The organism is Mordavella massiliensis (assembly GCF_016901695.1).
GTDB classification, from domain to species: Bacteria; Bacillota; Clostridia; order Lachnospirales; family Lachnospiraceae; genus Claveliimonas; species Claveliimonas massiliensis_A.
The window spans coordinates 57098-114768 of sequence record NZ_JACJKS010000002.1; the positions used below are offsets into that span (position 1 = coordinate 57098).

Below are 57671 nucleotides of genomic sequence, written 5' to 3' on the forward strand. Positions count from 1 at the left end.
ATCCTCCTGCAGGGACAGCTCCGGATGGCTCCAGATATGGTCCGCCGCCTGGCAGATGATCTCTTCTTTTTCTTCTACAGCATGGACTGCTGTCAGTTTTTCCTGTGTCATGATGTAGTTCTCCTTGTCTGCTGATATGAATTCAAATGAAAGATCCCGAAGGAAGTTCCTCCGGGATCGGGTATTACAGGACTTTCGAGAGGAAATCCTGGAGTCTCGGATTCTGCGGGTGATCGAAGAGCTCCTTCGGATCCCCCTGCTCCAGAAGTTTCCCGTCTGCCATGAACAGCACGCGGTTGCCAACCTCTCGGGCAAAGCCCATCTCGTGCGTCACGACGACCATGGTCATCCCTTCCTCGGCCAGCTCGCGCATCACATCCAGAACCTCGCCGACCATCTCCGGGTCGAGAGCGGAAGTCGGCTCGTCGAAGAGCATGACCTCCGGCTCCATGGCCAGGGCGCGGACGATGGCGACACGCTGTTTCTGGCCGCCTGAGAGCTGGATCGGATAGGCGTCGGCGCGGTCCCTTAAACCGACACGGTCCAGAAGCTCCAGCGCCTTTGCCTCAGCCTCGGCCTTGGAGACGCCTTTCACTTTTATGGGGGCCAGCGTCATGTTGTCCAGGATCGTCATGTGGGGGAAGAGGTTGAAGTGCTGGAACACCATGCCCATTTTCTGGCGCAGCTCGTCGATGTTGAGCTTTACCGTTTTTCCCTCTTCATTTTTATATTTCCTTTTTGTGATGTCAATGCCGTTGAAAATGATGGAGCCGCCTGTGGGTTCCTCCAGCAGGTTCAGGCTCCGGAGGAACGTGGATTTGCCGGAACCGGAAGGCCCGATGACTGCCATCACATCGCCTTTGTTGATATCGACGGTCACGCCGTCCAGGGCTTTGATGGTGCCGCCCTTGTAATGCTTTTTCAGATCCGTGACCTGGATCAGGCTATCTCTTGTCTCCACGGCTCATCCTCCTTTCTACGTATGCGATCGCTTTGGAGGTGGGGAAACAGAGACAGAAGTAGATCGCTGTTGCCACCAGCAAGGGTTCGATGATGATGAATGTTGCGCCGCGCACCGCGTTGACAGCGGACATGATATCCTGCACGCCGATGGTGTATGTAATGGCGGACTCCTTGATGATCACGACGAACTCGTTCGCGATCGCGGGAAGGATGTTCTTGATCGCCTGGGGCAGGATAATGAACCGCAGGTTCTGTCCCTGGGAAAGGCCGAGGGAGCGGGCGGCTTCCGTCTGTCCGGAATCGATGGACTGGATGCCGGAGCGGATGATCTCGCACAGGTAGGCGCCGGAGTTCATGCCCAGAGCCACAACGCCGGGCAGGAAGCGGTCGAATTTGATGAATCCGAAGAGCTGGAAGCCGGGCAGTTCAATGAGGCTGAACACACCGTAGTAGATGATGAAGATCTGCACGATCACAGGGGTCGAGCGGAGGATCTCCACATAGGCGGTGGCGATGAAATCCAGCGGGTTAAAGCGGGAGAGAAGAGCGAGAAAGCCTTTCTCCCTAGGATGTCCGTCCGCGTCCAGGCCGAGGGCCCGGAAGGGGCGCAGGTTGGACATGCGCATCAGGGCCAGGATCAGGGCCAGGCAGAATCCGATGACCACTGTGAACAGGGCCAGAAGGACCGTGACCAGCGTGCCCTGCCAGAACAGGTCTGCGTAGGGCGAGATCCGGGAAAAATTTTCAATCTGGAAAAATTGATCCATGAATCAGATAACTCCTTTCATCCAGTAAAACGGGCTCCTTCGTGGGAGCCCGCCTCTTGCTGTTCATGCTTACTGTACGTTGCCGCTGTCGTCAAGCAGACCTTCGTATGTCTCGCCTGCTGCCAGATCTGTCGCATCTGCGATGTACTGGTCCAGGCTGCCGTCCTCTGTCGCTGCCTTGATCGCCTCGTTCACTGCCGCAAGCAGTTCCGGGTTGTCCTTGCATACGCCGATGGCGGAACCTTCCACATCGTAGGGAACTTCCATCACGATCTCAAGATCGGGGTAGTTCTTCTGGTAGCTCTGGGCCACAACGGTCTCGATGTACGCTGCGTCCATCTTGCCGGAGAGAAGCTCGGAGATGATGTCCGTTACTTTCGGAAGAGATACGATGTCAGCGTCCGGTGTGTTCTCGTTTGCCAGGTCGAGCTGGATGGAACCGGTCTGCGCGCCGACTGTGACATCCGGGTTGTTGATGGCGTCAAAGGAATTGTACGTATCCGCGTTGTCCTTTACCGTCACAAGGGACTGACCGCCCATGTAGTAGATGTCTGTGAAATCCATGATGGACTCGCGGGCCGGATCCGGAGAGAGGCCTGCCATGCCGAGGTCTACAGATTTTGTCTGCAGCTCGCTGAGCACGCCGTCGAAGTCAACGGTGATGATCTCCAGCTCCAGTCCCATGTAATCTGCGATGTACTGTGCCAGATCCATGTCAAAGCCGGCCAGCGTCGGATTGCCGTCCTCGTCGATGGCATAGAACTCATAGGGAGCGAAGTCCGGGCTTGTGGCAACTGTCAGCTTGCCCTCTGTCACAGTCTTGACAGCTCCGTCGCTCTTACCGCCCTCATCGGAAGTGCTCTCCGTCGTCTCATTTGTCTCCTCGGAAGCGCTGTCGCTGCTGCCGCAGGCGGCCAGTGACATGACCATGCATGCAGCGAGAAATCCTGCTAATACTCGTTTCTTCATAATAGAAAATCCTCCTCAATTTTTGAATAAATATAAATTAAAATTCATATTTATTAATCCTACCCGATTTTTTTCAAATAGTCAATAGATGCGGTGAAAAAAGTTATGCTTTCTTTTCCTCCCTTGGAAGGATCACATTCAAAAGGATCGCCATCAGTGTGGCGACGACTACCGGCGAGCTTCCGAAAACGGTGGTCACCCACTCCGGGAAGGAGGCGAGGGACGCGGAAGCCTGGGTGATGCCCATGCCGAGCGCAACGGAGAGCCCGACGATGGATGTGTTGCGGAAATTCATCTCCTGCTGGAAGATGAGCTTGATGCCCGTCATGGCGATGGAGGCGAACACGGAGATGGTGGCGCCACCCAGCACGCACTGGGGTATCGTGGTCAGGAGCCCGGAGAACTTGGGCACGAAGCCGGCGATCATCAGGATGATGGCTGCCAGGCCAAGCACGCACCGGTTGATGACCTTTGTCGTTGTGACGATGCCTACGTTCTGGCTGTAGGTGGCCGTCGGGAGCCCGCCGAAGAAGGCGCAGAGGATGTTGCTGATGCCGTACATGACGATGCCTCCCTGCAGCTCCCTGTCCTCCGGCATGCGGCCCATGCTGCCGGACGTGGTGGCGGAGAAGTCCCCGATCGCCTGGATGGAGTTGATGGCAAAGAGAAGGCCGATGGCCACGCAGGCGGAGGGCTCAAAGCTCAGGGAGAAGTGCAGGGGCTGGGGCAGCTGGAAGAGCCCGGCGGACTGCACGCCTGAGAGATCCACCAGCCCGAAGGGCACGGCCAGGATGTAGCCGGCCACGATGCCGATCAGGATGGAGGCCAGCTTGAGAAAGCCTTTGGCAAAGTGGTTGAGGCCTGTCACGACGGCCAGGGTAAAGAAAGCCACAAGCCAGTTCTGCCAGGAGCCGTACTGCTCGCTGGACGTGCCGCCCGCCATGTAGTTGACGGCTGTCGGATAGAGGGAGAGGCCGATGGTGAACACTACAGTCCCTGTCACAAGGGGCGGGAACAGGATGCGGATCCTGGAGATGCAGAATCCCACGATGATGGCGACAACGCCGCCCACGATCTGGGCGCCCAGGATGGTTGCGATATCGTAGGTGCCTGCGATGGCCTGCATGCTCGGCACGTAGGCAAAGCTGATGCCCATGATGACGGGCAGGGCGCTGCCAAGCTGGAAGTTCTTCCCTCTTATAAAAGGAAAGAGCTGGAGCAGGGTGCTGATGGCGGAGCAGAAGAGGGCGGCCTGGATCAGGATGACCCGGTCGCTGCCGCTGATGCCCGCGACGCCTGCGACGATGATGGAGGGCGTGACGCATCCCACGATCATGGCGACCACGTGCTGGAGAGCCAGCGGGAGAGCCTGCCCGAAGGCGGGGACACCGCTCAACTCAAACACGGAAGCGCGTGTTTTTTTTGCAGAAGAATGTAATTCAGACATAAGTTCCTCCTCAGTAAAGAATAGTTTGCATTACCTTTCTACTTTATCATTAAATATAGGAAATGCAAAGTAAAATCTGTCTATTGCTAAATTCTTCACTGGTAAACAGGGTCCGGATGCAGTATAATATCCCTTATGAAATCTGGTATCTCACGAGGAGGTTTATGAATATGGCAGAGTATGTGATCACAACAGACTCCAATTCCGACGTGCCGGAGGAATATCTGGCGCAGCACATGGTTCCGGTGATCCCCCAGTACTACATGTTCGGGGAGACCGTGTACGGCGACGAGCTGAAGATGGAGCCGTCCGAATTTTACGAGACGATGCGGAAGGGGGAGCTCCCCAAGTCCATGGCAAACAATCCGGAAGTGGTCCGGCAGACGTTTACAGAGATCCTGAAAGAGGGCAGGGACATCCTTCACATCGCCTTCTCCAGCGCCCTGAGCGGGAGCTGCCAGAACGTGCAGGTGGCGGCCCGGGATCTGATGGAGGAGTATCCGGACCGGAAGATCCTGGTGTTCGATTCCCTGAACGCATCTCTCGGGGAAGGCGTGTCCGTCATGCGGGCGGTCTCCCTGAAAGAGGAGGGGAAAGGGATGGATGAGGTCTACGACATCCTTGTAAAGGAGCGGGATCACATCCAGGTATACTTTACCGTGGACGACCTGCACCACCTCCAGCGAGGCGGGCGCGTCTCAAAGACGACGGCGGTGGTCGGCAGCATGATCAACATCAAGCCGCTCCTCACGGTGACCGCCTCCGGCGAGCTGAAGTCGGATGGGACCGTCCGGGGGCGCAAGAAGGCGCTGCGGACGCTGGTGACCCGGATGGAGCAGGCTCTTGACACGGAACACTTCGGGAAGGAGCGGCCGGTGGCCGTCATACACGGCGACTGCCTGGAGGACGCCCGGGGCGTTGCAGAGCAGGTGCGGGAGCTCGGCTTTGACCATATCGTGATCAACGATGTGAGCCCCAGCATTGGCACCCACGCGGGCCCGGGCGTGGTGGGACTTGTATTTTACGGGAAAAAGGTGGACTAGCAGATGACGAATATGGAGAGAAGAGAGGCGCTGCGGGGCATGTCCATTGCGCTGATCGGCGGTGTGTTCTGGGGGCTTGCCGGCGTGTTCGGCCAGTATCTCTTTGAGCACAACAGGACGAACGCCAGGTGGCTTGTCAGCGTGCGGCTCCTCATTGCAGGCGCGCTCCTTCTGGCCACAGTCATTATGAAGCAGAGGGACAGCTTCTGGAAAATCTGGACAAACCGGCGGGATGCGGTGTCCCTGCTCCTGTTTTCCGTACTCGGCATGGCAGGGTGCCAGCTGTCCTACTACACAGCGGTGGAACTGTCCAACGCAGGGACGGCGACGGTCCTGCAGTATACAGCGCCGGTGATCATCCTTACATACGACGCGGTGCGCAGCCGCCGCAGGCCGAAGGGATATGAGCTGGCGGCCCTTCTCCTTGCCCTGGGCGGCACGTTCATCCTTGCCACCCACGGCAATCCGGGCTCCATGGCCCTGTCGCCGGAGGCGCTCTTGTGGGGGATCGGTTCAGCCGTCATGATGGCGGTCTACAACCTGCTTCCCGGGAAGCTGATGAAGAAGTACGGCACCTTCTGCGTGATCGGCTGGGGCATGCTGGTGGGCGGCATCTTCCTGTCCGCGTTCACAAGGCCGTGGCATGTGGCGGGGCAGTGGGATCTCCGGGGAGTGGGAGCCATCGCGGTCGTCATTGTCGTGGGGACCGTCCTGTCGTTCTCCTTCTACATGGAGGGCGTGCGTCTGATCGGGGCGCCCAGGGCCAGCCTGCTGGCGTCTGTGGAGCCGGTTACGGCCACCATCGCCTCGGCACTTTTTATGCATGTCGTGTTCGTGGGGATGGATGTGGCCGGTATTTTCTGTATTCTTGCCGCGGTGCTGCTTCTGTCAGCGCCCGGTCTGAAGAGATAAATGATGAGGGAAAAGGAGAGATGATGATGGAAAAGTCAAAGGTGTATTTCACAGATTTAAGAGCCCTTCCAGGGACAAACCTGCCGGAGAAGTTAAAGAAGCTGATCCGGAAAGCAGGGATCGGGGAGATCGATTTTGAGAAGAAGATGGTCGCCATCAAGATCCACTTCGGGGAGCCGGGCAACCTGTCCTTCCTCCGCCCCAACTACGCGAAAGCAGTGGCGGACGTCATCCGGGAGCTGGGCGGACGTCCCTTCCTCACCGACTGCAACACGCTGTATGTGGGCCGAAGGAAAGACGCGCTGGAGCACCTGAGCGCCGCCTTTGAGAACGGCTTCGGGGTCCTGTCCACAGGCTGCCATATCATCATAGCGGACGGCCTGAAGGGGACGGACGACGTGGCTGTGCCGGTGGAGGGCGGCGAGCTGGTGAAGGAGGCCAAGATCGGCCGCGCGGTCATGGACGCGGACATCTTCATCAGCCTGAACCACTTCAAGGGCCATGAGGCGACCGGATTCGGAGGCGCCCTCAAGAATATCGGCATGGGCTGCGGCAGCCGGGCCGGCAAGATGGAGCAGCACAACAGCGGCAAACCGACCGTGGACCGCGACACATGCGTGGGATGCAGAGTCTGTGCAAAGAACTGCGCCCACGGCGCGATCTCGTTCCCGGAGAAGAAGGCGAGCATTGACCACGACAAGTGCGTGGGATGCGGCCGTTGCCTGGGAGCCTGCAATTTTGACGCGATCTACAACGAGAACGCCTCCGCGGTAAAAGAGCTGGACATGAAGATCGCGGAGTACTCCAAGGCGGTTCTGGACGGCAGACCGAATTTCCATATCAATCTGGTCATCGACGTGTCGCCCTACTGCGACTGCCACGCGGAGAACGATCTGCCGATCCTGCCGGATGTGGGCATGTTCGCAAGCTTTGATCCGGTGGCGCTGGACCAGGCCTGCGCAGACGCCTGCAACGCGCAGCAGCCCATCCCGGGCAGCCTGCTGGACGACCGGATGCACGATCATGACTTCTGCGACCACCACGATCATTTCGTCAATACGACGCCGGAGAGCGAGTGGAAGTTCTGTCTGGAGCATGCGGAGAAGATCGGAATCGGGACGAGGAACTACGAGCTGATCGAAGTGAAATAAAAGAAATGAAAAAAACTGGCCATGGGATTACCCCATGGTCAGTTTTTCTATCTGCCGCCGGATGAGGACGCCGGCTGCGTCGGCGAACCGCTCCATCTTCTCAATGCGGACAAAATCATTCCCAAAGATCTCTCTGGCGGCGTGGGTGTCCCCGCTGCTCCCGGTAAGGATCCCGCACAGGTGGATCCCCTGTCGGCGCAGGGCCCGCGCCTCTCTGGCTGTGTCGTCCGTTCCGGCCTTCCCGGAATAGTCCTGGCTTACAAACTGCCGCTTCCCGGGATCGGCGGGGATCCGGCGGTCGTCATTGGGACTCGCGTCGGTCAGGATGATGAGGAGCCGGTTCTTTGCGGGCGCGTCCTTCATCAGCTGCCAGGCGCCCCGCAGCGCCAGGCCGTCCCGGTTCCAGCCGGCGGCAAAGTACTGGAAGATCCGCTGCGTATCTTCCGCCTGCATGTCTTCATATCCGAGGAAGCGCTGCAGCACCGTGTAGCCACGCACGCTCAGGAAGGAGAAGACCTGCACGGGGATGCGGCACGCCTGCAGGCTTCTGGCGATCACGCAGCCCTGGGCGGCGATCACCTCCTGGTCCTGCAGCCGGGAAGCGGATGCGTCCAGCATGAGATCCACAGAGAAATCCGCATCCGTCTCCTCAAGGGTATCCTGAAAGATGCGGGGGTCGTGCAGGTAGAGTCCCCGCCACACCTGGGACGGGCAGACGGCTCCGGACCGGCTGCGTAGGGGAACCGGCTGGGCGTGGACGAGGAGGGAGCTGCGGATCTGCTCCGTCAGCCTGGCGATGCTGTTCTTATAGAGGAGGCGCCTGCTCTGAAAGTGGGCCCTGTTCTTCTGCATCTGCCACGCGGCGTCGCGGCGGACCTTCCCGATGACGCCGTCCCGGGGAGGAACCGCGCTTTTCTGTCCTGCGGTGAAGTAGAGGTGGCAGTTTTCGTGGGCGCCGGTGCACAGCGCCTGGTCGATGCGCGCGCTCACGTCATCCGGGTAGAGGGGCAGGCCGAAGCAGCCCTCGATATAGAGGCGGTCCGCCCGCTGCGCGGCCGGATCCCTGCGCCCGGCTGTAAGCCCCTTTCGCCCCTGCGCGAGGATCCCCTCGCGCCCTGCAGGTCCGATCATGAGCAAGGTGTCGGTGCGCACAAGCCGGGAGGGCATTTTCCGGATGAGAAAGCGGTTCAGCTTCCTGCGGAGCTCCCTGACAAAAGCAGGGGAGCGCTTCCAGCCGGAGGCGGGGAAATACCGGCGGAAAATGTGCCGGATCCGCGCCGCGACCTCCTCGGCCGTCAGGGAGCCGTCAAGCTGCAGCGCTTCAAACAGGCTCCGCTCCCAGGGGTTGACAAGGCCGGGATCCCTGCCGAGGATCACCCGGCACCGGGCCGCCTGGAGAGCGTAGACAAGGCTGTTCTGCGCCATCCACTGCTGCCGGGAGCGGGTCAGCTCCCGGTCAAAAAAGTCCCGGGCGTGGGCGGCCCGCAGCTCGGCGAGAACCGGGCGCAGGGGCGCCTCCTTTTCAAAGGCACAGTTTTCCAGGGCGACCCACAGAAGGCCGTCCAGCGTCTCGCTGAAGAAGGAGCGGCTGATCTGGTCAAAGAGGGGATCCATAACGGCGGGATCATACCATTTGCGCACATAGCCTATGATGGCGTTCATGTAGAGATCCGGCTCCCCGTCTTCCAGAAACGCCGTGAAAGCCGGCGTGAAAGAGTAATCGCCGGCTGCGGTCCATATGATGTTGAGAGCCCGCCTCTGGGGGCGGGTCAGCTGCCCCTGCTCCATAACGAATCCTTCCTTTATCCTGCTGTATCCTCCAGCCTACCCCCGGTCCCCGAAGAGTTTGTCCCGGTCTGTTTTCCCGGAGATGCGGGAGGAGATGATATCCTGCACGAGAGACTGCTCGTATGTATCCGGCGTCTTGTTGGTGATGCCCATGTTGAGGGCGTCGATGGGCGCAAGGCCGCCGGCCATCATGCGCACTGCGCCAAGAAGGCCGCGCAGGTCCAGCACTTTCTCTGTCAGTTCGCCGCTCCTGCACTTGTCCCGTATGTCGAGGAAGAGGGCGGTGAACTGGCGGACGTACTCCGGGCGCAGGGAGGGGAACTCCTTCTGCAGCATTCTGGAGAGATCCTCCCCGGCGATCTCCGGCATGGTGAGGATCATGAACCGGGAGGAGAGGGCCTCGTTCAGCTCCCGGGTGCCGGCGTAGCCGTAATTCATAGTGGCGATGAAGCGGGCCGCGCCGTGGATCCCGACCTGCCGGTAGCCGGGGATCCGGATGCTGCGGCGGAAGTCCAGCACGGAGTGAAGAACAGCCAGCGCCTCGTTCCGGGCCATGTTGATCTCATCCAGCACGCAGAAGCCGCCGCCTTCGGCCGCCTCCGTCACCGGACCCGGCCGGAAAGTCACCTCCCCGTCCCGGAAGGTGTCTGTCCCCAGCATGGTGGTGGCATCCGCGTTGATGTGGAGGGAAATGTTGCAGACAGGACGGCCGAAAGCAGCGGCCAGGTTCTCCGCCAGCACGTTCTTGCCTGTGGCCTTGGCCCCTGCCAGCAGGAGGTTTTCCCCGGCGAGGAGCGCCTGGGCGGCCTGCTCCCAGACCTTCTTCCCGTAATAGTAGTAGCGGGGGCGCGACAGCGCATCCCCGGACGGCGCGTAGCGGCGCCGGAATTCCCCGATCCCCTGTATGACGCGGGGGTCGATCCCTTCTTCCTGTAAAAAGTCAAGCACAAGCAGTACCTCTCTTCCTGTCAGTGATGCCATTTATTATAGCACTGCGTTCTGTATTTGAGAAGAAATGTCGTTACCACAGGAAAAATGTTAAAAAAGATCAAGAAAACAGGAGTGATGAGAGATTAAAATTGTTTCTTTACAGTACATAATGACAATGCTATACTATTTTAGTGTGTAAAAGTGTTATATATGGAATGAGAAAAGGAGGAAATGATATGGCAACTTTTATCATCGGTCTCGCGATCCTGTTTGTCGGCGCAGCGCTGTACGGCAAGTTCTGCGAGCACGTATTCGGTCCTGACGACAGGAAGACTCCTGCCTACACCAAACAGGACGGTCTGGACTATGTTCCCATGAGAGAGTGGAAGAACAGTCTGATCAACCTGCTGAACATTGCAGGTACAGGCCCGATCCTCGGACCTATCCAGGGTATCCTCTTCGGACCCATCGCATTTATCACCATCCCGATCGGAAACGTGATCGGCGGAGCCATGCACGATTACTTCTCCGGTATGATCTGTCTGCGTGACGGCGGCACACAGATGCCGGACATGATCCGCAAGTACAGCAATAAAGGCGTGTACACCTTCTACCAGATCTTCTGCAGCCTGCTGCTCCTTCTGGTAGGCGCGGTGTTCATCTACACACCGGGCGACATCGCCGCGACACAGGTATTCGGATTTGACGGCAAGGCGACATCCGTATCTACATGGGTGATCTACGGTGTCATCTTCGTTTACTACCTGATCGCAACCGTGTTCCCCATCGACAAGATCATCGGACGTATCTACCCGATCTTCGGAGCGATCCTTCTGTTCTCCGCAGTCGGCGTGTTCGTCGGCCTCTTTGCAAAGGGCTATCCGCTGATCAACATCTGGGACAACTGGAACGGCGTTCTCGTATCCTACGGTGACTACTTCAGCGCAAACCATTTCATCCCGATCTTCTTCATCACCGTGGCCTGCGGTATCCTTTCCGGATTCCACTCCACACAGACGGCGATCATCTCCCGTACGATGAAGAGCGAGCGTCAGGGCCGCATGACATTCTACAACATGATGGTTCTGGAGGGCTTCATCGCCATGGTATGGGCTGCCGGCGCCATGGGCGTATACAACCTGGGCCTGCAGGCTGCTGATGCCGGACTGGCTACAGCGACCATCGGCGTTGTCTGCAAGGACATCCTCGGACCGGTTGGCGGTATCATCGCCCTTCTCGGCGTTATCGTGCTGCCGATCACATCCGGCGACACGGCGCTCCGTTCCCTGCGTATGGCAGTGTCCGACGCCCTGCACCTTGACCAGAAGAACGTGGCGAAGCGCCTTTCCCTGGCAGCAGTGATCTTTGCACTTGTTGCAGTGATCCTTGTGTTCGCGAAGATGAACGCAGAGGGCTTCAACATCCTGTGGCGTTACTTCGCATGGTCCAACCAGACCCTGTCCCTGTTCGCGTTCATCGCCATCTCTGTATGGATGTTCGAGAACGGCAAGGCAAAATTCGTCTGGATGCCGCTGATCCCGGGCGCATGGTACGCGTTCGTTACCATCACATACATCGTGAACGCTAAGATCGGTTTCAACGTACCGTGGGGTGCAGCATATGTGATCGGTATCGCAGCAGCCGTGCTCTATGTGGCGCTGATCCTCTGGTACGGCAAGAAGCGCGCTGCCCGCAAGGCTGCCCGGAATGCATAAATAAGAGAACCATATACACTTTGAAACCAGCTAAGAGGGCCTCCCTGAAGTCGGTCACGACTTTGGGAGGCCCTCTTTTCATGCCTGTCTGCCCCTGAAGCGGGGGTGCTGCCCCTAACCTGGCGTGGTCCTTTTTGTCAGAAATTCTGCCTGTGACCGCATGGCCGGGGTGAAAGGCAGGATGATCATGGCAAGATCCAGGGCTGCGTAGAGAAGAAGACAGAGCCCCTGGAGAACTGCCGCCGCCGCGGCAGCCGGATCACTGCCGGACTGCAGGATGGCCTCCCGGATCAGCCAGCCCCGGCTGAGGACCATCTGTCCGGCGACAGCGAAGGTAAAGGCGCACAGAAGAAAGAGAACAATGGCCTCTGCAGGCATGATCATCTGCAGGAAGACGCCTTTTTCAAGAGCCCTGGCTTTAAGCCGGCTCTTCCAGATGCCGAAGATGGCGGTGAGAGAGCACTGGATGAGCAAAAGCCAGGGCGGGAGTGTGAAGACGGGATCCTTCAGCATCTGGAAGATGAGAACGCCTGTGATCACAAAGAAGGAGCAAAGGTTGCACAGGGCGAAGAGAAGGTTGCCGGAGAGGATGCGGCGAGTCCCTGTGAGTGCCTTCTCAAGAAGGGCGGATTCCACATCCAGCTGTTCCAGGCTGGCTCCCCTGTGAAGCTTCTGCAGCAGATGGAGGACCTGTCTTGCCTGACGCAGTTCTTTTTGTTTGTTTTGTATTATCCCTTCCAGTATATGGGAAGTGTCCTCCCCGTCCAGATACCGGCGTATTTCCGGAACGGAGAAATCCAGCAGACGCAGCTTCCGGATAAGAAGGAGCCGGCGGATGGATGCATCGTCGTAGTCCTTATATCCGTTGTCCGCATGGCCGGGCCGGATGAGGCCGGCTGATTCATAGTACCGGATGGCCTTGCGGGTGAGCCCGGTCTTTTCCTCTGCTTCCTTTATTTTCATAGCGCATGTCCTCCTGTTACCGCTTCCTTATATATTTTATAGCATGTGCCCCCGGGGAACAGTCAATAAAACTTGCCGGAAAAAGGGAAATCCTATAAAATAGCAGTATGTGCAAAGGATCTGCTGCATGTGTTTTTGTTTGCAGCGTATGAAAAAGAAAGAGGTATGTATATGAACATCATCAATATAGAACATATCAGCAAAGTTTTTGGCGGAAAGACGGTCTTTGAGGACGCCTCCTGCGGTGTGCAGGAGGGGGACAAGGTTGGCATTGTGGGCATCAACGGCACGGGGAAAACGACGCTCCTCGGGCTTGTGGCCGGCCTGGAGACGCCGGATGAGGGGCAGGTCGTCACCCGCAGCGGCATCCGCATGGCATACCTGTCCCAGACACCGGCGTTTGGGCCGGACGATACGGTCGCTTCCTACGCCTTCGCCGGAGATCCGGACACGGACTGGAAAGTGCAGAGCAATCTGAATGAGCTGGGGATCACAGACTGGGAGGCGCGGATCGACACGTTGTCCGGCGGGCAGAAGAAGCGGGCCGCCATGGCAAAAACTCTGGCGGACTCCTTTGACGTGCTTCTTCTGGATGAGCCGACCAACCACCTGGATCAGGAAATGACAGACTGGCTGGAGGAATATCTCCGCTCATTCCGGGGCACGGTCCTCATGGTGACCCACGACCGGTACTTCCTTGACCGGGTGACGGACAGGATCCTGGAGATCGACGACGGAAAGATCTATTCCTACGAGGGGGACTACTCCACATTTCTGGAGCTGAAAGCCCAGAGGGAGGAGAGGGAGCTGGCCGCCGAGCGCAAGAGAAAGAGCGTGCTGCGCATGGAGCTGGAGTGGGCGAAGCGGGGATGCCGCGCCAGATCCACCAAGCAGAGAGCGCGGCTGGAGCGGCTGGAGGCGCTGAAGCAGCAGACCGGCCCCGCTGTGCAGGAGACGGCCCAGATCGATTCGGTGGAGACGCGGATGGGGAAAAAGACAGTGGAGCTCCACCATATCAGCAAGTCCTACAAAGGACAGGTGCTGCTCGACGATTTTGACTATATTTTCCTGAAGAACCAGAAAGTGGGCATCGTAGGGCCGAACGGCTGCGGCAAATCCACGCTCCTGAAGATCATCGCGGGGGAAGTGCAGCCGGACGCCGGGGAGGTGGAAGTGGGAGAGACCGTGCGCATCGCCTGCCTTTCCCAGGAGCTGCCGCAGATGGATGCAGCCCGGCGGGTGATCGACTATGTGAAGGACATTGGGGAGTATGTGCAGACGAAGGAAGGGCGGATCACGGCCTCCCAGATGCTGGAGCGCTTCCTCTTTACGCCGGACATGCAGTATTCCCCCATCGGGAAACTCTCGGGCGGGGAGAAGAAGCGGCTGTATCTGCTGGGCATCCTGCAGTCCAATCCGAATTTCCTTGTCCTTGACGAGTGCACGAACGACCTGGATATCGCCACCATGACCATCCTGGAGGATTACCTGTCCTCCTTCACCGGCATCGTGGTGGCTGTCTCTCACGACCGGTATTTCCTGGACAATGTGGCGGACCGCATCTTCGCCTTTGAGGGGGAAGGAAAACTTGCGCAGTATGAGGGCGGCTACACAGACTATGTTATGGCCCGGGACAGCCGGGAGCAGGACGCCGGGAAGAAACAGGCAGGAGAGGGCGCGCAGAAGAAACCGGCGGCCGGGAGCGCGGCGGACTGGAAGCAGCACCACAGCGCGAAACTTAAGTTTACCTACAAGGAGGAGCGGGAGTACGAGACCATTGATGCCGACATCGCAGCCCTGGAGGCAAAGCTGGAGGAGCTGGACGGGGCGATCATGGCCAACGCCACAAACTCCGTGAAACTCCGGGAACTGATGGAGCAAAAAGAGGCGGTGCAGGCGCAGCTGGACGGGAAGATGGAGAGGTGGGTGTACCTCAGCGAGCTGGCAGAGAAGATCGGGCGCTGAGACAGGCATCCGAAAACTCCTAAAACTTCCTGCAAATTGCTTGACAAAAAAAGAGATCCTTGCTATGATAAAAAAACAGAACGCACTCTGTTTTAAACAGACCACACTCTGTTTTTTATGGAAAGAGAAAAGAGGTGCAGATATGCAGAGAGTCTATTCATTGCTCGTGGACAATACGCCCGGCGTGCTGAGCCGTATCTCCGGTCTGTTCAGCAGGAGAGGATACAGCATTGACAGCATCACGGCCGGTGTCACTGCGGATCCGAGATTTACAAGGATCACGATCGTGGCAAGCGGAGACGAGCTCATCCTGTCCCAGATCGAGAAGCAGGTCCGCAAGTTGGAGGACGTCATCGAGATCAAGGTGCTCAAGGAAGGCGAGTCTGTCTACCGCGAGCTCATCATGGTGAAGGTGCGGGCGAACGCGGCGCAGCGGGCGGAGATCATCGCTGTGGCGGATATCTTCCGGGCCAAGGTGGTGGATGTGGAGAAAGAATCCCTGATCCTGGAACTGACGGGAAGCCAGTCCAAACTGGAGGCCTTCCTGGATCTGCTGGACGGCTACGAGATCCTGGAGCTTGCCAGGACGGGGATCGCCGGTCTGTCCAGAGGAGTCCGGAACATCACGTGCATCGACGACGACGGGAACACATGGACGTGGACTCCGGAGAACAGCGGGAAAAAAGACTGCTAAAGGATAGTACCTTTAACAATAGAAAAGTCATGAATAAGTAGGAGGAATGTAAAAATGGCAGCAAGAATTTTTTATCAGGAAGACTGTAATATGGCGGCTCTGGAGGGACAGAAGATCGCGATCATCGGCTACGGCAGCCAGGGACACGCTCACGCGCTGAACCTGAAGGAGTCCGGATGCGACGTGATCATCGGCCTCTACGAGGGAAGCCGCTCCTGGGCGAAAGCCGAGGCGCAGGGATTCAAAGTATACACAGCCGCTGAGGCTGCAAAGCAGGCGGACGTGATCATGATCCTGATCAACGACGAGAAGCAGGCCGACATGTACAAGAACGACATCGAGCCCAACCTGGAGGAAGGCAACATGCTGATGTTCGCCCATGGCTTCAACATCCACTTCGGATGCATCAAGCCGCCGAAGAACGTGGACGTTACCATGATCGCTCCGAAGGCGCCGGGTCACACGGTAAGAAGCGAGTACCAGGCCGGCAAGGGAACGCCCTGCCTGATCGCTGTAGAGCAGGATGCCACAGGAAAGGCATGGGACCGCGCGCTGGCATACGGTCTTGCCATCGGCGGAGCGAGAGCCGGACTTCTTGAGACGACCTTCCGGGTTGAGACAGAGACAGACCTCTTCGGCGAGCAGGCTGTTCTGTGCGGCGGCGTGTGCGCCCTGATGCAGGCAGGCTTCGAGACTCTGACAGAGGCCGGATACGATCCGAGAAACGCTTACTTCGAGTGCATCCATGAGATGAAGCTGATCGTAGACCTGATTTACCAGAGCGGTTTCGCAGGCATGAGATACTCCATCTCCAACACGGCGGAGTACGGCGACTACATCACAGGGCCGAAGATCATCACAGCGGAGACGAAGAAGGCTATGAAGCAGATCCTCTCCGACATTCAGGACGGATCCTTTGCGAAAGAGTTCCTGCTTGACATGTCCGACGCGGGACGCCAGGTACACTTCAAGGCTATGAGAAAACTGGCTTCCGAGCATCCGGCAGAGAAGATCGGCGAGGAGATCAGAAAACTCTACAGCTGGAACGGCGAGGACAAGCTGATCAACAACTAGTAAGAAAACAGTAAGAAAGGCGTCTTCCGGGGCAGCAGCTCCGGGGGGCGTTTTTTTGAATAAAATGGATAAAATATTTCTGACAATATTCCACTTTTTACTAATTTGTGCTAAAATACAGAATAACAGAAAAATGAAAAAACTGCACAAGGCAGAAGGGAGGAACTAAGAGTATGGATGTGCATTTTGAAGATCTCCGCTCCTGGAAAAACCCGAAGGCACGGGTGAAGGTCATGAAGGGACATTTCGTGACAACCCATTCCCACGTCAACACGTACATTGACCTGTCCACGGTCAAATCGCGGTGCAACAATGCGAGGGAGACGGCCAAGGTGATGGCGGAGCCCTACCTCGCCTCCACGGAGGTGGATACGATCGTATGCCTGGATGGCATGGAGGTCGTGGGCACGTTCGTGGCGGACATCCTGTCCAGGCCGGGCACGGTGTCCATCAACACGGGCAAAAATATCTCCATTGTCACGCCTGAGACGAACAAGGCCGGCCAGATGATCTTCCGCGACAACGTGCGGCGTATGATCGAGGGGCAGCGTGTGCTCATCGTGGCCGGACTGATCACCACCGGCAAGACGATGCTGCAGGCCATTGAGAGTATTCTCTACTACGGCGGCAGTGTGAACGGGATCTGTTCCGTGTTCAGTCTTGTCTCCAAGGTGGCGGGCATGGATATCAACGCAGTCTTCACCCAGAAGGAAGTGGTGGGCTATGAGAAATTCTCGGACGGCAACTGCCCGATGTGCGCGGCGGGACAGAAGATAGACGCCTTTGTAAACAGCTACGGGCACTCGGCTCTGTAGAACATACGGGAAACGTAAGACAAATAAAAAAGACAACCACTGACGGTATGGTTGTCTTTTTTATTTCTTTTATTATTAAGCAATTCCGTTTACAGCTTTTGCTAAACGGGAAATCTTTCTTGCGCAGGTGTTTTTGTGATATACACCCTTGCTTCCTGCCTTGTTGATCTCAACGGTAGCAACCTTCAGAGCCTCAGCAGCAGCAGCGGCATCCTTGTTCGCAACGGCTGTCTCAACTTTCTTCACACAGGTCTTTACCTTAGATTTGATTGCCTTATTTCTAGCAGCCTTTGTTTCGTTTACTAAAATTCTCTTCTTAGCAGATTTGATGTTAGCCAACTTGTCCACCTCCATTACAAACTATTTCGATCTACATCGATGGGTGTTCGTTAGAGCCGGACACGGACGTTCTAACGAAACATACTAGTTTATTTTAGGGCAAGGTTTCCCGGATGTCAATACATATTTCCCAAAAATATTGCAAAAACTATCCACAAATGAAAAGGATGAAGCGAGGTTAGCAGACATGATTGAAAAGTACAGTATCCGGACGGATCTGGCCCTGGAGCAGAAGGAGCGGTTTGAGGCGGACAATGTGGAGATCCCGGGGGTCGTCCTTGAGGAGGAAGAAGACAGGGAGAGGGATATCCGGGTGACGACCGTCCGCATTGAGACGGAGAAGGGCGCAAAGATCATGGGCAAGCCGGTGGGCACATACATCACGCTGGAGGCGCCGGAACTGGCCGTGCCGGACGAGGGGTACCACAGCGAGGTGTCGGAGGAGATCCTGCGCTACCTGCGCCGCCTCCTTCCTGCGGATAAGGACGAGTTCTCCGTGCTCGTGGCCGGGCTCGGCAACCGGCAGGTGACGCCGGACGCGCTGGGTCCCTACGTGGCTGACAACCTGAACATCACGCGGCACATCGTGAAAGAGTACGGGAAGTATGCCATGGGACGGGAGAGAGTCTGCCTCCTCAGCGCCATTGTGCCCGGCGTCATGGCCCAGACAGGCATGGAGACAGTGGAGATCCTGCGGGGCGTAGTCCGGGAGGCAAAGCCGGATGCGGTCGTCGCCATCGATGCGCTGGCTGCGCGGAACACCCGCCGGCTGAACCGGACGGTGCAGATCTCGGATACGGGCATCAACCCGGGGTCGGGGATCGGCAACCAGAGGAACGCCATCACGCAGAAGACGGTGGGGGTGCCGGTCATCGCCATCGGCGTGCCCACGGTGGTGGATGCGGCCACTATTGTGGGCGATGCGATGGAGAATCTGATCGCAAGCATGGAATCGTCCGACGCACTGAAAGGGGTTGGGGTCGTCCTTTCGGGCTACAGTGCGGCGGAGAAATACGAGCTTGTGAAGGAACTGATCGCGCCTCATCTGAACGGTATGTTCGTCACGCCAAAAGATGTGGATGAGACGGTGCGGCGGATCAGCTTCACCATCTCGGAGGCGCTGAACCGTCTCTTCGCATAAGCAGCCGCCGCCCGGCATATAGTGTAGAGGCGGCCGGGGCCGCCGGACAGATGGGAGACGAGCAGGTGGAACAGCGATTGAGAAAGCGACACAGACGGAGCAGGACAGGGATCACGGCGGCCCTCCTTGCGCTGGCCGTATACGGGTCGGCGGAGGCGGGTGGCCTTCCCTTTGACGATATGGACAGCCAGATGGCAGGATTTCTGACAGAGCAGTCCGGCCGGGTATATCTGCCGGCTGCTTCCTATCCGGACAGGGGGGGAGGGGCAAGGTCCGTCTCCTCCCTCCTGGCAGGGTGCGTGGATCTCCTGGCGCCTGCGGGGCTGTATGTGCAGGAAGGCAGGGGGCTGGAGACGGATGTGGAAGACGCGGCTACCTATGAGATGATCCTGGCCAGGGAGGCCGGGGACGGCAGCGGGGCGGGGGCGGACGAAAGCCCGGCAGGCGGCGCGGACGGTTCCGCGAAGGCGGCCGGCACATCCGGGACGCCCATCGATACTTCCATAGAAAAGATGAGCGATTTTGACTATCTTCTCAGCAACTTCTACACGGTGGACAGCACCACCGTGGTCCGGCCGGATGAGCTGAACGGCGCGGATCTTCTTGGCAGGGATATGAAGATCAAAGGAGAGGGGGAGGGGCCGAAGATCCTCATCTACCACACCCACTCCCAGGAGTCCTTTGCGGATTCGGTCCCCGGGGATGCATCCACATCCATTGTGGGGATGGGGGACTATCTGACGGATCTTCTCAATGATACATACAGGATCCCGACCCTCCACCATACGGGCGTCTACGACCTGATCGACGGGAAGCTGGACCGGAGTCTTGCCTACGATCTGGCAAAGCCGGACCTGGAGAAGATCCTGGCTGAGAATCCGTCCATTGAGGTGGTGATCGACCTGCACCGGGACGGGGTGAACGAGGGAACCCGCCTTGTGACGGAGGTGAACGGGAAGCAGACGGCGCAGATCATGTTTTTCAACGGGCTGAGCAAGACCCGCGCCAACGGGGAGATCGACTATCTCGCCAACCCCTACATCCAGGATAATCTGGCCTTCTCCCTGCAGATGCAGGTGGCGGCCAACAACAAGTACCCCGGGTTCACCCGGCGGATCTACCTGCGGGGCTACCGCTACAACATGCATTTCATGCCCAAAAGCCTTCTCGTGGAGGCCGGGGCCCAGACAAACACCGTGGAGGAAATGCGCAACGCCATGGAAGTACTGGCGGATATCCTGCACATTGTGCTGACCGGCTCATAGGAAGTTGTACTGTTTCTGTTTGCATACCCCAACATTTTGTGGTAATATCAAATCAGTATGCATATAGAAAGGATCGGAAGAGCAACATGGCAAATAAGAACACCTATGATGCGGAGAGCATTTCTGTACTGGAAGGGCTGGAGGCCGTCCGCAAGCGCCCGGGGATGTATATAGGAAGCGTGTCGACCAAGGGGCTGAACCACCTGATCTACGAGATCGTGGACAATGCGGTGGACGAGCATCTGGCGGGCTTCTGCAGTGAGATCCGCGTGACGCTGGAGAAGGACGGCTCCTGCACCGTGGCGGACAACGGCCGCGGCGTGCCGGTGGACATGCACGCCAAAGGGCTTCCGGCCGCCCGCATCGTGTTCACGACCCTGCACGCCGGCGGAAAGTTTGACGACTCCGCCTACAAGACGAGCGGCGGCCTGCACGGCGTCGGTTCCTCTGTGGTGAATGCCCTGTCCACCTACATGGACGTGGAGATCAGCAAGGACGGCTATATCCATCATGACCGCTACGAGAGAGGCGTGCCGGTGGTGGAGCTTGAGGACGGTCTGCTGCCGAAGACCGGGAAGACGAAGAAGACGGGGACGAAGATCAATTTCCTGCCCGACGATACCATTTTCGAGAAGACGAAGTTCCGGGGCGAGGAGGTCAAGAGCCGCATGCACGAGACGGCTTACTTAAATCCGAGCCTTACCATCATCTACGAGGACAAGCGCGGGGCGGAGACGGAGCAGGTCGTGTACCACGAGCCGGACGGCATCCTGGGCTTCATAAGGGAGCTGAACGAGAAGAAGGAGACGGTCCACGAGCCGGTCTACTTTAAAGGGGAGTCCGACGGCATCGAGGTGGAGGCTGCGTTCCAGTATGTCAATGAGTTCCACGAGAATGTCCTCGGCTTCTGCAACAATATCTACAACGCCGAGGGAGGCACCCACCTGACCGGATTTAAGACGACCTTCACAACGGTCATGAACCAGTACGCCAGGGAGCTTGGCATCCTGAAAGAGAAGGACGCCAACTTTACCGGCGCGGACATCCGCAACGGCATGACGGCCATCATATCCATCAAGCATCCGGATCCGCGGTTCGAGGGGCAGACGAAGACGAAGCTGGACAACCCGGACGCGGCCAAGGCTGTCAGCAAGGTGGCCGGGGACGAGATCGTCCGCTATTTTGACCGGAATCTGGACAACCTGAAGAAGGTCCTCTCCTGCGCGGAGAAGGCAGCCAAGATCCGGAAGACGGAGGAGCGGGCGAAGACGAACCTGCTCACCAAACAGAAGTACTCCTTTGACAGCAACGGCAAGCTGGCCAACTGTGAGAGCCGGGACGCGTCCAAATGCGAGATCTTCATCGTGGAGGGAGACTCCGCGGGAGGCTCCGCCAAGACGGCCCGGGACCGCATGTACCAGGCGATCCTTCCCATCCGCGGCAAGATCCTCAACGTGGAGAAGGCCAGCATCGACAAGATCCTGGCCAACGCAGAGATCAAGACCATGATCAACGCCTTTGGCTGCGGCTTCTCGGAAGGGTACGGCAATGATTTTGACATCTCCAGGCTGCGGTATGACAAGATCATCATCATGGCCGATGCGGACGTGGACGGAGCCCACATCTCCACCCTGCTCCTCACCCTCTTTTACCGGTTCATGCCGGAGCTGATCTACGAGGGCCACGTGTACATCGCCATGCCGCCTCTCTACAAGGCCATGCCGAAGAAAGGGGAGGAGGAGTATCTCTACGACGATAAGGCGCTGGAGCGCTACCGGAAGACCCACGACGGCCCCTTTACCCTGCAGCGGTACAAGGGACTGGGAGAGATGGACGCCCAGCAGCTCTGGGAGACGACGCTGAACCCGGAGACGCGCATCCTCAAGCTGGTGGAGATCGAGGACGCCCGCATGGCCTCCGGCGTGACGGAGATGCTGATGGGAAATGAGGTGCCGCCGCGCCGCGCGTTTATCTATGAGAACGCCACCGAGGCGGAGCTTGATATATAGGAAGGAAGTAAGAAAAGATGCCGGAAGAACAGATCATACGGACGGAATACTCCGATCTGATGAAGAAATCATATATCGATTACGCCATGAGCGTCATCATCTCCCGGGCCCTGCCGGATGTGCGGGACGGCCTAAAGCCGGTGCAGAGGCGCACCCTCTACGACATGCACGAGCTCGGGATCCGCTGGGACCGCCCCTACAGGAAGTGCGCCAGGATCGTCGGCGACACCATGGGTAAATACCACCCCCACGGGGACAGCTCCATCTATGAGGCGCTGGTGGTCATGGCCCAGGAGTTCAAGAAAGGCATGGTGCTGGTGGACGGCCACGGCAACTTCGGCTCCATCGAGGGGGACGGGGCTGCCGCCATGCGTTACACGGAGGCGAGGCTGGCCAAATTCACGCAGATGGCGTTCCTGCAGGACCTGGACAAGGATGTCGTCAACTTTGTGCCCAACTTCGACGAGACGGAGAAGGAGCCGGAAGTGCTGCCGGTGCGGGTGCCGAACCTGCTCGTGAACGGGGCGGAGGGCATCGCCGTCGGAATGGCCACCAGCATCCCCACCCACAATCTGGGGGAGGTCATCGACGCGGTCAAGGCTTACATGAAGAACAGTGACATCAGCACGAGACAACTGATGCGGTATGTGAAGGGGCCGGATTTCCCCACCGGGGGCATCGTGGTCAACAAGGATGACCTGCCGGAGATCTACGAGACCGGCACGGGGAAGATCAAGATCCGGGGAAAAGTGGAAGTGGAGGACATGAAGGGCGGCAGGCAGCGCCTTGTCATTACGGAGATCCCCTACACCATGATCGGCACCGGGATCGGGAAGTTCCTCAACGATGTGTGCGCCCTGGTGGAGACGAAGAAGACGTCCGATATCGTGGATATATCCAACCAGTCCTCCAAGGAGGGCATCCGGATCGTCATTGAGCTGAAGAAGGGCGCGGACGTCAAAAACCTGACCAACATGCTCTACAAAAAGACAAGGCTGGAGGACACCTTCGGCGTCAACATGCTGGCGGTGGCGGACGGCCGTCCGGAGACCATGGGGCTTAAGAAGATCATCGAGCACCACGTGGATTTCCAGTTTGAGCTTGCCACGAGGAAATACCGGACCCTCCTGGCCAAAGAGCTGGAGAGGAAGGAGATCCAGGAGGGCCTCATCAAGGCATGCGACGTGATCGACCTGATCATCGAGATCCTGCGGGGCAGCCGCAGCGTCCAGGACGCCAAGGCGTGCCTCACCCAGGGCGTTACGGACAATATCACCTTCAAGTCAAAGATCTCGAAGAAGATGGCCTCCATGCTCCGGTTCACAGACCGGCAGGCGGACGCCATCCTGCAGATGCGCCTCTACCGGCTCATCGGCCTGGAGATCGACGCCCTGATGAAGGAGCACGAGGAGACCCTTGCCAACATCGCCCGCTATGAGGATATCCTGAACAACTACGACTCCATGGCGGACGTGATCATAGAGGAACTGGACGCGTTCAAAAAAGAGTTCGCCGCGCCCAGGAAGACAGTGGTGGAGAACGGCGAGGAGGCGGTCTTCGAGGAGAAGAAGATCGAGGAGCAGGAGGTGGTCTTCCTCATGGACCGCTTCGGCTATGCCCGCTGCGTGGACACCGCCACCTACGAGAGGAACAGGGAGGCGGCGGACAGCGAGAACAGGTACGTGCTCACCTGCCTCAACACCGGCAGGATCTGCATCTTTACAGACGGCGGCAGGATGCACCAGGTGAAAGTGCTGGACGTGCCCTTCGGGAAATTCCGGGACAAGGGACAGCCCATTGACAACATGAGCAACTTTGACAGTACGTCCGAGGAGATCGTCTACATGTGCGACGCCGAGCAGATGCGTTTCGCCATGCTCCTTTTCGCCACGAGGCAGGGGATGGTGAAGAAGGTGGAGGGCACCGAGTTCCAGGTGTCCAAGCGGACCATTGCGGCCACCAAGCTGCAGGACGGGGACGCCCTCGTGTCTGTGGCAGTGATCAACGACAACCAGTACGTGGTGCTCCAGTCGAAGAACGGGTACTTCCTCCGGTTCCGCGCCGGGGAGGTCTCGGAGAAGAAGAAGGGGGCCGTCGGCGTGCGGGGCATCCGCCTTGCGAGGAACGACGAGCTGGAGGCGGTGTACCTCTTCGAGGACGGGGAGGACCCGAAGGCCGTCTACAAAGAGAAGGAAGTGGCCCTGAACCGGCTGCGGATCGGGAAGCGGGATACCCAGGGTGTGAAAAACAGGGGGTAGGCCGGACACAGGGAAGAATGTAAAAAATGCGAAAAACCCCTTGATTTCCCGGAAAATGAGTGCTATACTATATGGCAGTTACATAAGCATGCGGCAGAAGAGTGGACGAAAGTTCACTCTTCTTTACATGATGGGAGGTTTTGTATTGACGAAGAGAGAAACGTATGAACAGAAGACAGAGGAGATCCTTCTTCCTATTATAGAGAAGAACGGGTTCGAGCTGGTGGATGTGGAGTATGTCAGGGAGGGCGGAAGCTGGTACCTGCGGGCCTACATCGACAAACCGGGCGGCATCAACGTGGACGACTGCGAGACGGTGAGCCGGGAGCTCTCCGACATCCTGGATGAGAAGGACTTTATCGACGAGGCCTACATCCTGGAGGTGAGTTCGCCGGGACTTGGACGCCCGCTGAAGAAGGAGAAGGATTTCAAGAGAAGCCTCGGCGAGGAAGTAGAGATCCGGACCTACCGCATGGTGGATAAGAAGAAGGAATTTACCGGCATCCTGAAAGCGTATGATAAAGATACGGTGACGATCGGGATGGAAGACGGAAGCGAAATGATATTTGATAAAGGCGATATCGCACTGATCCGCCTGGCATTTGATTTTTAGTTTTTTTAGGAGGAAGGTCACATGAACACAGAATTACTGGAAGCATTGAATATTCTGGAGAAGGAGAAGGATATCAGCAAGGATACGCTGATGGACGCCATTGAAAATTCCCTGATCAATGCGTGCAAGAACCACTTTGGAAAGGCAGACAACATCAAGGTCATCATGGACAGGGAGACATGCGACTACAAGCTGCTTCAGGAGAAGACAGTTGTGGAGGAAGTGGAAGACAAGGTGGAGCAGATCAGCCTGGAGGACGCCAGGAACATCGACAGCAAATACGAGCTGGGCGACATCGTACAGATCCCGGTGGAGTCCAAGTCCTTCGGCCGCATCGCGACCCAGAACGCCAAGAACCTGATCCTGCAGAAGATCCGCGAGGAGGAGCGGAAGGTGATCTACGACCAGTACTTTGAGAAGGAGAAGGACATCGTCACCGGTGTTGTGCAGCGGTATGTGGGCAGGAACATCAGCATCAACCTTGGCAAGGCGGACGCCATGCTGACGGAGAACGAGCAGGTGAAGGGCGAAGTCTTCAAGCCGACCGAGCGCATCAAGCTCTATGTGGTGGAAGTCAAGAACACGACAAAGGGGCCCAAGATCCTTGTGTCCCGCACCCACCCGGAGCTGGTGAAGCGCCTGTTCGAGGCGGAGGTCACAGAGGTGAAGGACGGCATTGTGGAGATCAAGAGTATTGCCCGGGAGGCCGGCAGCCGCACGAAGATCGCCGTCTGGTCCAACGATCCGGACGTGGATCCGGTGGGAGCCTGCGTCGGCATGAACGGCGCGAGAGTGGGCGCCATCGTGAACGAGCTGCGGGGTGAGAAGATCGACATCATCAACTGGGATGAGAACCCGGGCATCCTGATCGAGAACGCCTTAAGCCCGGCCAAGGTCATCTCTGTTATGGCGGATCCGGATGAGAAGACGGCAAGCGTCATCGTGCCGGATTACCAGCTCTCCCTGGCGATCGGCAAGGAGGGGCAGAACGCGAGGCTTGCTGCCCGCCTGACCGGATACAAGATCGACATCAAGAGCGAGACCCAGGCCATCGAGTCCGGCGAGCTTCCGGAGAACTACATGGAGCTCGGCGAGGGCGTGTACGAGGAAGAGATCTACGAGGACGGCTACGAGGAGGATTACGACGGCACATACGAGGACGGCTACGACGGGGACTATGACGAGACTTACGGGGAGTCCTACGACGATGCGTACGACTATGACGACGGGGAATCCTACGAGGAGGACAGGTGATCTTTTGAGCGGAAATAAGAAAGTGCCGCTGCGCAAGTGCGTGGGGTGCCAGGAAATGAAGAGTAAGAAGGAAATGCTGCGCGTTATCCGCACCCAGGAGGGGGAGTTCCTTCTGGATGCGACCGGGAAGAAGAACGGGAGGGGCGCTTACCTGTGTCCGTCCTCCGCGTGTCTGCAAAAGGCGATACGCCAGAAAGGGCTGGAGCGCTCTTTCAGGCAGGCCATCCCGCAGGAAGTCTACGAGATGCTGGAAAGGGAGATGAAAGAGATTGAGTCAGAATAAAGCCCTGTCCATGATCGGACTTGCGACGAAAGCAGGGCGGACGGCCAGCGGGGAATTCCTGACCGAGCGGGAAGTGAAGACCGGCAGGGCCGCGCTTGTGATCATCGCCGGGGACGCCTCGGACAATACGAAGAAAAAATTCCGGAATATGTGTGATTTCTATGAAGTGCCCATCCGCGTGTTCGGAGACAAGGATACGCTCGGGCATGCCATGGGAAAAGAATTCCGGGCATCTCTGGCAGTGCTTGACGAAGGCTTTGCGAAGGGGATCATGAAACATTTGGATACGGACAGATAACGATGCTGCATAGAGGAGGTAATTGCATGTCGAAAATAAAAGTGTATGAACTTGCCAAGGAGCTCGGCAAATCCAGCAAAGAGCTGATGGAGTTCCTGGCAGACAGGAAGATAGAAGTAAAGAGCCATATGAGCGCGCTGGAGGACGAGGACGCCCAGAGAGTGCGCCGCGCGTTTACGAAAAAGCCGGAGGAGGCGCCGGTGAAAAAGGAGTCTGCCGCTGCAGAGGAAGCGCCCCGAAAGGAAGAGGCCCCGAAGAAAAAGAATATCGTGCATGTCTTCCGGCCCCAGAACAGCCGTGACGGCAAGAATCTGATGCGCCAGGGACGCGCTCAGGGCGGCCAGGCCGCACGGGGCGCCGCGCAGCGGCCGGCAGGAGCCCGCCCGGCAGGGGAGAGACCGGCAGGAGCCCGCCCGGCAGGGGAGAGGCCCGCAGGAGCCCGTCCGGCAGGGGAGAGACCGGCAGGAGCCCGCCCGGCAGGGGAGAGGCCCGCAGGAGCCCGCCCGGCAGGGGAGAGGCCCGCAGGCACACGCCCGGCAGGGGAGAGGCCCGCAGGAGCCCGCCCGGCAGGGGAGAGACCCGCAGGCACACGCCCGGAGAGAGGCTTCGGCGGCGAGCGCGGCGAGAGACGCGACGACAGGCGCGACGGCAGAGGCGGCCAGCGCCCGGAGAGAAGCTTTGGGGGCGAGCGCGGCGAGAGGCGTGACGACAGACGCGGCGAGAGGCGCGATGGCGAGCGGGGAGACAGAAGGCCCGGCCAGCGCCCGGAGAGAGGCTTCGGCGGCGAGCGCGGCGAGAGGCGCGACGACAGACGCGACGGCAGGGGCGGCCGCTTTGGCGAGAACAAGGACCGCCAGCCCAGGAAGAATCCATCCATCCCGGCGCCCGCACTGGAGGGACAGAAGCCCCAGCGCAGCAAGGGAAAAGGAAAGGGCGACTATAAGAAGAAAGACTACCGCGACGACGAGGAGAGGACAGCAAAGGGAAGAGGCCGGAAGCAGGATCAGAAGCCGCAGCTTCAGAAGCCCCAGCACAAGGAGCAGAAGCAGGAGGAGCAGATCAAATCCATCGTGATCCCCGAGGTTCTGACGATCCAGGATCTGGCCGACAAGATGAAGATCGTGCCCTCTGTGATTGTAAAGAAGCTGTTCCTGCAGGGCAAGATCGTGACGGTCAACCAGGAGATCGACTACGAGACCGCGGAGGAGATCGCGCTGGACTTTGATGTTCTCTGCGAGAAGGAAGAAGTCGTTGACGTGATCGAGGAGCTCCTGAAGGAGGATGAGGAGGACGAGAAGAAGATGAAGAAGCGTCCGCCGGTTGTCTGCGTCATGGGACACGTTGACCACGGTAAGACCTCCCTTCTGGATGCGATCCGCCACACGAACGTAACAGGCCGCGAGGCCGGCGGCATCACGCAGCACATCGGCGCCTACGTGGTGGAGGTGAACGGGGAGAAGATCACCTTCCTCGACACTCCCGGACACGAGGCGTTCACAGCCATGCGTATGCGCGGCGCCAACTCCACGGATATCGCGATCCTTGTCGTGGCTGCGGATGACGGCGTGATGCCCCAGACAGTGGAGGCCATCAACCACGCGAAAGCGGCAGGCGTTGAGATCATCGTCGCCATCAACAAGATCGACAAGCCAAGCGCCAACATCGACCGCGTGAAGCAGGAGCTGGCAGAGCACGAGCTGATCCCGGAGGACTGGGGCGGCAGCACGGTGTTCGTACCGGTGTCCGCCAAGACCGGCGACGGACTTCCCGATCTGATGGAGATGATCCTTCTGACAGCAGAGATGCTGGAGCTGAAGGCAAACCCGAATCGCCGGGCGAGAGGCCTCGTCATCGAGGCGCAGCTCGACAAGGGCAGAGGACCGGTGGCTACCGTCCTTGTGCAGAAGGGCACCCTCCGCGTAGGCGATCCCGTGGCGGCCGGCAGCTCCTTCGGAAAAGTGCGCGCCATGATGGATGACAAGGGCAGACGGGTCAAGGAAGCAGGTCCGTCCATGCCGGTAGAGATCCTCGGCCTCAACGACGTTCCGAACGCCGGCGAGGTGCTGATGGGATGCAAGAATGAGAAAGATGCGAGAAGCTTTGCAGATACCTTTATCTCACAGAACAAGGCAAAACTGCTGGAAGAGACGAAATCCAAGCTGTCCCTTGACGACCTGTTCACGCAGATCAAGGAGGGCAACTTAAAAGAGCTTGGCATCGTCGTGAAGGCGGATGTGCAGGGTTCCGTGGAGGCGCTGAAGCAGAGCCTTCTGAAGCTCTCCAACGACGAGGTAGTCGTCAAGGTGATCCACGGCGGCGTGGGCGCCATCAACGAGTCGGATGTAAGCCTTGCTTCCGCCTCCAACGCCATCATCATCGGCTTCAACGTACGGCCTGATGCGACGGCGAAGGACACCGCGGAGAGAGAGGGCGTGGACATCCGCCTGTACCGCGTGATCTACAATGCCATCGAGGATGTGGAGGCAGCCATGAAGGGCATGCTGGATCCCGTCTTCGAGGAGAAGGTGCTGGGACATGCGGAGATCCGCCAGACATTCAAGGCTTCCGGCGTGGGAACGATCGGCGGCGCCTACGTGCTGGACGGCACCTTCGAGAGAGACTGCCAGGCGCGGATCATCCGCGACGGCGTCGTGATCTACGACGGCAAGCTCGCGTCCCTGAAGAGGTTCAAGGACGACGTCAAAGAGGTGAGAGCCGGATACGAGTGCGGCTTTGTCTTTGAGAACTACAACGACATTAAAGAGGGAGACCAGGTGGAAGCCTACAAGATGGTAGAGATCCCGAGATAGGCCCCGGCTGGCTGCCACAGTAAGGAGAGTGCTATGAGAAAGAACAGCATTAAGAATACAAGAGTCAACACGGAAGTGCAAAGGGAGCTCTCCAACATCATCAGGGGCGGCATTAAAGATCCGCGGATCGCGCCGTGGACCTCTGTCGTCTCCGTGGAGGTGGCCCCGGACCTGAAGACCTGCAAGGCCTACATCAGCGTGCTGGGAGACGAGAAAGCCCAGGCTGATACCCTTGCCGGCCTGAAGAGTGCAGAGGGGTATATCCGGAGAGAACTGGCACATACACTGAACATGAGAAATACGCCGGAGATCCGGTTCATCCTGGACCAGTCCATCGAGTACGGCGTCAATATGTCAAAGAAGATAGCAGACGTAACCAAAGGCCTGGATCAAAAAGGAGATGCACAGGATGCAGAATAGACTTGCAGAACTTCTGGAGGGAAAGACCTCTGTGGCGATCGGCGGCCATGTGCGGCCCGACGGCGACTGCGTCGGGTCCTGCATGGGGCTGTACCTTTACCTGAGAGAGAACTTTGAAGACATAGACACAGATGTGTACCTGGAAAAGATCCCGTCCCACTTTTCTTTTCTGAAAGGAACGGAGATGATCCGGCACGAGGCGGATGCAGGGAAGAAATACGACCTTTTCATCTGCCTGGACTGCGGGGACGAGGAGAGGCTCGGGTTTGCGGCGCCGCTCTTTGAGAGCGCGGGCCACACCTTCTGCGTGGACCACCATATCAGCAACAAGGCGTTTGCGCAGGACAACTGCATCGTGCCGGACGCAAGCTCCACATCCGAGCTTGTGTACGGACTCATGGACCGGGAGAAGGTGACAAAGGAGATCGCGGAAGCCCTCTATACGGGAATCGTGCACGACACCGGCGTGTTCCGGTATTCCTGCGCGGGGCCGGACACATTCCGGGCGGCGGCGGAGCTCCTTGAGAAGGGGATCGACGCCCCGTCCATCATTGAGAATACATTCTATGAGAAGACGTACGCCCAGAACCAGATCCTCGGGCGGGCGCTGCTGGAGAGCATTGTCTTCATGCACGGGCAGTGCATCTTCAGCTCCGTGTCCCAGGCAGTCATGAAGTTCTACGGCGTGACGCCGAAGGAGCTGGACGGGATCGTCAGCCAGCTTCGCACCACCAGGGGCGTGGAAGTGGCGGTGTTCCTCTACGAGCAGGAACCGGGCGTATACAAGGTGAGCCTGCGATCCAGGGAGAAGGTGGACGTGAGCAGGGTGGCCCAGTATTTCGGCGGCGGCGGCCATGTGCGGGCGGCCGGCTGCACGATGCCCGGGACGGTCCACGACGTGATCAACAATCTGGCTGTCCAGATCGAGCGCCAGCTCGGGGCGGACAAAGGAGAGGATGAGGCGTGATCATGCTGGACGGCATTTTTAACGTATACAAGGAAAAAGGCTACACATCCCACGATGTGGTGGCAAAGCTGCGCGGCATTGCGGGGCAGAGAAAGATCGGACACACAGGGACGCTGGATCCGGATGCGGAGGGCGTCCTTCCCGTCTGTCTCGGGAAAGCCACCAGGGTCTGCGATGTGCTGGCCGACAAGAGCAAGACGTACCGGACGGTGCTGCTCCTTGGACGAAGGACCGATACGCAGGACATCTCCGGCGCCTGTCTGGAGGAAAAGGAGACAGCCGCCCTTACAGAAGCGCAGGTCCGGGAGGCCGTGGAGAGTTTTCAGGGCGTCTACATGCAGACGCCGCCCATGTACTCCGCGCTCAAGGTGAACGGCAGAAAGCTCTACGAGCTGGCCCGGGAGGGAAAGACAGTGGAGAGGAAAGCCCGACCCGTGGAGATCTCCCGCATCCGGATCCTGAAGATGGAACTGCCGAGAGTCTGGATGGAAGTGGACTGCTCCAAGGGGACCTACATCCGGACCCTCTGCGACGACATCGGCCGGAAGCTTGGCGTGGGGGGCTGCATGGAAGAACTGCTCCGCACAAGGGTGGGGGAGTTCTCCATCGGTGACAGCCTCCGGCTTTCGGAGCTTGAGGCCCTCAGGGAGCAGGGCAGCCTGGAGAGCCGTCTTATGCCTGTGGACAGCGTATTTGCCTCATACAGGCGGGCGGATGCGGGGGCCGAGGAAGAACCGCTCCTCTGGAACGGCAATCCGCTCCGGCTTCCCGGCCTGCAAAAAGACGTGCGGGACAGAGAGCTGGTGCGCGTGTACGACCGGGAGGGACGGTTTGTGGCCCTGTACCGGTACGATGAAAAAGGCGGCGTCTTCCGGACAGAGAAGATGTTCTTCAGCCGCCGGTAAGACAGAAGATTGTATGACAAAGAAGGAAGCAACATGCAGTATATACAAGGACTGGACGCATTCCGGGAGAGCGGCAGGACTGCTGTGACCCTGGGGAAATTTGACGGGTTGCACCGCGGGCATCAGAAGCTGGTGGAGAAGGTGGAGTCCTACGGCCGGGCGGACAAGGTCCGCACAGCGGTCTGCTCGTTCGACATGGAGCCTCTAAGCGAGCGGCTCCACCGCCCCTACCGCGTCCTCATGACAAAAGAGGAGAGGCGGGCGCATCTGGAGGGAAGGGTGGACTACCTGGTGGACTGCCCGTTTACGGAAGAATTCAGCCGCATGAGCGCGGAGGATTTTATCCGGGATGTGCTGTGCGGTATCTTCCACGCTGCCTACGTGGTCGTGGGGACGGATTTCTCCTTCGGCTACCAGAAGCGGGGCGACTACCACATGCTGGAGCGGTATCAGGACGTGTACGGCTACCGCCTGGATGTAGTGGAAAAAGAAAGGTACCAGGAGCGCGAGATCAGCAGCACCTACGTGAAGGAGGCGCTGGCTGCCGGCGACATGGAGCTGGCGCAGACGCTCCTCGGATATCCGTACGAGATCGCGGGCACGGTGGAGCACGGGAAGCAGCTTGGGCGCACCCTCGGGTTTCCCACCTTTAACGTGGAGCCGCCGGCCCAGAAGCTGCTCCCGCCCAACGGGGTCTACCTGGAGCAGGTGGAAGTGGACGGGATCTGGCACGGAGCCATCGGCAACCTGGGCGTCAGGCCAACCGTGACAGACAGCGGCAGGGTGCTGATCGAGAGCTATCTTTTCGATTACAGCGGCAACGCCTACGGGAAAGAGGTGAAGATCCGGCTGCGGGCCTTCCGGCGCCCGGAACAGAAATTCGCGGACGTGGAGGAGATGAAGCGGCAGGTGGACCGGGATATCGCCGCAGGGAGAGAGTATCTTTCCCGTTTCAGATAAAAAAGAGTTTACTTTCCCGCCTGAGTATGCTATACTACCAGACGGTGAAAACAGCCGGTGTTCGGTAAGAGGAAGACTCCGACCATTACTTAATGCCTGGCCATGTAGAAGAAAAAGGAGGAAACAAGACATGATTTCAAAAGAGCAGAAAGCACAGATCATCGCTGAGTACGGCAGAACTGAGGGAGATACAGGATCTCCGGAGGTACAGATCGCCATCCTGACAGCAAGGATCAATGATCTTACAGATCATTTCAAGGCAAACCCGAAGGATCATCACTCCAGAAGAGGACTTCTGAAGATGGTTGGTCAGAGAAGAGGACTTCTCGCATATCTGAGAAAGACGGACATCGAGAGATACCGTGCGCTGATCGAGAGACTTGGCCTGAGAAAGTAATCTGTGAAAAATGGAGGGAACACCTGACAGGGTGTTCCTTTTTTCTTGCCTGCGGGATATTTCTATGCTATAATATTTTAGATTGCGGACAGGGGTAAAATCCGGGACCACTGAAAAGCGCATCTGCCTGCAAGGTGTGTTTTTCAGTAGTTTCGGTTTTGCCTGTCCAGGCTCAAGTTAAGAAAGAAAAGGAGAAAGACATGTACAAGAAGTATGAAATGGAATTAGCCGGCAGAACGCTTCGCGTGGATGTGGACAGAGTGGCCAAGCAGGCCAACGGCGCTGTCCTGATGCACTACGGTGACACCACGGTCCTGTGTACGGCAACGGCATCTGAGAAACCGAGGGAGGGGATCGATTTCTTCCCCTTAAGCGTGGAGTACAACGAGAGGATGTACGCGGTGGGCAAGATCCCGGGCGGCTTCAATAAGCGCGAGGGCAAGGCCTCTGAGAACGCCATCCTCACAGACCGCGTCATCGACCGGCCCATGCGTCCCCTGTTCCCGAAGGATTACCGCAATGATGTAACGCTGGAGAACCTGGTCCTGTCCGTAGATCAGGACTGCGCGCCGGAGCTGACAGCCATGCTGGGAGCTGCCATCGCCACCTGCATCTCCGACATCCCCTTTGACGGACCCATCTCCACCACACAGGTGGGCCTGGTGGACGGCCAGTTCGTGTTCAACCCCACGGCGGCCCAGCGGGAAGTGTCCGATATGGCGCTGACTGTTGCCTCCACAAAGGAGAAGGTCATCATGATCGAGGCCGGAGCTAAGGAAGTGCCGGAGGCACAGATGATCGAGGCCATCTTCGCAGCCCACGAGCTGAACCAGAAGGTGATCGCCTTCATCGAGACCATCGTGGCCGAGTGCGGCAAGCCGAAGCACACATATGAGAGTTTTGCAGTTCCCCAGGAGCTGTTTGACGAGATCCAAAAGATCGTGCCCCCCGAGGAGATGGAGACGGCTGTCTTCACAGACGACAAGCAGACGAGAGAGGAGAATATCCGCCAGGTGACAGAGAAGCTGGCAGAGGCCTTCGCGGACAACGAGGCGTATCTGGCGAAGCTGGACGAGGCGGTATACCAGTACCAGAAGAAGACGGTCCGCAAGATGATCCTCAAGGATCACAAGCGCCCGGACGGCAGGGCCATCGATGAGATCCGCCCGCTGGCTGCGGAGGTGGATCTGATCCCGCGCGTACACGGCTCCGCCATGTTCACGAGAGGACAGACGCAGATCTGCAACATCGCGACGCTCGCGCCCCTGTCTGAGGCACAGCGCCTGGACGGCCTGGATGAGCACGAGACGTCCAAGAGATACATGCACCACTACAACTTCCCGTCCTACTCCGTAGGCGAGACCCGTCCGTCCAGAGGACCCGGACGCCGTGAGATCGGACACGGGGCCCTGGCTGAGAGAGCCCTCATCCCGGTCCTCCCAAGCGAGGCGGAATTCCCCTATGCGATCCGCACCGTATCCGAGACATTTGAGTCCAACGGCTCCACGTCCCAGGCCAGCGTGTGCGCTTCATCCATGTCCCTGATGGCGGCCGGCGTGCCCATCAAGGCGGCGGTAGCCGGTATCTCCGCTGGTCTTGTGACCGGGGAGACGGACGACGACTACCTTGTCCTGACAGACATCCAGGGCCTGGAGGACTTCTTCGGGGATATGGACTTCAAGGTGGCCGGCACCCACAAGGGTATCACAGCCATCCAGATGGATATCAAGATTCACGGCCTGACACGGCCGATCATCGAGGAGGCCATCGCCGCTACAAAGAAGGCGAGAACCTACATCCTCGACGAAGTGATGGCCAAGGCCATCGCTGAGCCCAGACCGGAGGTAGGCCCCTACGCGCCGAAGATCATCCTGATGCAGATCGACCCGCAGAAGATCGGCGATGTGGTGGGACAGAGAGGTAAGACCATCAACGCCATCATCGAGGAGACGGGCGTGAAGATCGACATCGAGGACGACGGCTCCGTGTCCATCTGCGGCACCGAGAGCGAGGCCATGGAGAGGGCGCGCCGCCTCATCGAGATCATTGTCACGGACTTCGAGGCCGGCCAGGTGCTGGAAGGAAAGGTTGTCAGCATCAAAGAGTTCGGCGCCTTCCTGGAGTTCGCTCCCGGCAAGGAGGGCATGGTGCATATCTCCAAGATCTCCAAACAGCACATCAAGCAGGTGGAGGATGTCCTGACGATGGGCGATGTGGTAAAGGTCGTATGCCTTGGAAAAGACAAGATGGGACGCTTCTCTTTCAGCATGAAGGATGTAGCCGAGTAAAATAGAACACAGTACAGAGGGAAAGGATGCCGGACGTGGCGTCCTTTCTTTTTATGCAGGTATATTTTATGCAGGTATAAATCACCCGGCTCCACATATATATGGGTTAAAGAGGTGGACAAAGATGAGAGACGAACAGGTGCGAAACATTCTTCCGGCGCGGGTGCGCCAGGTGATCGAACAGGAGCCGGACGCTGCAGGCGGGATCCAGGAGATCCGGCTGCGGACCGGACAGCCCCTCCTGATCCGCTGCGGCGGCAGGGAGCGGATCCCGGGGCGCGCAGGCCCCTATATCGTGACAGCCAGGGATCTGCGGGAGACTGTGGACTATGCCAGCAATTACTCCCTCTACGCCTATGAGGAGGAGATGCGGCAGGGGTTTATCACCATCGAGGGCGGGCACAGAGTGGGGCTGACCGGCCAGGTGATCGTGGAGAACGGGCATGTCAGGAACCTGAAGCATATCTCTTCCGTGAACATCCGCGTCTCCCATGAGGTGCGCGGCTGCTCGGACAAGGTATTTCCCCGGATCACATACAACAGGCAGGTGGCCCACACCCTCATCATCTCCCCGCCCGGATGCGGGAAGACGACGCTCCTCAGAGACATGGTGCGGCAGATCTCCGACGGCAACGCCTACGTGAAAGGCATGACCGTGGGCGTGGTGGACGAGCGCTCCGAGATCGGGGGCTGCTGCCGGGGCGTGGCCCAGAATGATCTCGGCATTCGGACAGACGTGCTGGACGGCTGCCCGAAGGCGGAGGGCATGATCATGCTGATCCGCTCCATGGCGCCCCAGGTGATCGCCGTCGACGAGATCGGCGCTGAAGAGGACGTGCATGCAGTCGAGTACGCCATGCACTGCGGCTGCAAAATGATCGCCACCATGCACGGCGATTCCCTGGAGGAGCTGCGAAGGAAGCCGGTATCCGGGCAGATGGTCGAAAAGCGGCGGTTTGAGCGGTACGTCATCCTCCGCGGAAGGGGAGAGGTGGAGGCCATCCTGGACGGTGACGGGAGAGAGGTGGGAAGAGGGACATGATCCGCCTGGCAGGCGCGGCCCTGGTCGTTGCATCCGCCACCCTCCTCGGCTTCCGGGCGTCGGAGGCGCTGGACATAGCGTACCGCGAGGCGGAGGACCTGCACCGGATCCTGTGCATGCTGCAGGGGGAGATCCGGTATGCCCGCTCGTTTCTGGGGGAGGCGCTCCTGCAGATCGCAGGGAGCCAGAAGGATCCATACAAAGCCTGGCTGCGGGCGCTCCACGGGAAGATGGAGAGGAGGCAGGAGGGCAGCCTTCCGGCCATATGGGAAGAGACGACGCGGCAGTATCTTGGCGGACTTGCCCTTGGCCGGGAGGAGAAGGAGAGGCTGGGCGGGCTCGGCCTCTATCTTGGGAGTGCGGACGCACAGATGCAGATCCGGCACCTGGAACTGTACACCCGGCATCTGGAGGAAGTGATGGAGGAGATGCGCCGCAGGATAAAGATGCAGAAAAAGCTGTACAGGATCCTGGGCATGTCAGGGGGCATACTGGCTGCGGTCCTGCTCATATAGGGAGGAAAAGATGGAAGTAGATCTGATATTTAAAATCGCGGCAGTGGGGATCCTCGTCTCCGTGCTCAGCCAGGTACTGAAGCACAGCGGCAGGGAGGAACAGGCCTTCCTGACAAGTCTGGCAGGGCTGCTCCTCGTGCTCTTCTGGATCGTACCCTACATCTACGATCTCTTTACCGCGATCCAGGACCTCTTTTCCCTGTAGGCAAGGGGAACTGTCGGAAGGGGGAATGGGATGGACATCGTAAAGATCGCCCTGCTGGGCGTGGCCGGCACCCTTTTGGCCATCCAGTTCAGGAGCGGAAAGACTGAATACGGGATCTATATCTGCGCGGGCTTAAGTCTTGTGATCTTCTTCTCCGTGCTGGGACAGACCGGCGCGGTGCTTGGCAGGCTGCGGGAGATCATGGCCTACATTGACCTGGCTCCGGTGTACCTGGAGATGCTGGTGAAGATGCTGGGAATCACCTTTGTGGCCGAGTTCTCCTCAGCCCTCTGCCAGGACGCCGGGTATCAGACCATAGCCAGGCAGATCGAGATAGCGGCCAAGCTGGCAGTGCTCGTCCTGGGGCTCCCTGTGGTGCTGGCCCTGCTGGAGATGATCCGGGAGTTCCTGTCTTGAGGCGGGGAAAGCGGCTGGCAGCCGCGCATAGAGCGCTCCTTTGCATCCTGTTTCTGGCAGCGTGCCTGCTGCCGCTTCCGTGCAGGGCTGCCGGGCCGGGGGAGTCTGCAGTGCCGGGGGCGGAAGAGATGCTGGAGGAGGAGATGGATCTGGGGGAGATAAACCGGGCGCTGGAAGACATCTTCCCGGAGGAGAAGCCGGACTTTCAGGAGACGGTGGCAGCGCTCCTTTCGGGAGATCTGTCGGTCTCGGCCGGGCTTGTGGGAGAGGTGGTCTCAGAGAGCATCTTCGGCGCGCTGCAGGTAAACAGGGACAGTCTGGTGCACATGGTGCTGATCGCAGTGATCGCGGCGGCTTTCACGAATTTTGCAGATGTCTTCCGGGCCAGGCAGGTGTCGGAGATCAGCTTCTACCTTCTGTACATGCTGCTGCTCGCCCTGTGCCTGCGGGCGTTTGAGAGCGCGGCCGGATGGACGCAGGACGGGATCAGCCTGCTCGCCTCGTTTATGAAGGCGCTCTGTCCGGTCTATTTCATCGCTGTCTCCGCGGCTAAGGGCAGCATGACGGCGGCAGCCTTTTACAATCTGGCGCTCCTTGTGATCCTCCTTGTGGAGATCCTGCTTCTTAAGGTGCTTCTGCCTGTGCTGCGCATCTACATGATGCTCAGGGTGCTGAACTGCCTGTCCGGGGAGGAGTATCTGTCCAGACTGACGGAGCTGATCGAGACGGCGGTGTCCTGGACGCTGAAGACGCTCCTGGCGCTTGTGATCGGCCTTGGCACGATCCAGGGCCTCATCGCGCCCGCCATCGACAGCGTCAAGAGGAGCGCCCTGACAAGAGGCGTCGAGGCGATACCGGGAGTGGGTGACGCCATCGGCGGGACGGCGGAGGTGATCCTGGGGACGGCGGTGGTGGTGAAGAACGGGATCGGGACAGCCGGCGCCCTGTTCTGCTTCGCCCTGTGCGTCACGCCCCTTGTCCAGGCCGGTGCCATGGTCCTGATGTACCGGCTGGCGGCAGCCGTCCTGCAGCCGGTGTCAGACAGGAGGCTGACCGGGTGCATCGCCGGCATGGCGGACGCCTGCCAGCTTCTCATGCGGCTGATCTTCACGGCGGGCATGCTCTTTCTTCTGACCATCGCCATCGTGGCGGTCTCCACGAACCGGACTTGAGAAAGGGGGACGGCGGGATGCTGGAACAACTGTACGAATGGATCCGCGGGATCGCGTATTTCATGGTTTTTGCCGCCATGCTGGACCATGTGGTGCCGGGGGAGGACTACCGGAAATACATCCGCTTCTTTACCGGCCTGCTGCTTGTGGTACTGCTTGTGACGCCGCTTTTAAAACTGGCCGGGATGGGAGGGGAGATCCTCTCCCTGTACCGGGGCAGCGCCTACACGGAAGAACTGGAGCAGATCCGGGAGGCCGGCGCTTATTTCCAGGACATCGGATCTGCGGAGGATCCCGGGGGAGTGAGGCGGAAAGAAGAAGGAAGAGACGGGGAGGGGAACATCCATGTGGAAGATATCAGAATTGAAGAGTAGCCGGATCCGGGCGCTGCTTAAAAAGGACCGTCTGCTGATCGCGCTTCTGTCAGGCATCCTTCTTCTCGTGGTCACATGGCCGGCGGGGGAGGAGCAGGAAGAAGCCGGGCTGACGGGATATGGGGCTGATGCCGCCGCAGGCACCGCAGGCAGCGCCGGCGGATCCGGCGCAAGCGCCGCCTACGCCGCGGACCTGGAGAGGAGGCTTGAGGAGGTGCTCTCCCAGACTGAGGGGGTGGGGCGTACGGAAGTGATGGTCACGCTCCAGTCTACGGCGGAGAAGGTGGTGGAGAAGGACCGGGAGAGCGAGAGCGAGTCCGTGGAGGAGACAGACAGCCAGGGCGGCACCAGGACGACCGTAAAGAGCCGGTCCGGGAGCAGCACTGTCTACGGGGAGGGGGAAAGCACAGCCCGGGACGGGGGGCCCTATGTCACGAAGGAATTAAGCCCCGCCGTGGAGGGCGTCGTGGTGCTCGCCCAGGGCGGCTCCAGCCCGGAGACAGTCCGGGACATCACAGAGGCGGTCCAGGCATTATTCCATGTAGACACGCATAAAATTAAGGTGATGAAGCTCAAAGAATCATAAGGAGGTAGGGAAGTGAAAAAAATATTCAGGAAAAACCAGATCATCATCGCGGCGCTCGCGGTCATGATCGCCGCCGCCGGGTATCTGAATTATTCCGGGCGCCTGTTTGGCGGGGAGGATGACGCCGCCCAGACAAGCGCGGATCTGGCGAACCAGGAGCTGCTCGACATATCGGAGGAGGATGTATCCGCCAAAGCGGACGACATCGAGAGCCAGGACGGGGATGCGGATGCAGCCGGAGACGGGGAGGACGGCACTGTGGACGGGACGCCGGGGGAGGCAGTCCTGACAAGCGGGGATGCCTCCGCGGTGGTGGCCCAGGCCAAAGTGACGCGGGAGCAGGTGCGGGCGAAGAGCAAGGAGGACCTCCTCTCCATCATCGACAATGAGAACCTGAGCGACGAGCAGAAGCAGACCGCTGTGAACCAGATGGTGCAGATGACAGATCTGGCAGAGAAGGAGACGGCGGCGGAGACACTGCTTGCCTCCAAGGGGTTTGACGAGGCCGTCGTGAGCCTCACGGCAGACAGCGCGGACGTGGTGGTGAATGCGGCGGACCTGTCCGAGGCGAACCGGGCCCAGATCGAGGACATCATCACGAGAAAGACCGGCGTGGCGGCCCAGAATATCGTGATCACACCTGTGAGCGCATCCCAGTAGATAAGATAAAGGCAGCAGTGAGGGCAGCAGGAAACCCTGGTGAGGTAATGACCGGGGTTTTTTTGTACTGGCGACGAGCCAAAGTCCGGGCTTGCCCGAGACCTTGGCGACCGCCTACAATCCCGGAATGTGCCTTTTGGCACTTCCGGTGATTGTTGGAAAAGAATGATTGCAGAACAGCTCCCACCTGTGCTAAACTATATGTTCGGAGTAAAACGAAAATCAAAGTTTATGAGGACAGAGGAGAGCAGATATCATGCCGGATTTGACAAAGCAGATGAAAGAGGAGATCAGAAGGCGCCGGACCTTCGCCATCATATCCCACCCGGATGCGGGTAAGACGACGCTGACTGAGAAGTTCCTCCTGTACGGGGGCGCCATCAACCAGGCGGGGAGCGTGAAAGGAAAAGCAACCGCGAAGCACGCGGTGTCGGACTGGATGGAGATCGAGAAGGAGAGAGGAATCTCCGTTACATCTTCGGTCCTGCAGTTTGAGTACGACGGGTACTGCATCAACATCCTGGACACGCCCGGGCACCAGGATTTCTCGGAGGATACGTACCGGACGCTGATGGCGGCCGACTCGGCCGTGATGGTGATCGACGCCTCCAAGGGCGTGGAGGCCCAGACAAGAAAGCTGTTCAAAGTCTGTACCATGCGCCACATCCCCATCTTTACCTTTATCAACAAGATGGACCGGGAGGCCATGGACACCTTTGAACTGCTGGACGATATTGAGAACGAGCTCGGCATTGCCACCTGCCCCGTCAACTGGCCCATCGGCTCCGGCAAGAGCTTTAAGGGCGTCTATGACCGCGCGAAGCGGGAGGTGGAGCTGTTCTCGGATACAAAGAAGGGGACGACACAGGGAGCGGTCAAGAAAGTAAAGATCGACGATCCGGAAATCACCTGGCTCATCGACGAGAACCAGAGGCAGCAGCTTGAGGAGGAGATCGAGCTTCAGGACGGCGCGGGCGCCGCGTTCGACCAGGAGCTTGTCAGCCGGGGCGAGCTGTCCCCTGTCTTCTTCGGGTCCGCCCTGACGAACTTCGGAGTGGAGACGTTCCTGCAGCACTTCCTTGCCATGACCTCGTCGCCCCTTCCGAGAAAGGCAGACAAAGGGGAGGTCGATCCCATGGAGGAGCCGGATTTCTCCGCCTTTGTCTTTAAGATCCAGGCAAACATGAACAAGGCCCACCGGGACCGGATCGCCTTCATGCGCATCTGTTCCGGCAAGTTTGAGGCCGGCATGGAGGTCAGCCACATCCAGGGCGGGAAGAAGGTGCGCCTCTCCCAGCCCCAGCAGATGATGGCGAGCGAGAGGAAGATCATTGAGAACGCCTATGCGGGCGATATCATCGGCGTGTTCGATCCGGGCATCTTCTCCATCGGGGACACGCTGACGGCGTCCTCAGAAAAGTTTGCCTTTGAGGGCATTCCCACCTTTGCGCCGGAGCATTTTGCCCGGGTCCGCCAGGTGGACACAATGAAGAGGAAGCAGTTCATCAAGGGCATCAGCCAGATCGCCCAGGAGGGCGCCATCCAGATCTTCCAGGAGTACAACACCGGCATGGAGGAGATCATCGTCGGCGTGGTGGGCGTCCTGCAGTTCGACGTGCTCAAATACCGGCTGGAGAACGAATACAAGGTGGAGATCCGGCTGGATCCGCTGCCCTATGAATACATCCGCTGGATTGAAAACGAGGAGATCGATCTGGACCGCCTGTCCGGAACTTCCGATATGAAGAAGATCCGGGATCTCAAGGACCGCCCGCTGCTCCTCTTCGTGAACGAGTGGAGCATCCGCATGACCGAGGAGCGCAACGAGGGCCTTGTGCTGGCCGAGTTCGGCCGGTCATAGGAATGTCCCCGAAAGTGTTGGCATTTGTATATTAATTTGTTATAATGTGTATTATGATAGCATGAGTTCATGTAGTTTGGAGGACAGTCTTATGGGAAAAGAAGAGAGAAATACCTATACAATAAAAGAGGATGAGAACCTCGGTGAAGTCAAGATCGCGGACGAGGTTGTCGCCATCATCGCCGGCCTCGCGGCCATGGAAGTGGAGGGCGTGGCATCCATGTCCGGCAACGCCACGAAGGAGCTGATCAGCAAGCTCGGCATGAAGTCCCTCTCCAAGGGCGTGAAGGTGGATGTGCTGGAGGGGATCGTCACCGTATCCCTGAAGCTGAACCTGAAGTACGGTTACAATGTGATGGAGATCTGCCAGAAGGTGCAGGAGAAAGTGAAAGCTTCCATCGAAAATATGACAGGTCTGACGGTGGCGGATGTGAATATCCGGATCGCAGGCGTGGATGTCCCGGAGGAAGCGTAAGTGAAGAGATCAGAAGCGAGGGAACATATATTTAAGATGGTGTTCGGGCTGGAGTTCAACGGCGCCGGCGAACTCCCCCAGCAGCTGGAGCTCTATTTTGAGCAGCTCGGCGAGGCGGACGAAAAGGACCGGACATACATCGAGGATAAGGCCCGCGCCGTGGCGGAGCACCGGGAGGAGATCGACGCCCTGATCGACGCGCACACGACCGGTTGGAAGACGACGCGCATGGCCAAGGTGGACCTTACGATCCTGCGCCTGGCTGTCTATGAGATGAAGTGGGATGAGGACGTCCCGGTCTCTGTCGCCATCAACGAGGCGGTCGAGCTGGCGAAGCGGTTCGGCGGCGATGAGAGCCCGTCCTTTGTGAACGGCGTCCTTGCCAGGATCGCTGACTGACACGGAAGGTGAGCGTGGAAGATCATGGCGGGAAATGTGTATACAGTCAGACAGGTAAATGCATATATCAGGAATATGTTTGCCCAGGATTTCATGCTGAACCGTATCTACGTCAGGGGTGAGGTATCGAACTGTAAATACCACACATCGGGTCATATATATTTTTCATTGAAGGATGAGTCCGGAACGATCGCCTGCGTCATGTTCGCAGGCCAGCGTGGTGGGCTCTCTTTTCGTATGGCGGAGGGGCAGCAGGTGATCGTCCTCGGCTCCGTGAGCGTGTATGAGCGCGGCGGGACCTATCAGCTCTACGCCAAACAGATCCGTCTGGACGGGGAGGGGGTTCTCTACGAGAGATTCCAGGCCCTGAAGAAGGAGCTGGAGGAGATGGGCATGTTTGCCCCGGACTACAAGAAGCCGATCCCCCGGTTCGCCATGCGGGTCGGCGTGGTGACCGCTTCCACGGGAGCCGCGGTGCGGGACATCATGAATATCAGCAGGCGCAGGAACCCGTATGTGCAGCTTGTGCTCTGCCCGGCGCAGGTGCAGGGCGAGGGCGCGAAGGAGAGCATCGTGCGGGGGATCCGCGCGCTGGAGCGTGCCGGCGTGGATGTGATGATCGTGGGACGCGGGGGCGGATCCATCGAGGATCTGTGGGCGTTCAACGAGGAGGAAGTGGCCCGGGCGATCTTCGACTGCACGGTGCCGGTGATCTCGGCAGTGGGCCACGAGACGGACACGACCATTGCGGACTATGTGGCGGACCTGCGGGCGCCCACCCCCTCTGCAGCCGCGGAGCTGGCCGTGTGGGATCTGCGTCTCTTTGACCAGCATCTGCGGGAGTGCGCGCTTAAGATGAACCGGCAGATGGACAGGCTTTTACAGGTGAACCGGCTGCTTGTCCAGAAGTATGAGACGAGGCTTGCCTACCTCCATCCGGAGAGCAAGCTGCGGGAGAGAAAGCAGATGCTGGCGGAGCTGGAGGACGCCATGCGCCGGGCCATGGGGCAGAAGGTCCGGAACGCGAGGCAGGCCCTGGCCCTTAGTATTGAGAAGATGCGCGGCCTGTCGCCGGCGGGCAAGCTGAACCAGGGCTGGGCCTACGTGGAGAGAGAAAAGGACGGGGCGCCCGAGGCGGTCCGGAGCATCCGGCAGGCAAAAACAGACGAGGAATTACGGATCTATGTGGCGGACGGCGTGATCCGCGCGAAGGTCCTTGAGACAGACCGGGAAGGAGGAGCAGCATGGCAGAGATAAAGACAGGGCAGACGGAAGAAGCGGTCCGGGAGGAGAAGACGCTGGAACAGCTTTTCGGGGAGCTTGAGCAGGTCACGGCTGCCCTGGAGCAGGAGAATTCCCTGGAGGAATCCTTCAGACTGTACCACAGGGGCATGGATATGCTGAAGGAGTGCAGTGACAGGATCGACCGGGTGGAGAAGGAGATACAGGTTCTGGATGACAAAGGAGACATACATGAGCTGCAGGAATGAAAAGAAGGACTGGGAAGTGGAGTTTGAGAGGGAAAGACAGGAGAAGACCGCCGGGATCGAGGAGATCCTGCGCGCATATCTCCCGGAGAAACAGGGACAGCAGAGGCTGATCATGGAGGCCATGGAGTACAGCCTGCTGGCCGGCGGCAAGCGGCTGCGCCCCATGCTGATGCAGGAGACATACGCCCTGTTCGGCGGCAGGGAGAAGGTGGTGGAGCCCTTTATGGCCGCCATCGAGATGATCCATACCTACTCCCTCGTCCATGACGACCTCCCGGCCATGGATAACGACGACTACCGGCGCGGCAGGAGGACGACCCACGTGGTCTACGGGGAGGACATGGGTATCCTGGCAGGGGACGCGCTCCTCAATTACGCGTTCGAGACGGCCACTCTTGCCTTTGAGCAGTATCCGGACAGAGCCCTCCTCATCGGGAAGGCGCTGCGGATCCTGGCGGTGAAAGCGGGCATCTACGGGATGATCGGCGGCCAGGTGGTGGATGTGAAGGAGACGGGACACGCAGTCTCCAGGGAAGTGCTGGATTTTATCTACGAGCTGAAGACAGGGGCCCTCATCGAGAGCTCCATGATGATCGGGGCCGTCCTGGCAGGGGCCTCCGATGCGGAGGTGGAGAAGGTGGAGAAGATCGCGTCCGCGGTCGGCTTTGCCTTCCAGGTGCAGGACGACATACTGGACGTGACGGGCACAAGCGATGTGCTCGGTAAACCGGTGCACAGTGATGAGAAGAACGAGAAGAGTACCTACGTGACCCTGACAGGCCTTGCGGAGGCCTCCAGGATCGTGGAGGATGCATCCCGCGAGGCGATCCGGCTCCTCGCGGAGCTCCCGGGGGATAACCCGTATCTCTCCCGGCTGCTGGAGAAGCTGATCCACCGGGAAAAATAAGGAGCGGTGCATATGTTGTTGGATAAGATCGAAAGAGAAAATGATATAAAGAACCTGAAGGAGGAGGAGCTGGAGGAGCTGGCGCGGGAGATCCGGCAGTTCCTGATCGAGAAGATCAGCCGGACAGGCGGCCACCTGGCCTCCAACCTGGGCGTGGTGGAGCTCACCATCGCCATGCACCGGGTCTTCCATCTACCGGAGGACAAGATGATCTGGGATGTGGGGCACCAGTCCTACACCCACAAGATCCTGACAGGGCGCAGGGCCGGGTTTGACGGGCTGCGCAAGTACGGCGGCATGAGCGGCTTCCCGAAGCGCAAGGAGAGCGACTGCGATGCCTTTGACACGGGCCACAGCTCCACCTCCATCTCCGCGGGCCTGGGCTACGTGAAAGCCCGCGATCTGCTGGGGGAGGACTACCATGTCATCTCCGTCATCGGCGACGGGGCCATGACCGGCGGCATGGCGTACGAGGCCCTCAACAACGCCGCGCAGATCAAGACGAATTTTATCATTGTGCTCAACGACAACCACATGTCCATCTCCGAGAATGTGGGGGGCATGTCGGATTACCTGGCCAGGCTGCGGACAGCGGACCTCTACACAGGGCTCAAGAAAGGCGTGACAAACACGCTCCACAAGATCCCGGTGGCGGGGGACTCCATCATCGAGCAGATCCGCAGGACAAAGAACAGCATCAAGCAGCTCGTTGTGCCGGGCATGCTTTTTGAGGATATGGGCATCACGTATCTCGGCCCGGTCCCGGGCCATGACATCGGCATGCTGTGCCGCGCCCTGCGGGAGGCGAAGAAGGTGGAGGGGCCGGTCCTGCTCCACGTCCTGACCAGAAAGGGGAAGGGCTACGGTCCGGCGGAGGAAAACCCGGCCCGGTTCCACGGCACAGGCCCCTTTGACATTGAGACAGGAGAGCCGGCGGCTGCGAAGGAGAAGGATTCCTACACGGATGTGTTCTCCAAAGTGATGTGCGACATCGGCAGGCGGAACCCGCATGTGGCGGTCATCACGGCTGCCATGGCGGACGGCACCGGGCTTTCGGAATTCCGGCGCCGGTTCCCGAAGCGCTTCTTCGATGTGGGGATCGCGGAAGGGCATGCGGTCACCTTTGCGGCCGGCCTTGCCGCGGGAGGGATCAAGCCCGTATTTGCCGTGTATTCCTCCTTCCTGCAGAGAGGATATGACCAGATCATCCATGATGTGGGGCTGCAGAACCTGCCGGTTGTGTTCGCTGTGGACCGGGCCGGCCTTGTGGGAAGCGACGGGGAGACCCACCAGGGGATCTTTGACCTGTCCTACCTGGGGAGCATCCCAAACATGACGGTGCTCTCGCCCAAGAACCGCTGGGAGCTGGCTGACATGCTCCGGTTTGCCGTGGAGGAGTGCGACGGCCCGGTGGCGGTCCGCTATCCAAGGGGGACAGCCTACGACGGCTACGAGTCCTTCCGTCCGCCAGTCCGTTACGGGAAGAGCGAGTATGTCTATGAGGAGGGGGATATCGCCCTTGTGAGCGTGGGCCATATGTTTGAGGAGGCTGTGAAGACCCGCCGCCTCATCCGGGAGACAGGATACGGCTGCAGCCTTGTCAACGCGCGGTTTGTCAAGCCCCTTGACACAGAGATGATCGGGGAGCTTGCAAAGAAGCACCGGCTTCTCGTGACCATTGAGGAAAACGTCCTCTGCGGCGGCTTTGGCGAGCAGGTGACAGAGTACGTCTCCTCCCGCGGCCTTCCGGTGAAAGTGCTCAATCTCGCCCTCCCGGACGACTACATCGAGCATGGGAGCGTGGACGTGCTGCGCAGGGAAGTGCTGCTGGACGCAGAGTCCATGACGAAGCGCATCATTACGGAATATATAGGAGACAGATCATGAAAGAACGCCTGGATGTACTGCTTGTAAAGAGAAACCTGGCCGGGTCGCGGGAGAAGGCGAAGGCCATCATCATGTCCGGCATCGTCTATGTGGACGGACAGAAGGAAGACAAGGCCGGCACGACCTTTTCCGATGACGTCAGCATCGAAGTCCGGGGACATACACTCCCCTACGTCAGCCGGGGCGGCCTGAAGCTGGAGAAGGCGATCCGGGAGTTTGACGTGTCCGTGGAGGGGAAGGTCTGCACCGATGTGGGATCCTCCACCGGCGGATTCACGGACTGCATGCTGCAGAACGGGGCAGTGAAAGTCTTTGCCATCGACGTGGGGAGAGGGCAGTTGGACTGGAAGCTGCGGCAGGACGAAAGAGTCGTCTGCATGGAAAAGACGAACATCCGCTATGTGAAGCCGGAGGATCTTGGAGAACCCATTGATTTTTCCTCCATCGACGTGTCTTTCATATCCCTGACAAAAGTGCTGGAGCCCATCCGCGACTATCTGCGGGACGAAGGGCAGATCGTAGCCCTCATCAAGCCCCAGTTTGAGGCGGGCCGGGAGAAGGTCGGCAAAAAAGGAGTCGTCCGGGATCCGGAAACCCATCTGGAAGTGATCGGAAAAGTGATGGACTATGCCGTGTCCATCGGATTCAGGGTCCTGGATCTCACCTTTTCGCCGGTCAAAGGACCGGAGGGCAATATCGAGTATCTGGTCCAGCTGGAAAAATGCAGCCAGCAGGAAGCGGCAGCCGCGGATTCGATCTGTGCGCGGAACGTCGTGGCGGAAGCATTTGAGACATTGCGGGGGTAGCTTATGGAACGGTTTTACATTGTGACGAACGACGGAAAAGACAGGGACGGAGCCGTGACCCGGCAGATCTGCCGCCTGCTGGAGCAGGAGGGAAAGACGTGCATCCTGGCCAGGAAAGACGCGGAGAAGAACATCATCCCCTCCTCGGTGCCGCAGGATGTGGACTGCGCCATTGTCATCGGCGGGGACGGAAGCCTCATCGAGGTGGCGAGGCTTCTGAAGAGCGAGGTGCCGATCCTGGGCGTCAATATGGGCACCCTGGGTTACCTGACGGAAGTGGAGCCATCCCGGATCGGGGAGGCGGTGAGCCGGATCCTGGCAGGAGACTTTGCCATAGAGGAGCGGATGATGCTGGAGGGCATTTTCCCGGGCGGAGAGCCGGATGTGGCGCTCAACGACATCGTGGTTTCCAGAAAGGGGGACCTGCGGCTCATCCGTTTCAACCTGTATGTGAACGGCGCTTTTCTGAACGCCTACGAGGCGGACGGGATCATCGTCTCCACGCCTACCGGATCCACGGCCTACAACCTGTCCGCAGGGGGGCCGGTGGTGGAGCCCACAGCCGAGCTGATGGTCATGACGCCTATCTGTTCCCACGCCCTCAACACGAGCAGCATCGTCCTCTCGGCGGAGGATGAGATCGTGATCGAGATCGGGGAGGGGCGCAACGGGAAGGAGCAGGAGGTGTGCGTCGCCTTTGACGGGGCGGACACCGTGGTCCTGCGGACCGGCGACAGGGTTCGGATCCGCAAGTCCCGCCATGTGACCAGGCTCATCAAGCTGAACAAAGTCAGCTTTCTTGAAATACTGCGCAGAAAAATGAAAGGGAATTAGACTATGAAGATCAACCGACACGCGAAGATAGTAGAACTGATCAACAAATACCATATCGAGACGCAGGAGGAACTTGCAGACTACCTGAACCGGGAGGGGTTTAAAGTGACCCAGGCCACGGTGTCCAGGGATATCCGGGACCTGAAGCTCACGAAGGTGCCGACGGACGACGGGAAGCAGCGCTATGCCGTGCATCAGCAGGCGGAGACAAAGATGAGCGAGAAGTATATCCGTGTGCTCCGGGACGGGTTTGCATCCATGGACAAGGCGCAGAACATCCTCGTCATCAGGACTGTCGTAGGCATGGCAAACGCCGTGTGTGCCGCGCTGGACGCCATGGAGTGGAAGGAGATCATAGGAAGCGTCGCCGGGGATGACACGATCATCTGCGTGGTGCGAAGCGAGGAGGATACTGTGTCCGTCATGGACAAGATCAAGAAGATCGTCTCATAAAGGGACAGGAGGCTGTATGTTACAGAATTTGCACGTAAAGAACCTGGCTCTCATCGATGAAGTGGAGATTGATTTCCAAAGAGGGCTGAATATACTGACAGGAGAGACCGGAGCGGGGAAGTCCATCATCCTCGGTTCGGTCAGTCTTGCTCTCGGGGCGAGATACTCCACGGATATCCTGCGCAAGGGGGCGCAGTACGGGCTGGTGGAACTGACCTTTACCGTGGAGGATGAAAAGCAGGAGAGACGTCTGAACGAGCTGGACGTTTTCCCGGAAGACGGGACGGTCGTCTTAAGCCGCCGCCTGATGGAGGGGCGAAGCACGAGCAAGATCAACGGCGAGACCGTGCCCATCGCCCTTCTTAAGGAAGTGGCCGGGGTTCTCATCGACATCCACGGACAGCATGAGCACCAGTCCCTCCTCTATAAGAAACGCCAGCTGGAGCTTCTGGACACCTTCGCGTCCGATGCGGTCCGGGAGGCGAAGGAGAACGTGCGGGCCTCTTTTGCACAGTACCGGAAATGGGCAAAGGAACTGCAGGAGGCTGACAGCGACGAGGCGGAGCGGGCCAAGGAAGCCGCTTTTCTGGCGTTTGAGATCCGGGAGATCGAGGAGGCAGGCCTGCAGGACGGCGAGGATGAAGAGCTGGAGGAACTGTACCGCCGCATGGTGAACAGCAGGCGGATCGCAGAGGGGGTCCACGAGGCGCATGCATATACGAGCGAGGGATCCGGAAGCGCCAGCGACGCCCTGAGCCGGGCGGCCCGCTGCCTGTCCGATGCGGCCGGCCTGGACGAGGGGGCCAGGGCCCTCTACGACCAGCTCCTGGAGGTGGACAGCCTGCTCAATGACTTCAACCGGGAGCTGGCCGACTATGAAAAAGGACTGGAATTTTCGGATGAGGAGTATGCCCGGACGGAGAGCCGGCTCAATGAGATCAACCGGCTGAAGACGAAGTACGGCCATACGGTGGAGGAGATCCGGGCCTACTGTGAGGAGAAGAAAAGCAGGCTTCTTGTTCTGGAGGACTATGACCGATATCTGGAGGAGCTGAAGGAGAAATATGAGAAATCCCTGAAGCATCTGGAGATGCATACAAGCACCCTCTCCAGGATCCGCAGGGAGATGAGCCTTCGCTTTGCAGAGCAGATCACGGAGGGACTGCAGGATCTCAATTTCGCCGACGTGCGGTTTGAGATCAGTTTTTCTGAGCTGCCGGAGTACACGGCGAACGGCAAGGATGACGCGGCCTACCTGATCTCCATGAACCCGGGAGAGCCGCTGCTGCCGCTCTGCGAGGTGGCTTCGGGGGGCGAGCTGTCCCGGATCATGCTGGCCATCAAGACAGTGATGGCGGACCGGGACGACATCCCGACCCTTATCTTTGATGAGATCGATGTGGGGATCAGCGGCCGGACGGCCCAGAAGGTGTCTGAGAAGATGGCGGTCATCGGCAGGACCCACCAGGTGATCTGCATCACGCACCTGGCCCAGATCGCAGCGCAGGCCGACGCCCACTACCTGATCGAGAAGACAGTGGAAGATGGCCGCACCCGCACGGGTATCCGGCAGCTCACAGACGGGGAGTCTGTGGAGGAGCTGGCCCGGATACTGGGAGGCGCGAAGATCACGGACGCGGTTCTCGAGAACGCGAGGGAGATGAAAGAACTGGCCCGCAGCGGAAGCGGGAAGTAAAATGATATTCCGGCAAAGGAAAACGCCCATCCGCTCTGCCAAGCAAGGTGGGCGTTCGCGTCATTCAAGACGCACATAACACTTTAGCTTAAGAGCTGCCACATCGGTTTTGATCCGATATGCAATGCTTCTTTTCATCCTCAGTATAGTAAGAAAAATATCTTTTGTCAATGTGCTTATGGAAACATTTTTTGAATAGCTATGATTTTCTGCCCAGACAGCTTACATATTCGTATACCCCATCAGGTACTCGTCCACTTCTCTGGCGCACTCCCGGCCTTCCGCGATGGCCCAGACGACGAGGGACTGACCTCTGTGCATATCCCCTGCGGCGAACACCTTCTCTGTGTTTGTCCTGTAGGAGGAGGGGGCAGTGGCGGCCACGCCTCTTGGCGTAAGGTCAAGCTGGAAGGCGTCTGACACGTAGGACTCACATCCGGTAAAGCCTGCCGCGATGAGGAGCAGGTCTGCCTCCAGTATCTCTTCACTTCCCTCTACCTCTGTCATTTTCCCGTCCTTGAAGGCGAGCTTCACCGTTTTCACTCCTGTGAGCTGGTTTTTGTCGTCTGTCAGGAACTCCTTGATGGTCGTCTCGTAGATCCGGGGATCGTGGCCAAAGCAGTAGATGGCCTCCTCCTGCCCGTAATCGGTCTTGCAGATTTTGGGCCACTCCGGCCAGGGATTGGATGGGGTGCGCTCATCCGGGGCCTTGGGCATCATCTCGATCTGTGTGACAGAGGCGCAGCCCTGGCGGATGCAGGTTCCCACGCAGTCGTTGCCGGTGTCTCCACCGCCCACGATGATGACCTTTTTGCCCTTTGCAGACACCCAGGGAGTGCCGTCCAGCAGGTGCTTTGTGGCCCTTGTGAGGAAGTCCACGGCAAAGTAGATGCCCTCCGCCTGACGGCCCTCACCGTTTAGGTCCCTGGCTCTCTTGGAGCCGCAGCACAGGACCACAGCGTCGTACTCCTCCAGCAGCTTCTGTGCCGGGATGTCGGCGCCGATGTTGGCTCCGGTCACGAACTCTATGCCCTCCGCAGTCATAAGATCCACCCGGCGCTGCACGATGGATTTGTCCAGCTTCATGTTGGGGATGCCGTACATGAGGAGCCCTCCCACACGGTCCTCCCTCTCAAAGACAGTCACATGATGGCCTCTCTGGCCCAGCTGGTCGGCGGCTGCCAGGCCGGCGGGACCGGACCCAACCACGGCCACCTTCTTGTCCGTGCGCACCGCCGGGATGCGGGGCTTCATATTTCCCTCGGCAAAACCTGTCTCTATAATGAAGAGCTCATTGTCGCGGATGGTGACCGGATCGTCGTTCATGCCGCACACACAGGCCTTTTCGCACAGAGCCGGGCAGACTCTCCCGGTAAATTCCGGGAAGCTGCTGGTCTTGCGCAGGCGGGAGAGCGCCTGGGAGTAATTCCCGTGAAACACCTCGTCGTTCCACTCCGGGATCAGATTGTGGAGCGGACAGCCTGTCACCATGCCTTTCAGCTGCAGTGCAGACTGGCAGAAGGGAACGCCGCAGTTCATGCAGCGTGCCCCCTGGAGCCTTCTTTCCTCAGGGGAAAGAGGGGGATGAAATTCATTGAAATTCTTGATGCGCTCCTCCGGAGCACAGGATGAATTATCCATTCTTTTATATTCTAAAAAACCAGTTGGTTTTCCCATAGTCAGTCTTCCTCCTTTGGACTATTTCTGGATCTCGTAAAATGCTTCCAGCGCCGCGTCTTCGTGGGAGAGACCCTTCTCCTCGTACTTGCTGATGGCGTGGAGCATGCGCTGGTAATCGTTGGGAAGGATCTTCTTAAATCCCGGCAGGTAGTCTCCGAAATGCTCAAGGATATCCTTTGCCAGAGCGGAAGAGGTCTCCTTCTCGTAGTCCTTCAGTATATTTTTCAGCTCGGCGATGTCGTGCTTTTCTGTCACCTCAGACATGGTCACCATATCCTTGTTCAGCTTTTTGTAGAGCTGATGATCCATATCCAGCACGTAGGCTGTGCCGCCGCTCATGCCCGCGGCAAAGTTTTTGCCGGTCTTTCCAAGGATGACCGCGCAGCCTCCCGTCATGTACTCCAGACCGTGGTCGCCGCAGCCCTCGGCCACCGCTGTGGCACCGGAGTTGCGGACGCAGAAGCGCTCGCCGGCCACGCCGCAGACATAGGCCTTTCCTGATGTGGCGCCGTAGAGGGCCACGTTTCCGATTATGATGTTCTCGGAGGCCTTAAAAGTGCTGTGTCTGGACGGATACACGATCAGCTTTCCGCCTGACAGGCCCTTGCCGAAGTAGTCGTTGGCGTCTCCCTCCAGCGTCATGGTCAGACCCTTGGGGATAAAGGCGCCGAAGGACTGTCCGCCGCCTCCGGTGCAGTGTACCTTGAAGGTGTCATCCTTGAGCGTATCCTTGAAGGCAGCCGTGATCTCGGATCCCAGGATGGTTCCGACAGAGCGGTTCACGCTGTTTACCCGGATGCTCTCACTGTGTTTCCTGCCAGTCTTCAGCGCCTTCTCAAAGCGGGGCAGAAGAATGGCCTCGTCCACGGTCTTCTCCAGCTCAAAGTCAAAGACATCCTCCGGGTTGAAGTGAACTGCGCTGCCCTCCGGGGAGGAGCAGAGGATCCTTGAGAGGTCTACCTTTTTCGCTCTCGGGATCGTACAGTTCTCCCTCACCTTCAGACATTCCGTGTGTCCCACCATCTCAGAGAGAGTGCGGAAGCCAAGCTTTGCCATGATCTCCCGCAGCTCCTGGGCAATGAAGAGCATGAAGTTCATGACATACTCCGGTTTGCCCTTGAAGCGCTTGCGCAGGCACTCGTTTTGGGTGGCAACGCCCACAGGGCAGGTGTCCAGATTGCAGACACGCATCATCATGCAGCCCATGGTCACAAGGGGAGCAGTGGCAAAGCCGAACTCCTCAGCGCCAAGCAGGGCGGCAATGGCCACATCCCGGCCGCTCATGAGCTTGCCGTCTGTCTCGATGACTACACGGCTCCTCAAGTGGTTCTGGATCAGCGTCTGGTGTGTCTCCGCAAGGCCCAGCTCCCAGGGAAGTCCCGCGTGATGGATGGAGCTCTGGGGCGCAGCTCCTGTACCTCCGTCGTAGCCGGAGATGAGCACAACCTGGGCGCCTGCCTTGGCCACGCCGGAGGCGATGGTGCCGACGCCTGCCTCGGACACCAGTTTGACAGCGATCCGGGCCTTTCTGTTGGCGTTCTTCAGGTCGTAGATGAGCTGCGCCAGATCCTCGATGGAGTAGATATCGTGGTGAGGCGGAGGGGAGATCAGGGACACGCCTGGGGTAGAGTAGCGGGTCTTTGCGATCCAGGGGTATACCTTCTTACCGGGCAGATGTCCGCCTTCTCCGGGCTTTGCGCCCTGGGCCATTTTGATCTGGATCTCCTTTGCGCTCACCAGGTACTCGCTTGTGACGCCAAAGCGGCCGGAGGCCACCTGCTTGATGGCGCTGTTTTTCTCCGTTCCAAGGCGCTCCGGCTTCTCGCCGCCCTCGCCTGAGTTGGACTTGCCGCCCAGCCGGTTCATGGCAATGGCCATGCACTCGTGGGCCTCCTCGGAGATGGAGCCGTAGGACATGGCCCCTGTCTTAAAGTGCTTGACAATCTCAGAGGCGGGCTCCACCTCGTCGATGGGGATGCCCCCGTCCTCCGGGAACTGGAAGGCCAGAAGACCCCGCAGGGTGTGGGGACGGGTCTCGTCGTCCACCATGGCCGTATATTCCTTAAACCTGTCATAGTCGCCGTTCTGTGTGGCCTGCTGGAGGGCGATGATGGTGGCGGGATTGTAGAGGTGGTCCTCCTTGTCCTCGCCGCTTCTCAGCCTGTGGAAGCCGGTGCTGTCCAGCGTGGTATCCACGCCCAGGTCCAGCGGATCAAAGGCCTTGTTGTGGCGGGCGATCACGTCGTCATTGATGTCCTTCATGCTGATGCCGCCCACCCGGCTGACAGTGTTGGTAAAGTATTTGTCTATGACTTCCCTGCTGATGCCCACAGCCTCGAAGATCTGGGCGGACTGGTAGGACTGGAGGGTGGAAATGCCCATCTTGGCCGCGATCTTTACAATGCCGTGGAGCACAGCCTCGTTGTAGTCGTGGATAGCTGTGTGGTAGTCCTTGTCCAGGATGCCCTTGTCGATGAGCTCCGCAATGCACTCGTGGGCCAGATAGGGGTTGACAGCCCGGGCGCCGTAGCCCAGGATGGCGGCGAACTGGTGCACGTCTCTTGGCTCGCCGCTCTCCAGGATGATGGAGACAGCGGTCCTCTTCTTTGTCCGGATCAGGTGCTGCTCCATGGCGGAGACAGCCAGGAGAGAGGGGATGGCCACATGGTTCTCATCCACGCCCCGGTCGGAGAGGATGATGATGTTGGCTCCCTTTGTGTAGGCCCGGTCGCAGCTCACAAAGAGCTGATCCAGCGCCTTCTCCAGGGACGTGTTCTTGAAATAGAGCAGGGATACTACCGCACTCTTAAATCCGGGCCGGTCCAGGGACTTGATCTTCATCATGTCCACGCCGGTGAGGATGGGGTTCTTCACCTCCAGCACCGTACAGTTGCCGCTCTCCTCCTCCAGCAGGTTTCCGTCTGAGCCGATGTACACGGTGGTGTCTGTGACGATCTCCTCCCGGAGCGAGTCAATGGGCGGGTTGGTCACCTGGGCAAAGAGCTGTTTGAAATAGTGGGAGAGAGGCGGATGCTTCTCGGACAGCACAGCCAGGGGAATGTCGGTTCCCATGGAGGCCGTGGCCTCGGACCCGTTTGTCGCCATGGGAAGGAGCACATCCTTCACATCCTCGTAGGTGTAGCCGAAGACCTTGTAGAGCTGATCCCTTCTCACCTGACTGTGGACCGGCACCTTCTTGTTGGGGACCGGGATGTCCTTTAAGTAGAGCAGGTTCAGGTCCAGCCACTCGCCGTAGGGCTGGCGGGTGGAGTAGTACTCCTTGCACTCCTCGTCAGAGATGAGTTTTTGCTTCTTCGTGTCCACGAGGAGGATCTTTCCCGGCTGCAGCCTGGATTTCTCCACCACGTGCTCCGCCGGGAGATCCAGCACGCCCACCTCGGAGGAGAGGATGAGGTGCCGGTCGTCTGTGATGTAGTACCTGGAGGGACGAAGTCCGTTCCGGTCCAGCACAGCGCCCAGGATATCTCCGTCTGAGAAGAGGATGGCCGCAGGGCCGTCCCAGGGCTCCATCATGGTGGCGTAGTAGTGGTAGAAATCTTTTTTCTTCTCATCCATGTACCGGTCATGCCTCCAGGGCTCCGGGATGGTGATCATGACGGCCAGGGGAAGGTCCATACCGTTCATGTAGAGGAACTCCAGGGTGTTGTCCAGCATGGCGGAGTCAGAGCCGCTGCTGCCGATGACCGGGAGTACCTTGTCGATGTCGTCTGAGATGACAGAAGAGTGCATGGTCTCCTCCCTGGCCAGCATGCGGTCCGCGTTGCCCCGGATGGTGTTGATCTCCCCGTTGTGGAGGATCAGGCGGTTGGGGTGAGCCCTCTCCCAGCTGGGTGTCGTGTTGGTGGAGAAGCGGGAGTGGACCATGGCGATGGCCGTGCGATAGTCCGTATCCTGCAGGTCGTCGTAGAACCGGCGGAGCTGTCCCACAAGGAACATGCCCTTGTACACGATGGTGCGGGAGGAGAGGGAGGCCACGTAGGTGTCCTCGCAGCTCTGCTCGAACTCTCTTCTGGCGATGTAGAGACGGCGGTCAAAGTCGATGCCCTTCGGGCAGTCCGCCGGCCTCTCCACAAAGCACTGCATGATGTAGGGCATGCGCTCTCTGGCGTAGTCGCCCAGTATCTCCGGGTGGACCGGCACATTTCTCCAGCCCAGGAGCTTAAGGCCCCCCTTCTCCAGGATGACCTCAAACATTTTGCGGGAGAAATTCCTCTTCAGCGTGTCCTGGGGGAAGAAGAACATGCCCACGCCGTAGTCCCGCTCGTCTCCCAGAGTGATGCCGATCTGTGCGGCTGCCTTGGAAAAAAAAGAGTGGGAAATCTGCGTCAGGATTCCCACTCCGTCACCAACCTGTCCAGTAGCGTCTTTGCCTGCGCGGTGTTCCAGTTTTTCTACGATCGTAAGGGCGTCGTCCAGAATTTTGTATTCCTTTACGCCGTCGATACTGACAACAGCTCCGATGCCGCAGGCATCGTGCTCAAAACTGCTCTGATATAAATTTTGATTTTCCTGGTTCATATAGAAAACTCCTTTCGTGTTGCGGCGCTTTTGTCTAAACGCCGCTTGCTCCGTAGTTGGAGAGTACTCTTGCGGAAGGATCATCCACATCGCAGCCTTCCCACTCTTTGTTGGGCATCCAGAAGTCCACGATCATCTCAGACTGTCCGGGATAGTACTTCTCAAAGATCTCCCGGTACAGGAGGGACTCCTTTGTGAAGGGAGCTGCATGTGAATATTGTTTCCGTTTTTCTTCAAATTCTTCATCGGAATAGCAGCCCTCTGCGTATT

General features: G+C 58.8%; 54 protein-coding genes (2 of these 54 running past the window's edge). 42 read left to right on the forward strand and 12 right to left on the reverse strand.

Going from position 1 to position 57671, the window contains the following annotated elements; translation table 11 throughout:
• The 5 genes from H6A20_RS01620 to H6A20_RS01640 form a co-directional block, all read right to left on the reverse strand.
• Nucleotides 1-111 carry the beginning of an amidohydrolase gene (locus H6A20_RS01620; protein WP_204905420.1) on the reverse strand. Its footprint begins 1332 nt before the window's first position, so 111 of the gene's 1443 nt are visible here — the first part of the coding sequence; its start codon is at nucleotides 109-111; the stop codon falls past the left edge of the window.
• 73 nt (nucleotides 112-184) lie between these two features.
• Complete coding sequence (locus H6A20_RS01625; protein WP_204905579.1) at nucleotides 185-943, reverse strand: amino acid ABC transporter ATP-binding protein; 759 nt, start codon at nucleotides 941-943, stop codon at nucleotides 185-187.
• Between the two features lies 1 nt (nucleotide 944).
• Nucleotides 945-1730, reverse strand: a complete 786-nt coding sequence (locus tag H6A20_RS01630) for an amino acid ABC transporter permease (RefSeq protein ID WP_204905421.1) — start codon at nucleotides 1728-1730, stop codon at nucleotides 945-947.
• Nucleotides 1731-1799: 69 nt separating this feature from the next.
• The gene (locus H6A20_RS01635) at nucleotides 1800-2699 is read right to left on the reverse strand and encodes a transporter substrate-binding domain-containing protein (protein ID WP_243426090.1); all 900 of its coding nucleotides are present in this window, start codon (nucleotides 2697-2699) and stop codon (nucleotides 1800-1802) included.
• 103 nt (nucleotides 2700-2802) lie between these two features.
• Nucleotides 2803-4146 (reverse strand): uracil-xanthine permease family protein, encoded by a 1344-nt coding sequence (locus H6A20_RS01640; protein ID WP_204905422.1) that lies wholly within the window; start codon nucleotides 4144-4146, stop codon nucleotides 2803-2805.
• A gap of 170 nt (nucleotides 4147-4316) precedes the next feature.
• Here H6A20_RS01640 and H6A20_RS01645 point away from each other — a divergent pair, with 170 nt between their 5' ends.
• The 3 genes from H6A20_RS01645 to H6A20_RS01655 are packed head-to-tail and all read left to right on the forward strand — an operon-like array spanning nucleotide 4317 to nucleotide 7252.
• A complete protein-coding gene (locus H6A20_RS01645; protein ID WP_204905423.1) occupies nucleotides 4317-5189 on the forward strand; it encodes a DegV family protein in 873 nt (290 codons plus the stop codon).
• A 3-nt stretch (nucleotides 5190-5192) separates the two neighbouring features.
• Entirely contained in the window at nucleotides 5193-6101 is a 909-nt protein-coding gene (locus tag H6A20_RS01650; protein WP_204905424.1) for a DMT family transporter, read from the forward strand.
• Nucleotides 6102-6127: 26 nt separating this feature from the next.
• The gene (locus H6A20_RS01655) at nucleotides 6128-7252 is read left to right on the forward strand and encodes a DUF362 domain-containing protein (protein ID WP_204905425.1); all 1125 of its coding nucleotides are present in this window, start codon (nucleotides 6128-6130) and stop codon (nucleotides 7250-7252) included.
• Between the two features lie 27 nt (nucleotides 7253-7279).
• On the opposite strand, the gene H6A20_RS01660 is transcribed toward H6A20_RS01655, so the two are convergent.
• Both H6A20_RS01660 and H6A20_RS01665 read right to left on the reverse strand, forming a co-directional pair.
• Nucleotides 7280-9040 (reverse strand): vWA domain-containing protein, encoded by a 1761-nt coding sequence (locus tag H6A20_RS01660; RefSeq protein ID WP_204905426.1) that lies wholly within the window; start codon nucleotides 9038-9040, stop codon nucleotides 7280-7282.
• 36 nt (nucleotides 9041-9076) lie between these two features.
• Nucleotides 9077-10021, reverse strand: coding sequence for an AAA family ATPase (locus H6A20_RS01665; RefSeq protein ID WP_338106545.1), 945 nt, complete (start codon nucleotides 10019-10021; stop codon nucleotides 9077-9079).
• Between the two features lie 185 nt (nucleotides 10022-10206).
• Here H6A20_RS01665 and H6A20_RS01670 point away from each other — a divergent pair, with 185 nt between their 5' ends.
• Nucleotides 10207-11685, forward strand: a complete 1479-nt coding sequence (locus tag H6A20_RS01670; RefSeq protein WP_204905427.1) for a carbon starvation CstA family protein — start codon at nucleotides 10207-10209, stop codon at nucleotides 11683-11685.
• Nucleotides 11686-11799: 114 nt separating this feature from the next.
• Here H6A20_RS01670 and H6A20_RS01675 read toward each other — a convergent pair whose 3' ends face one another.
• Nucleotides 11800-12648, reverse strand: coding sequence for a MerR family transcriptional regulator (locus H6A20_RS01675; protein ID WP_204905428.1), 849 nt, complete (start codon nucleotides 12646-12648; stop codon nucleotides 11800-11802).
• Between the two features lie 171 nt (nucleotides 12649-12819).
• Between H6A20_RS01675 and H6A20_RS01680 the strand changes: the two genes are divergently transcribed.
• From H6A20_RS01680 to H6A20_RS01695, 4 genes are all read left to right on the forward strand, one after another.
• Nucleotides 12820-14613: an ABC-F family ATP-binding cassette domain-containing protein gene (locus tag H6A20_RS01680; protein ID WP_204905429.1), complete on the forward strand. Its 1794-nt coding sequence runs from the start codon at nucleotides 12820-12822 to the stop codon at nucleotides 14611-14613.
• Between the two features lie 142 nt (nucleotides 14614-14755).
• Complete coding sequence (gene ilvN, locus H6A20_RS01685; RefSeq protein WP_204905430.1) at nucleotides 14756-15307, forward strand: acetolactate synthase small subunit; 552 nt, start codon at nucleotides 14756-14758, stop codon at nucleotides 15305-15307.
• A gap of 54 nt (nucleotides 15308-15361) precedes the next feature.
• Nucleotides 15362-16381: a ketol-acid reductoisomerase gene (ilvC, locus tag H6A20_RS01690; RefSeq protein WP_204905431.1), complete on the forward strand. Its 1020-nt coding sequence runs from the start codon at nucleotides 15362-15364 to the stop codon at nucleotides 16379-16381.
• 173 nt (nucleotides 16382-16554) lie between these two features.
• Nucleotides 16555-17196, forward strand: a complete 642-nt coding sequence (locus tag H6A20_RS01695) for a type I phosphoribosyltransferase (protein WP_204905432.1) — start codon at nucleotides 16555-16557, stop codon at nucleotides 17194-17196.
• A 75-nt stretch (nucleotides 17197-17271) separates the two neighbouring features.
• Here the strand turns inward: H6A20_RS01695 and rpsT are convergent, their stop codons facing one another.
• The gene (gene rpsT / locus H6A20_RS01700; protein ID WP_204905433.1) at nucleotides 17272-17535 is read right to left on the reverse strand and encodes a 30S ribosomal protein S20; all 264 of its coding nucleotides are present in this window, start codon (nucleotides 17533-17535) and stop codon (nucleotides 17272-17274) included.
• Nucleotides 17536-17722: 187 nt separating this feature from the next.
• On the opposite strand from rpsT, the gene gpr reads away from it, so the two are divergent.
• From gpr to recN, 34 genes are all read left to right on the forward strand, one after another.
• Nucleotides 17723-18676: a GPR endopeptidase gene (gpr, locus tag H6A20_RS01705; RefSeq protein WP_204905434.1), complete on the forward strand. Its 954-nt coding sequence runs from the start codon at nucleotides 17723-17725 to the stop codon at nucleotides 18674-18676.
• Nucleotides 18677-18741: 65 nt separating this feature from the next.
• The gene (locus tag H6A20_RS01710) at nucleotides 18742-19941 is read left to right on the forward strand and encodes a stage II sporulation protein P (protein ID WP_338106546.1); all 1200 of its coding nucleotides are present in this window, start codon (nucleotides 18742-18744) and stop codon (nucleotides 19939-19941) included.
• A gap of 86 nt (nucleotides 19942-20027) precedes the next feature.
• Nucleotides 20028-21950, forward strand: a complete 1923-nt coding sequence (locus tag H6A20_RS01715) for a DNA gyrase/topoisomerase IV subunit B (protein WP_204905436.1) — start codon at nucleotides 20028-20030, stop codon at nucleotides 21948-21950.
• Nucleotides 21951-21967: 17 nt separating this feature from the next.
• Complete coding sequence (locus H6A20_RS01720) at nucleotides 21968-24208, forward strand: DNA gyrase/topoisomerase IV subunit A (RefSeq protein WP_204905437.1); 2241 nt, start codon at nucleotides 21968-21970, stop codon at nucleotides 24206-24208.
• Between the two features lie 145 nt (nucleotides 24209-24353).
• Nucleotides 24354-24821, forward strand: coding sequence for a ribosome maturation factor RimP (locus H6A20_RS01725; RefSeq protein WP_204905438.1), 468 nt, complete (start codon nucleotides 24354-24356; stop codon nucleotides 24819-24821).
• A 21-nt stretch (nucleotides 24822-24842) separates the two neighbouring features.
• A complete protein-coding gene (nusA, locus tag H6A20_RS01730; RefSeq protein WP_204905439.1) occupies nucleotides 24843-26075 on the forward strand; it encodes a transcription termination factor NusA in 1233 nt (410 codons plus the stop codon).
• 4 nt (nucleotides 26076-26079) lie between these two features.
• Nucleotides 26080-26358 (forward strand): RNase P modulator RnpM, encoded by a 279-nt coding sequence (rnpM, locus tag H6A20_RS01735; protein ID WP_204905440.1) that lies wholly within the window; start codon nucleotides 26080-26082, stop codon nucleotides 26356-26358.
• Nucleotides 26345-26656: a L7Ae/L30e/S12e/Gadd45 family ribosomal protein gene (locus H6A20_RS01740; RefSeq protein ID WP_204905441.1), complete on the forward strand. Its 312-nt coding sequence runs from the start codon at nucleotides 26345-26347 to the stop codon at nucleotides 26654-26656. Before rnpM ends, H6A20_RS01740 begins: the two co-directional genes overlap by 14 nt.
• Before the next feature lie 26 nt (nucleotides 26657-26682).
• The gene (infB, locus tag H6A20_RS01745; protein WP_204905442.1) at nucleotides 26683-29466 is read left to right on the forward strand and encodes a translation initiation factor IF-2; all 2784 of its coding nucleotides are present in this window, start codon (nucleotides 26683-26685) and stop codon (nucleotides 29464-29466) included.
• A gap of 33 nt (nucleotides 29467-29499) precedes the next feature.
• Nucleotides 29500-29886, forward strand: coding sequence for a 30S ribosome-binding factor RbfA (rbfA, locus tag H6A20_RS01750; protein ID WP_204905443.1), 387 nt, complete (start codon nucleotides 29500-29502; stop codon nucleotides 29884-29886).
• The gene (locus tag H6A20_RS01755) at nucleotides 29876-30853 is read left to right on the forward strand and encodes a DHH family phosphoesterase (RefSeq protein WP_204905444.1); all 978 of its coding nucleotides are present in this window, start codon (nucleotides 29876-29878) and stop codon (nucleotides 30851-30853) included. Before rbfA ends, H6A20_RS01755 begins: the two co-directional genes overlap by 11 nt.
• Nucleotides 30854-30855: 2 nt before the next feature.
• Nucleotides 30856-31758: a tRNA pseudouridine(55) synthase TruB gene (gene truB / locus H6A20_RS01760; RefSeq protein ID WP_204905582.1), complete on the forward strand. Its 903-nt coding sequence runs from the start codon at nucleotides 30856-30858 to the stop codon at nucleotides 31756-31758.
• Between the two features lie 33 nt (nucleotides 31759-31791).
• The gene (ribF, locus tag H6A20_RS01765) at nucleotides 31792-32718 is read left to right on the forward strand and encodes a riboflavin biosynthesis protein RibF (RefSeq protein ID WP_204905445.1); all 927 of its coding nucleotides are present in this window, start codon (nucleotides 31792-31794) and stop codon (nucleotides 32716-32718) included.
• 130 nt (nucleotides 32719-32848) lie between these two features.
• The gene (gene rpsO, locus H6A20_RS01770) at nucleotides 32849-33115 is read left to right on the forward strand and encodes a 30S ribosomal protein S15 (RefSeq protein WP_204905446.1); all 267 of its coding nucleotides are present in this window, start codon (nucleotides 32849-32851) and stop codon (nucleotides 33113-33115) included.
• Between the two features lie 200 nt (nucleotides 33116-33315).
• Nucleotides 33316-35403 (forward strand): polyribonucleotide nucleotidyltransferase, encoded by a 2088-nt coding sequence (locus H6A20_RS01775; protein WP_204905447.1) that lies wholly within the window; start codon nucleotides 33316-33318, stop codon nucleotides 35401-35403.
• A 124-nt stretch (nucleotides 35404-35527) separates the two neighbouring features.
• Nucleotides 35528-36445: a stage III sporulation protein AA gene (gene spoIIIAA / locus H6A20_RS01780; RefSeq protein WP_204905448.1), complete on the forward strand. Its 918-nt coding sequence runs from the start codon at nucleotides 35528-35530 to the stop codon at nucleotides 36443-36445.
• On the forward strand, nucleotides 36442-36960 hold the full coding sequence (locus H6A20_RS01785; protein ID WP_204905449.1) for a stage III sporulation protein AB: 519 nt from the start codon (nucleotides 36442-36444) through the stop codon (nucleotides 36958-36960). The genes spoIIIAA and H6A20_RS01785 overlap by 4 nt, the downstream gene beginning before the upstream one ends.
• A gap of 10 nt (nucleotides 36961-36970) precedes the next feature.
• The gene (gene spoIIIAC, locus H6A20_RS01790; RefSeq protein ID WP_204905450.1) at nucleotides 36971-37165 is read left to right on the forward strand and encodes a stage III sporulation protein AC; all 195 of its coding nucleotides are present in this window, start codon (nucleotides 36971-36973) and stop codon (nucleotides 37163-37165) included.
• A 30-nt stretch (nucleotides 37166-37195) separates the two neighbouring features.
• The gene (locus tag H6A20_RS01795) at nucleotides 37196-37582 is read left to right on the forward strand and encodes a SpoIIIAC/SpoIIIAD family protein (protein ID WP_204905451.1); all 387 of its coding nucleotides are present in this window, start codon (nucleotides 37196-37198) and stop codon (nucleotides 37580-37582) included.
• Nucleotides 37579-38754, forward strand: a complete 1176-nt coding sequence (locus H6A20_RS01800; RefSeq protein WP_204905452.1) for a stage III sporulation protein AE — start codon at nucleotides 37579-37581, stop codon at nucleotides 38752-38754. The genes H6A20_RS01795 and H6A20_RS01800 overlap by 4 nt, the downstream gene beginning before the upstream one ends.
• Before the next feature lie 17 nt (nucleotides 38755-38771).
• Nucleotides 38772-39128: a stage III sporulation protein AF gene (locus H6A20_RS01805; protein ID WP_204905453.1), complete on the forward strand. Its 357-nt coding sequence runs from the start codon at nucleotides 38772-38774 to the stop codon at nucleotides 39126-39128.
• A complete protein-coding gene (locus H6A20_RS01810) occupies nucleotides 39100-39714 on the forward strand; it encodes a stage III sporulation protein AG (RefSeq protein WP_204905454.1) in 615 nt (204 codons plus the stop codon). The genes H6A20_RS01805 and H6A20_RS01810 overlap by 29 nt, the downstream gene beginning before the upstream one ends.
• 12 nt (nucleotides 39715-39726) lie before the next feature.
• Nucleotides 39727-40374, forward strand: a complete 648-nt coding sequence (locus H6A20_RS01815; protein WP_204905455.1) for a SpoIIIAH-like family protein — start codon at nucleotides 39727-39729, stop codon at nucleotides 40372-40374.
• A 256-nt stretch (nucleotides 40375-40630) separates the two neighbouring features.
• The gene (locus tag H6A20_RS01820) at nucleotides 40631-42235 is read left to right on the forward strand and encodes a peptide chain release factor 3 (protein ID WP_204905456.1); all 1605 of its coding nucleotides are present in this window, start codon (nucleotides 40631-40633) and stop codon (nucleotides 42233-42235) included.
• Nucleotides 42236-42326: 91 nt separating this feature from the next.
• Nucleotides 42327-42710 carry an Asp23/Gls24 family envelope stress response protein gene (locus H6A20_RS01825; protein ID WP_204905457.1) on the forward strand — a complete coding sequence of 128 codons (384 nt, stop codon included), beginning with the start codon at nucleotides 42327-42329 and terminating at the stop codon, nucleotides 42708-42710.
• Nucleotides 42711-43109 carry a transcription antitermination factor NusB gene (gene nusB, locus H6A20_RS01830; protein ID WP_204905458.1) on the forward strand — a complete coding sequence of 133 codons (399 nt, stop codon included), beginning with the start codon at nucleotides 42711-42713 and terminating at the stop codon, nucleotides 43107-43109. It begins immediately after the preceding gene.
• A 24-nt stretch (nucleotides 43110-43133) separates the two neighbouring features.
• Nucleotides 43134-44366 (forward strand): exodeoxyribonuclease VII large subunit, encoded by a 1233-nt coding sequence (gene xseA, locus H6A20_RS01835; protein ID WP_204905459.1) that lies wholly within the window; start codon nucleotides 43134-43136, stop codon nucleotides 44364-44366.
• The gene (gene xseB / locus H6A20_RS01840) at nucleotides 44354-44599 is read left to right on the forward strand and encodes an exodeoxyribonuclease VII small subunit (RefSeq protein WP_204905460.1); all 246 of its coding nucleotides are present in this window, start codon (nucleotides 44354-44356) and stop codon (nucleotides 44597-44599) included. The genes xseA and xseB overlap by 13 nt, the downstream gene beginning before the upstream one ends.
• A complete protein-coding gene (locus tag H6A20_RS01845) occupies nucleotides 44565-45506 on the forward strand; it encodes a polyprenyl synthetase family protein (RefSeq protein WP_243426091.1) in 942 nt (313 codons plus the stop codon). Before xseB ends, H6A20_RS01845 begins: the two co-directional genes overlap by 35 nt.
• Nucleotides 45507-45518: 12 nt before the next feature.
• Nucleotides 45519-47393, forward strand: a complete 1875-nt coding sequence (gene dxs / locus H6A20_RS01850) for a 1-deoxy-D-xylulose-5-phosphate synthase (protein WP_204905461.1) — start codon at nucleotides 45519-45521, stop codon at nucleotides 47391-47393.
• Nucleotides 47390-48199 carry a TlyA family RNA methyltransferase gene (locus H6A20_RS01855; protein WP_204905462.1) on the forward strand — a complete coding sequence of 270 codons (810 nt, stop codon included), beginning with the start codon at nucleotides 47390-47392 and terminating at the stop codon, nucleotides 48197-48199. Before dxs ends, H6A20_RS01855 begins: the two co-directional genes overlap by 4 nt.
• A 3-nt stretch (nucleotides 48200-48202) precedes the next feature.
• On the forward strand, nucleotides 48203-49033 hold the full coding sequence (locus H6A20_RS01860; protein WP_204905463.1) for an NAD(+)/NADH kinase: 831 nt from the start codon (nucleotides 48203-48205) through the stop codon (nucleotides 49031-49033).
• A gap of 3 nt (nucleotides 49034-49036) precedes the next feature.
• On the forward strand, nucleotides 49037-49486 hold the full coding sequence (argR, locus tag H6A20_RS01865; protein WP_204905464.1) for an arginine repressor: 450 nt from the start codon (nucleotides 49037-49039) through the stop codon (nucleotides 49484-49486).
• 16 nt (nucleotides 49487-49502) lie between these two features.
• Nucleotides 49503-51182, forward strand: a complete 1680-nt coding sequence (gene recN / locus H6A20_RS01870; protein WP_204905465.1) for a DNA repair protein RecN — start codon at nucleotides 49503-49505, stop codon at nucleotides 51180-51182.
• A 222-nt stretch (nucleotides 51183-51404) separates the two neighbouring features.
• On the opposite strand, the gene H6A20_RS01875 is transcribed toward recN, so the two are convergent.
• The 3 genes in view from H6A20_RS01875 to asnB are tightly spaced (at most 34 nt apart) and all read right to left on the reverse strand, a layout consistent with a single transcriptional unit that may run on beyond the window.
• A complete protein-coding gene (locus tag H6A20_RS01875) occupies nucleotides 51405-52859 on the reverse strand; it encodes a glutamate synthase subunit beta (RefSeq protein WP_204905466.1) in 1455 nt (484 codons plus the stop codon).
• Nucleotides 52860-52880: 21 nt separating this feature from the next.
• The gene (gene gltB / locus H6A20_RS01880) at nucleotides 52881-57401 is read right to left on the reverse strand and encodes a glutamate synthase large subunit (protein WP_204905467.1); all 4521 of its coding nucleotides are present in this window, start codon (nucleotides 57399-57401) and stop codon (nucleotides 52881-52883) included.
• A 34-nt stretch (nucleotides 57402-57435) separates the two neighbouring features.
• Nucleotides 57436-57671 carry the final stretch of an asparagine synthase B gene (gene asnB, locus H6A20_RS01885; RefSeq protein WP_076777484.1) on the reverse strand. 1345 nt of this gene lie beyond the right edge of the window, so 236 of the gene's 1581 nt are visible here — the last part of the coding sequence; its start codon lies off the right edge, out of view — the gene reads right to left on this strand; it ends in the stop codon at nucleotides 57436-57438.

Excerpts from the sequence above, each read along its gene's own strand:
- H6A20_RS01715 (WP_204905436.1), top strand. The coding sequence starts at position 20,028 with ATGGCAAATAAGAACACCTATGATGCGGAGAGCATTTCTGTACTGGAA.
- H6A20_RS01630 (WP_204905421.1), bottom strand. The coding sequence starts at position 1,730 with ATGGATCAATTTTTCCAGATTGAAAATTTTTCCCGGATCTCGCCCTAC.
- H6A20_RS01875 (WP_204905466.1), bottom strand. The coding sequence starts at position 52,859 with ATGGGAAAACCAACTGGTTTTTTAGAATATAAAAGAATGGATAATTCA.
- H6A20_RS01755 (WP_204905444.1), top strand. The coding sequence starts at position 29,876 with ATGCAGAATAGACTTGCAGAACTTCTGGAGGGAAAGACCTCTGTGGCG.
- H6A20_RS01820 (WP_204905456.1), top strand. The coding sequence starts at position 40,631 with ATGCCGGATTTGACAAAGCAGATGAAAGAGGAGATCAGAAGGCGCCGG.
- H6A20_RS01660 (WP_204905426.1), bottom strand. The coding sequence starts at position 9,040 with ATGGAGCAGGGGCAGCTGACCCGCCCCCAGAGGCGGGCTCTCAACATC.
- H6A20_RS01860 (WP_204905463.1), top strand. The coding sequence starts at position 48,203 with ATGGAACGGTTTTACATTGTGACGAACGACGGAAAAGACAGGGACGGA.
- gpr (WP_204905434.1), top strand. The coding sequence starts at position 17,723 with ATGATTGAAAAGTACAGTATCCGGACGGATCTGGCCCTGGAGCAGAAG.
- ilvC (WP_204905431.1), top strand. The coding sequence starts at position 15,362 with ATGGCAGCAAGAATTTTTTATCAGGAAGACTGTAATATGGCGGCTCTG.
- gltB (WP_204905467.1), bottom strand. The coding sequence starts at position 57,401 with ATGAACCAGGAAAATCAAAATTTATATCAGAGCAGTTTTGAGCACGAT.
- H6A20_RS01650 (WP_204905424.1), top strand. The coding sequence starts at position 5,193 with ATGACGAATATGGAGAGAAGAGAGGCGCTGCGGGGCATGTCCATTGCG.
- nusA (WP_204905439.1), top strand. The coding sequence starts at position 24,843 with ATGAACACAGAATTACTGGAAGCATTGAATATTCTGGAGAAGGAGAAG.
- H6A20_RS01675 (WP_204905428.1), bottom strand. The coding sequence starts at position 12,648 with ATGAAAATAAAGGAAGCAGAGGAAAAGACCGGGCTCACCCGCAAGGCC.
- truB (WP_204905582.1), top strand. The coding sequence starts at position 30,856 with ATGCTGGACGGCATTTTTAACGTATACAAGGAAAAAGGCTACACATCC.
- H6A20_RS01720 (WP_204905437.1), top strand. The coding sequence starts at position 21,968 with ATGCCGGAAGAACAGATCATACGGACGGAATACTCCGATCTGATGAAG.
- rpsO (WP_204905446.1), top strand. The coding sequence starts at position 32,849 with ATGATTTCAAAAGAGCAGAAAGCACAGATCATCGCTGAGTACGGCAGA.
- ribF (WP_204905445.1), top strand. The coding sequence starts at position 31,792 with ATGCAGTATATACAAGGACTGGACGCATTCCGGGAGAGCGGCAGGACT.
- H6A20_RS01670 (WP_204905427.1), top strand. The coding sequence starts at position 10,207 with ATGGCAACTTTTATCATCGGTCTCGCGATCCTGTTTGTCGGCGCAGCG.
- H6A20_RS01640 (WP_204905422.1), bottom strand. The coding sequence starts at position 4,146 with ATGTCTGAATTACATTCTTCTGCAAAAAAAACACGCGCTTCCGTGTTT.
- H6A20_RS01825 (WP_204905457.1), top strand. The coding sequence starts at position 42,327 with ATGGGAAAAGAAGAGAGAAATACCTATACAATAAAAGAGGATGAGAAC.
- H6A20_RS01645 (WP_204905423.1), top strand. The coding sequence starts at position 4,317 with ATGGCAGAGTATGTGATCACAACAGACTCCAATTCCGACGTGCCGGAG.
- H6A20_RS01635 (WP_243426090.1), bottom strand. The coding sequence starts at position 2,699 with ATGAAGAAACGAGTATTAGCAGGATTTCTCGCTGCATGCATGGTCATG.
- ilvN (WP_204905430.1), top strand. The coding sequence starts at position 14,756 with ATGCAGAGAGTCTATTCATTGCTCGTGGACAATACGCCCGGCGTGCTG.
- dxs (WP_204905461.1), top strand. The coding sequence starts at position 45,519 with ATGTTGTTGGATAAGATCGAAAGAGAAAATGATATAAAGAACCTGAAG.
- infB (WP_204905442.1), top strand. The coding sequence starts at position 26,683 with ATGTCGAAAATAAAAGTGTATGAACTTGCCAAGGAGCTCGGCAAATCC.
- rbfA (WP_204905443.1), top strand. The coding sequence starts at position 29,500 with ATGAGAAAGAACAGCATTAAGAATACAAGAGTCAACACGGAAGTGCAA.
- H6A20_RS01785 (WP_204905449.1), top strand. The coding sequence starts at position 36,442 with ATGATCCGCCTGGCAGGCGCGGCCCTGGTCGTTGCATCCGCCACCCTC.
- xseB (WP_204905460.1), top strand. The coding sequence starts at position 44,354 with ATGGCAGAGATAAAGACAGGGCAGACGGAAGAAGCGGTCCGGGAGGAG.
- H6A20_RS01855 (WP_204905462.1), top strand. The coding sequence starts at position 47,390 with ATGAAAGAACGCCTGGATGTACTGCTTGTAAAGAGAAACCTGGCCGGG.
- H6A20_RS01805 (WP_204905453.1), top strand. The coding sequence starts at position 38,772 with ATGCTGGAACAACTGTACGAATGGATCCGCGGGATCGCGTATTTCATG.
- H6A20_RS01775 (WP_204905447.1), top strand. The coding sequence starts at position 33,316 with ATGTACAAGAAGTATGAAATGGAATTAGCCGGCAGAACGCTTCGCGTG.
- H6A20_RS01695 (WP_204905432.1), top strand. The coding sequence starts at position 16,555 with ATGGATGTGCATTTTGAAGATCTCCGCTCCTGGAAAAACCCGAAGGCA.
- H6A20_RS01680 (WP_204905429.1), top strand. The coding sequence starts at position 12,820 with ATGAACATCATCAATATAGAACATATCAGCAAAGTTTTTGGCGGAAAG.
- spoIIIAA (WP_204905448.1), top strand. The coding sequence starts at position 35,528 with ATGAGAGACGAACAGGTGCGAAACATTCTTCCGGCGCGGGTGCGCCAG.
- spoIIIAC (WP_204905450.1), top strand. The coding sequence starts at position 36,971 with ATGGAAGTAGATCTGATATTTAAAATCGCGGCAGTGGGGATCCTCGTC.
- recN (WP_204905465.1), top strand. The coding sequence starts at position 49,503 with ATGTTACAGAATTTGCACGTAAAGAACCTGGCTCTCATCGATGAAGTG.
- xseA (WP_204905459.1), top strand. The coding sequence starts at position 43,134 with ATGGCGGGAAATGTGTATACAGTCAGACAGGTAAATGCATATATCAGG.
- H6A20_RS01810 (WP_204905454.1), top strand. The coding sequence starts at position 39,100 with ATGTGGAAGATATCAGAATTGAAGAGTAGCCGGATCCGGGCGCTGCTT.
- argR (WP_204905464.1), top strand. The coding sequence starts at position 49,037 with ATGAAGATCAACCGACACGCGAAGATAGTAGAACTGATCAACAAATAC.
- H6A20_RS01665 (WP_338106545.1), bottom strand. The coding sequence starts at position 10,021 with ATGGCATCACTGACAGGAAGAGAGGTACTGCTTGTGCTTGACTTTTTA.
- H6A20_RS01795 (WP_204905451.1), top strand. The coding sequence starts at position 37,196 with ATGGACATCGTAAAGATCGCCCTGCTGGGCGTGGCCGGCACCCTTTTG.
- H6A20_RS01655 (WP_204905425.1), top strand. The coding sequence starts at position 6,128 with ATGGAAAAGTCAAAGGTGTATTTCACAGATTTAAGAGCCCTTCCAGGG.
- H6A20_RS01845 (WP_243426091.1), top strand. The coding sequence starts at position 44,565 with ATGACAAAGGAGACATACATGAGCTGCAGGAATGAAAAGAAGGACTGG.